Annotated in this window: 51 protein-coding genes, 1 other RNA gene and 1 pseudogene (2 of these 53 running past the window's edge); 9 read left to right on the forward strand and 44 right to left on the reverse strand. The window is 37.6% G+C overall.

Going from position 1 to position 57,671, the window contains the following annotated elements; translation table 11 throughout:
- The 9 genes and pseudogenes from AB3I12_RS01730 to AB3I12_RS01770 form a co-directional block, all read right to left on the reverse strand.
- On the reverse strand, positions 1 to 727 hold the 5' portion of the coding sequence (locus AB3I12_RS01730; RefSeq protein WP_010719216.1) for a solute carrier family 23 protein. 557 nt of this gene lie to the left of the window's left edge; 727 of the gene's 1,284 nt are visible here — the first part of the coding sequence; its start codon is at positions 725 to 727; its stop codon lies off the left edge, out of view.
- A gap of 13 nt (positions 728 to 740) precedes the next feature.
- Positions 741 to 1,280, reverse strand: a complete 540-nt coding sequence (gene pyrR / locus AB3I12_RS01735) for a bifunctional pyr operon transcriptional regulator/uracil phosphoribosyltransferase PyrR (RefSeq protein ID WP_010719217.1) — start codon at positions 1,278 to 1,280, stop codon at positions 741 to 743.
- Positions 1,281 to 1,518: 238 nt separating this feature from the next.
- Positions 1,519 to 2,430, reverse strand: coding sequence for an RluA family pseudouridine synthase (locus AB3I12_RS01740; protein WP_010719218.1), 912 nt, complete (start codon positions 2,428 to 2,430; stop codon positions 1,519 to 1,521).
- A complete protein-coding gene (gene lspA, locus AB3I12_RS01745; protein WP_010737534.1) occupies positions 2,427 to 2,891 on the reverse strand; it encodes a signal peptidase II in 465 nt (154 codons plus the stop codon). The genes AB3I12_RS01740 and lspA overlap by 4 nt, the downstream gene beginning before the upstream one ends.
- 4 nt (positions 2,892 to 2,895) lie before the next feature.
- Positions 2,896 to 3,594: a CBS domain-containing protein gene (locus tag AB3I12_RS01750; RefSeq protein WP_063627077.1), complete on the reverse strand. Its 699-nt coding sequence runs from the start codon at positions 3,592 to 3,594 to the stop codon at positions 2,896 to 2,898.
- Complete coding sequence (locus AB3I12_RS01755; RefSeq protein ID WP_010737532.1) at positions 3,581 to 3,967, reverse strand: hypothetical protein; 387 nt, start codon at positions 3,965 to 3,967, stop codon at positions 3,581 to 3,583. Before AB3I12_RS01755 ends, AB3I12_RS01750 begins: the two co-directional genes overlap by 14 nt.
- Positions 3,968 to 4,324: 357 nt before the next feature.
- A pseudogene (locus AB3I12_RS01760) lies at positions 4,325 to 4,923 on the reverse strand (lysostaphin resistance A-like protein).
- The gene (locus AB3I12_RS01765; protein WP_063627076.1) at positions 4,920 to 5,372 is read right to left on the reverse strand and encodes an LMxysn_1693 family intestinal colonization protein; all 453 of its coding nucleotides are present in this window, start codon (positions 5,370 to 5,372) and stop codon (positions 4,920 to 4,922) included. The pseudogene AB3I12_RS01760 and the gene AB3I12_RS01765 overlap by 4 nt, the downstream one beginning before the upstream one ends.
- Positions 5,373 to 5,701: 329 nt before the next feature.
- Entirely contained in the window at positions 5,702 to 7,372 is a 1,671-nt protein-coding gene (locus tag AB3I12_RS01770) for a formate--tetrahydrofolate ligase (RefSeq protein WP_063627075.1), read from the reverse strand.
- 182 nt (positions 7,373 to 7,554) lie between these two features.
- Between AB3I12_RS01770 and AB3I12_RS01775 the strand changes: the two genes are divergently transcribed.
- A complete protein-coding gene (locus AB3I12_RS01775; RefSeq protein ID WP_010719225.1) occupies positions 7,555 to 7,761 on the forward strand; it encodes a cold-shock protein in 207 nt (68 codons plus the stop codon).
- Between the two features lie 1,660 nt (positions 7,762 to 9,421).
- On the opposite strand, the gene AB3I12_RS01780 is transcribed toward AB3I12_RS01775, so the two are convergent.
- A complete protein-coding gene (locus AB3I12_RS01780) occupies positions 9,422 to 9,844 on the reverse strand; it encodes an EbsA family protein (RefSeq protein ID WP_034697854.1) in 423 nt (140 codons plus the stop codon).
- Between the two features lie 77 nt (positions 9,845 to 9,921).
- Between AB3I12_RS01780 and AB3I12_RS01785 the strand changes: the two genes are divergently transcribed.
- The gene (locus AB3I12_RS01785; RefSeq protein WP_010719229.1) at positions 9,922 to 10,323 is read left to right on the forward strand and encodes a ribonuclease HI family protein; all 402 of its coding nucleotides are present in this window, start codon (positions 9,922 to 9,924) and stop codon (positions 10,321 to 10,323) included.
- 51 nt (positions 10,324 to 10,374) lie between these two features.
- Here AB3I12_RS01785 and AB3I12_RS01790 read toward each other — a convergent pair whose 3' ends face one another.
- From AB3I12_RS01790 to alaS, 3 genes are all read right to left on the reverse strand, one after another.
- Positions 10,375 to 11,514 (reverse strand): cation diffusion facilitator family transporter, encoded by a 1,140-nt coding sequence (locus AB3I12_RS01790; RefSeq protein ID WP_063627073.1) that lies wholly within the window; start codon positions 11,512 to 11,514, stop codon positions 10,375 to 10,377.
- Positions 11,515 to 11,534: 20 nt separating this feature from the next.
- Positions 11,535 to 12,131: an ECF transporter S component gene (locus AB3I12_RS01795; protein WP_010737525.1), complete on the reverse strand. Its 597-nt coding sequence runs from the start codon at positions 12,129 to 12,131 to the stop codon at positions 11,535 to 11,537.
- A gap of 488 nt (positions 12,132 to 12,619) precedes the next feature.
- Positions 12,620 to 15,262: an alanine--tRNA ligase gene (gene alaS / locus AB3I12_RS01800; RefSeq protein ID WP_063627072.1), complete on the reverse strand. Its 2,643-nt coding sequence runs from the start codon at positions 15,260 to 15,262 to the stop codon at positions 12,620 to 12,622.
- 363 nt (positions 15,263 to 15,625) lie between these two features.
- Between alaS and AB3I12_RS01805 the strand changes: the two genes are divergently transcribed.
- Entirely contained in the window at positions 15,626 to 16,057 is a 432-nt protein-coding gene (locus AB3I12_RS01805) for a GNAT family N-acetyltransferase (RefSeq protein WP_010719233.1), read from the forward strand.
- Positions 16,058 to 16,187: 130 nt separating this feature from the next.
- Here AB3I12_RS01805 and AB3I12_RS01810 read toward each other — a convergent pair whose 3' ends face one another.
- Both AB3I12_RS01810 and AB3I12_RS01815 read right to left on the reverse strand, forming a co-directional pair.
- Positions 16,188 to 17,537, reverse strand: coding sequence for a DEAD/DEAH box helicase (locus tag AB3I12_RS01810; RefSeq protein ID WP_063627071.1), 1,350 nt, complete (start codon positions 17,535 to 17,537; stop codon positions 16,188 to 16,190).
- A gap of 100 nt (positions 17,538 to 17,637) precedes the next feature.
- Positions 17,638 to 18,783, reverse strand: a complete 1,146-nt coding sequence (locus AB3I12_RS01815) for a VanZ family protein (RefSeq protein ID WP_034697840.1) — start codon at positions 18,781 to 18,783, stop codon at positions 17,638 to 17,640.
- 131 nt (positions 18,784 to 18,914) lie between these two features.
- Between AB3I12_RS01815 and AB3I12_RS01820 the strand changes: the two genes are divergently transcribed.
- Positions 18,915 to 19,241, forward strand: coding sequence for a hypothetical protein (locus AB3I12_RS01820; protein ID WP_010719236.1), 327 nt, complete (start codon positions 18,915 to 18,917; stop codon positions 19,239 to 19,241).
- A gap of 92 nt (positions 19,242 to 19,333) precedes the next feature.
- On the opposite strand, the gene AB3I12_RS01825 is transcribed toward AB3I12_RS01820, so the two are convergent.
- The 9 genes from AB3I12_RS01825 to AB3I12_RS01865 form a co-directional block, all read right to left on the reverse strand.
- On the reverse strand, positions 19,334 to 20,686 hold the full coding sequence (locus AB3I12_RS01825) for an APC family permease (protein ID WP_063627070.1): 1,353 nt from the start codon (positions 20,684 to 20,686) through the stop codon (positions 19,334 to 19,336).
- Between the two features lie 66 nt (positions 20,687 to 20,752).
- Positions 20,753 to 21,706 carry an L-threonine 3-dehydrogenase gene (locus AB3I12_RS01830; RefSeq protein ID WP_063627069.1) on the reverse strand — a complete coding sequence of 318 codons (954 nt, stop codon included), beginning with the start codon at positions 21,704 to 21,706 and terminating at the stop codon, positions 20,753 to 20,755.
- A 177-nt stretch (positions 21,707 to 21,883) separates the two neighbouring features.
- A complete protein-coding gene (locus AB3I12_RS01835) occupies positions 21,884 to 23,074 on the reverse strand; it encodes a glycine C-acetyltransferase (RefSeq protein WP_034697827.1) in 1,191 nt (396 codons plus the stop codon).
- Between the two features lie 851 nt (positions 23,075 to 23,925).
- Entirely contained in the window at positions 23,926 to 24,609 is a 684-nt protein-coding gene (locus AB3I12_RS01840) for an HD domain-containing protein (protein ID WP_063627068.1), read from the reverse strand.
- A complete protein-coding gene (locus AB3I12_RS01845; protein ID WP_063627067.1) occupies positions 24,610 to 26,133 on the reverse strand; it encodes a carboxypeptidase M32 in 1,524 nt (507 codons plus the stop codon).
- Between the two features lie 30 nt (positions 26,134 to 26,163).
- The gene (locus AB3I12_RS01850; RefSeq protein ID WP_063627066.1) at positions 26,164 to 27,327 is read right to left on the reverse strand and encodes a class I SAM-dependent RNA methyltransferase; all 1,164 of its coding nucleotides are present in this window, start codon (positions 27,325 to 27,327) and stop codon (positions 26,164 to 26,166) included.
- A gap of 238 nt (positions 27,328 to 27,565) precedes the next feature.
- Positions 27,566 to 27,936, reverse strand: an RNA gene (gene rnpB, locus AB3I12_RS01855) — RNase P RNA component class B.
- A gap of 18 nt (positions 27,937 to 27,954) precedes the next feature.
- Positions 27,955 to 28,368 (reverse strand): cell division regulator GpsB, encoded by a 414-nt coding sequence (gpsB, locus tag AB3I12_RS01860; protein WP_010719243.1) that lies wholly within the window; start codon positions 28,366 to 28,368, stop codon positions 27,955 to 27,957.
- Between the two features lie 90 nt (positions 28,369 to 28,458).
- Positions 28,459 to 28,998 carry a DUF1273 domain-containing protein gene (locus AB3I12_RS01865; RefSeq protein WP_063627065.1) on the reverse strand — a complete coding sequence of 180 codons (540 nt, stop codon included), beginning with the start codon at positions 28,996 to 28,998 and terminating at the stop codon, positions 28,459 to 28,461.
- Between the two features lie 62 nt (positions 28,999 to 29,060).
- Here AB3I12_RS01865 and recU point away from each other — a divergent pair, with 62 nt between their 5' ends.
- The gene (gene recU, locus AB3I12_RS01870) at positions 29,061 to 29,708 is read left to right on the forward strand and encodes a Holliday junction resolvase RecU (RefSeq protein WP_010719245.1); all 648 of its coding nucleotides are present in this window, start codon (positions 29,061 to 29,063) and stop codon (positions 29,706 to 29,708) included.
- Positions 29,698 to 32,079, forward strand: coding sequence for a PBP1A family penicillin-binding protein (locus AB3I12_RS01875; RefSeq protein WP_063627064.1), 2,382 nt, complete (start codon positions 29,698 to 29,700; stop codon positions 32,077 to 32,079). The genes recU and AB3I12_RS01875 overlap by 11 nt, the downstream gene beginning before the upstream one ends.
- Positions 32,080 to 32,124: 45 nt before the next feature.
- On the opposite strand, the gene nth is transcribed toward AB3I12_RS01875, so the two are convergent.
- The 10 genes from nth to AB3I12_RS01925 all read right to left on the reverse strand — a co-directional run bounded on the left by nth (position 32,125) and on the right by AB3I12_RS01925 (position 42,583).
- On the reverse strand, positions 32,125 to 32,787 hold the full coding sequence (gene nth / locus AB3I12_RS01880) for an endonuclease III (RefSeq protein WP_010737512.1): 663 nt from the start codon (positions 32,785 to 32,787) through the stop codon (positions 32,125 to 32,127).
- Between the two features lies 1 nt (position 32,788).
- Positions 32,789 to 33,490 (reverse strand): DnaD domain protein, encoded by a 702-nt coding sequence (locus tag AB3I12_RS01885; protein WP_010737511.1) that lies wholly within the window; start codon positions 33,488 to 33,490, stop codon positions 32,789 to 32,791.
- Between the two features lie 227 nt (positions 33,491 to 33,717).
- Entirely contained in the window at positions 33,718 to 34,005 is a 288-nt protein-coding gene (locus tag AB3I12_RS01890) for a DUF5960 family protein (RefSeq protein ID WP_010719249.1), read from the reverse strand.
- A 314-nt stretch (positions 34,006 to 34,319) separates the two neighbouring features.
- Positions 34,320 to 35,528 (reverse strand): hypothetical protein, encoded by a 1,209-nt coding sequence (locus tag AB3I12_RS01895; protein WP_228011853.1) that lies wholly within the window; start codon positions 35,526 to 35,528, stop codon positions 34,320 to 34,322.
- 262 nt (positions 35,529 to 35,790) lie between these two features.
- The gene (locus AB3I12_RS01900) at positions 35,791 to 37,143 is read right to left on the reverse strand and encodes an NADH oxidase (RefSeq protein WP_010737508.1); all 1,353 of its coding nucleotides are present in this window, start codon (positions 37,141 to 37,143) and stop codon (positions 35,791 to 35,793) included.
- 286 nt (positions 37,144 to 37,429) lie between these two features.
- Entirely contained in the window at positions 37,430 to 37,870 is a 441-nt protein-coding gene (locus AB3I12_RS01905) for a Fur family transcriptional regulator (RefSeq protein ID WP_010719254.1), read from the reverse strand.
- Positions 37,871 to 38,034: 164 nt separating this feature from the next.
- A complete protein-coding gene (cysK, locus tag AB3I12_RS01910; RefSeq protein ID WP_010719255.1) occupies positions 38,035 to 38,961 on the reverse strand; it encodes a cysteine synthase A in 927 nt (308 codons plus the stop codon).
- Between the two features lie 136 nt (positions 38,962 to 39,097).
- Positions 39,098 to 39,961 (reverse strand): glucosaminidase domain-containing protein, encoded by an 864-nt coding sequence (locus AB3I12_RS01915; protein WP_063627063.1) that lies wholly within the window; start codon positions 39,959 to 39,961, stop codon positions 39,098 to 39,100.
- Positions 39,962 to 40,235: 274 nt separating this feature from the next.
- Complete coding sequence (gene tkt, locus AB3I12_RS01920) at positions 40,236 to 42,230, reverse strand: transketolase (protein ID WP_010737506.1); 1,995 nt, start codon at positions 42,228 to 42,230, stop codon at positions 40,236 to 40,238.
- Between the two features lie 98 nt (positions 42,231 to 42,328).
- Positions 42,329 to 42,583, reverse strand: a complete 255-nt coding sequence (locus AB3I12_RS01925; RefSeq protein WP_010719258.1) for a DUF896 family protein — start codon at positions 42,581 to 42,583, stop codon at positions 42,329 to 42,331.
- A gap of 148 nt (positions 42,584 to 42,731) precedes the next feature.
- Here AB3I12_RS01925 and lexA point away from each other — a divergent pair, with 148 nt between their 5' ends.
- Together lexA and AB3I12_RS01935 are read left to right on the forward strand one after the other, a co-directional pair.
- The gene (gene lexA / locus AB3I12_RS01930; RefSeq protein ID WP_010719259.1) at positions 42,732 to 43,355 is read left to right on the forward strand and encodes a transcriptional repressor LexA; all 624 of its coding nucleotides are present in this window, start codon (positions 42,732 to 42,734) and stop codon (positions 43,353 to 43,355) included.
- 507 nt (positions 43,356 to 43,862) lie between these two features.
- Positions 43,863 to 44,081: a hypothetical protein gene (locus AB3I12_RS01935; RefSeq protein WP_010719260.1), complete on the forward strand. Its 219-nt coding sequence runs from the start codon at positions 43,863 to 43,865 to the stop codon at positions 44,079 to 44,081.
- A 275-nt stretch (positions 44,082 to 44,356) separates the two neighbouring features.
- Here the strand turns inward: AB3I12_RS01935 and AB3I12_RS01940 are convergent, their stop codons facing one another.
- From AB3I12_RS01940 to obgE, 7 genes are all read right to left on the reverse strand, one after another.
- Positions 44,357 to 44,869 carry an adenine phosphoribosyltransferase gene (locus AB3I12_RS01940; RefSeq protein WP_010719261.1) on the reverse strand — a complete coding sequence of 171 codons (513 nt, stop codon included), beginning with the start codon at positions 44,867 to 44,869 and terminating at the stop codon, positions 44,357 to 44,359.
- A 13-nt stretch (positions 44,870 to 44,882) separates the two neighbouring features.
- Positions 44,883 to 47,180: a single-stranded-DNA-specific exonuclease RecJ gene (recJ, locus tag AB3I12_RS01945; RefSeq protein WP_063627062.1), complete on the reverse strand. Its 2,298-nt coding sequence runs from the start codon at positions 47,178 to 47,180 to the stop codon at positions 44,883 to 44,885.
- Positions 47,181 to 47,387: 207 nt separating this feature from the next.
- Positions 47,388 to 47,825: a lipopolysaccharide assembly LapA domain-containing protein gene (locus AB3I12_RS01950; protein ID WP_034697790.1), complete on the reverse strand. Its 438-nt coding sequence runs from the start codon at positions 47,823 to 47,825 to the stop codon at positions 47,388 to 47,390.
- Positions 47,826 to 47,835: 10 nt separating this feature from the next.
- Entirely contained in the window at positions 47,836 to 48,624 is a 789-nt protein-coding gene (locus tag AB3I12_RS01955) for an SDR family oxidoreductase (RefSeq protein ID WP_010737503.1), read from the reverse strand.
- Positions 48,608 to 49,561 (reverse strand): ribonuclease Z, encoded by a 954-nt coding sequence (gene rnz / locus AB3I12_RS01960; protein ID WP_010719265.1) that lies wholly within the window; start codon positions 49,559 to 49,561, stop codon positions 48,608 to 48,610. The genes AB3I12_RS01955 and rnz overlap by 17 nt, the downstream gene beginning before the upstream one ends.
- A gap of 164 nt (positions 49,562 to 49,725) precedes the next feature.
- Complete coding sequence (locus AB3I12_RS01965; RefSeq protein ID WP_010737501.1) at positions 49,726 to 50,277, reverse strand: hypothetical protein; 552 nt, start codon at positions 50,275 to 50,277, stop codon at positions 49,726 to 49,728.
- A gap of 267 nt (positions 50,278 to 50,544) precedes the next feature.
- Positions 50,545 to 51,858, reverse strand: coding sequence for a GTPase ObgE (gene obgE, locus AB3I12_RS01970; protein WP_010719267.1), 1,314 nt, complete (start codon positions 51,856 to 51,858; stop codon positions 50,545 to 50,547).
- A 329-nt stretch (positions 51,859 to 52,187) separates the two neighbouring features.
- Between obgE and gap the strand changes: the two genes are divergently transcribed.
- Positions 52,188 to 53,198, forward strand: a complete 1,011-nt coding sequence (gene gap / locus AB3I12_RS01975; protein WP_010719268.1) for a type I glyceraldehyde-3-phosphate dehydrogenase — start codon at positions 52,188 to 52,190, stop codon at positions 53,196 to 53,198.
- 131 nt (positions 53,199 to 53,329) lie between these two features.
- Here the strand turns inward: gap and AB3I12_RS01980 are convergent, their stop codons facing one another.
- From AB3I12_RS01980 to AB3I12_RS01990, 3 genes are all read right to left on the reverse strand, one after another.
- Complete coding sequence (locus AB3I12_RS01980) at positions 53,330 to 55,330, reverse strand: hypothetical protein (RefSeq protein WP_231105543.1); 2,001 nt, start codon at positions 55,328 to 55,330, stop codon at positions 53,330 to 53,332.
- A gap of 355 nt (positions 55,331 to 55,685) precedes the next feature.
- The gene (locus AB3I12_RS01985; protein ID WP_053766076.1) at positions 55,686 to 56,621 is read right to left on the reverse strand and encodes an alpha/beta hydrolase; all 936 of its coding nucleotides are present in this window, start codon (positions 56,619 to 56,621) and stop codon (positions 55,686 to 55,688) included.
- A gap of 341 nt (positions 56,622 to 56,962) precedes the next feature.
- On the reverse strand, positions 56,963 to 57,671 hold the 3' portion of the coding sequence (locus AB3I12_RS01990) for a DUF871 domain-containing protein (protein WP_010719272.1). 386 nt of this gene lie beyond the right edge of the window; 709 of the gene's 1,095 nt are visible here — the last part of the coding sequence; its start codon lies off the right edge, out of view — the gene reads right to left on this strand; its stop codon occupies positions 56,963 to 56,965.

The raw sequence follows: 57,671 nt of genomic DNA on the forward strand, positions 1-57,671 counted from the left end.
TCGTCGTAATTGCTCCTAAGTAAAGCTTCGGTTCATATTGAACAAATGGAATCTCGAAGTTTGGTAAAGCGAACCATGCAGCATCAGCGATCGGCTTTGTATCGACGATTCCGAAGAGTAAAGCAACGAGGTAGCCGCAAATGATCCCTAACAAAATTGGAATAAGTCCTAAAAATCCTTTTAGCCACATGTTGAAGAAAATCGTCAATGCTAAAGTGATCAGTGCCACGGCAATATATTTAAAATCATAGTTGCCTTGGTTATACATTGCGTTCGTTGCAGCATTCGCTGCTAACCCTAAGCCGATTACCATGATCACGGGACCAACGACAATCGGTGGTAAAATTTTGTCCAACCAAGCTGAACCGATCTTTTTGATGATCCATGCGACGATCAAGTAAACCAGACCAGTCGTTACGGCTCCTTGGGCGATCGCTGGGTAACCGTCAGTCTTCATCAGCATTTGCATAGCTGCGATAAAGGCAAAGCTACTACCCAAGTAGGCTGGAATCTTTCCTTTAGTAGTAAAAAGATAAACTAATGTTCCTAATCCTGAGCTGACTAAGGCAATCCCTGGATCGATCCCCACTAAAATCGGCACAAGTACAGTAGCACCAAACATCGTAAAAAGATGTTGTAAACTTAAGCCGATCCAATGTCCTGTTTTTGGGCGATCGTGGATATCTAAAACCGCATCGTGATTATGGAATTTTTTCTGTTCTGACATATCAATCGCTCCTCTATTCTTCCTCTTTCAAAATCATGATTCGATCTTTGCCGTCAAGTTCTTGCATTTCGACTAAGATTTCTTCTGTTTTAGCTGTGGGAATGTTTTTCCCAACATAGTCTGCTCGAATCGGTAACTCTCGATGTCCCCTGTCTACTAAGACAGCCAGAGAAATTTTTCTAGGACGACCATAGTCCATTACTGCGTCCATCGCTGCTCGAATCGTTCGTCCAGTGTAAAGGACGTCATCGATCAAAATCACTTCTTTTCCTTCTAGTGAAACGGGAATATCTGAAGAATGAAGTTCTGCTTCAGCTGGTGTTTCTTTTTTATCATCACGATACAATGTGATATCCAGCTCTCCGACCGGAACTTCGATGCCTTCTAATTGCTTCAAACGATCGGCAACTCTTGATGCGATGTAAATGCCTCTTGTTTTTATCCCAATTAAGACAACATCTTGAATCGTCTGATTTCTTTCAATGATTTCATAAGTGATACGTGTCAATGCCCGCTTCATGGTTACTTGATCCACAACTTCTTTTGCTTGCATGTTTGTTTCCTCCTTTTTTATACACAAAAAAACTCCTGCCCTAAGAGGACAGGAGGAATGTCTAGACTGAGTGTACATTTAGATACACTGATAGTTATACTACGTCATTGAGTAATCGATGTTATGGCGCACCATAGCTCTCTTACCCACACCCTTCTTAGCCTCACGGGACTAAACTTAAAGGAACTGATATGAAGTTTTTATGCTTTCGTTGTTAAATACTATACCGTTATCTAAATCAAAATGCAACACTTTTCCTTAGTTTTTCTAAAGTTTTTTCAAAGATTGTAGGAAGCGGTGCTTCAAAGACCATTTCCTGACCTGTGATTGGATGGGTAAAACCTAAGAGCTTCGCATGAAGAAATTGCCCATTTCCTTTCAATGTCTTACTTGGTCCATAAACTGGGTCTCCAGCTAAAGGATACCCTATATATTTCATATGCACCCGGATCTGATGGGTCCTACCTGTTTCTAACGTCAACTCTACCAACGTAAAATCATTGAATCGTTCCAAGACATTAAAATGGGTCACGGCTGGTTTGCCATCTTCTCTGACTGCCTGCATTTTACGGTTCACTTTTGATCGACCGATCGGTGCGTTGATCGTTCCTTTTTCATGAGGAATCACTCCATGGACTAACGCTACGTATTTACGTAAAGAAGTTTTATCTTTTAATTGCTTGGCCAAAGATTCATGTGCTAAATCATTTTTCGCTACCATCAATAAACCTGAAGTATCTTTATCGATTCGATGGACGATCCCTGGACGGATCACACCATTGATCGACGAAAGATCTTTTACATGATACATTAAAGCATTGACCATCGTACCATTCGGATGACCTGCTGAAGGATGGACGACCATGCCTTGTGGTTTGTTGACAACAGCAACCGCTTCGTCTTCATAAACGATTTCTAATGGAATGTCTTCTGCTTCAATTGAAAGGGTCTCTGGTTCTGGCACAGCGATCACGATTTCATCATTTTTCTTCACTTTATAATTTGCTTTCACCACTTGTCCGTTGACCGAAACGGCACCATCTTTGAGCCAAAGCTGGATTTGTGAACGACTATAATCGTTGAATAAACCTGTGAGTACTTTATCGATCCGTCCTGTTTCTGTTTGAATCGTTGCGTTTAATTCTGTCATTTTTTCCCTTGTTCCTTTTCATCTAAAATAATGTATATCAAAATAAGAATCACACCACAAACAAGTGTCATATCAGCTACATTGAAGATCGGAAAATTCATAAAATCTGTTTGGAACATATCGACGACATATCCCAGTCTAACACGATCAATAAAATTCCCAATAGCTCCTGCCAAAATAAAACTTAGCCCTGTCAGCAACCATCGATTGCCCTGTTTACGATTCTTGACCATCAATGTCACGACAACAATGACAGCAATCACTGTGATTATGACGAAAAACCACATCTTCCCTTCAAGCATACTCCAAGCTGCCCCAGTATTGCGTATATGATTCAACGATAAGACGCCTGGAATCAATGTCTTCGTTTCGCCTAAAGATAAATCATTGACGATCCACCATTTGACCCACTGATCAAGAGCCACTAATAATCCACTGATCATAAAATAAATTGCTAACAAAAAATCATTCCTTTTCTATTTGTTGATAAATATCTCTAGGTCTAATGATCCCCAGTAAGTTGCCGTCAGGATGACCATCTTTGGTAATCAGGACTGCTTCTAGAGTTCCTTGTTCCCGAAACATTGTTTCCACTTCATAAACATAAGTATGTTCAGCTACAAAACGATAATTCGTATATTTACCATCACTAAAAATCAAATCAGCCGCTTTTTTATCTGTTAAATCAATGGTCCCTTTTTGACTTTCCTTTGCTAGCCAAAAACCAATGATCCGCAATGTCACAAGCGCTACGAATTTCCCTTTATTATACAAAGGAAACTGTGAGTATCGTTTTTTGGCAACCGTTCCTAACAAATCAAGTAAAGGAAGATCTCGTTCAAAACCTGTGACATGTTTCGCAAAGCGAGGTAAAACCTTTGCTGGACGAATCAAGTCTTCTTCAATCTGCTGGATCTTATTGACTGCCCAATCATTGGGTTCAGCAATCACAAAGTCCACAGCAATCCGATCGTGAACAATGGCATTTCGCAACTGCGCCAGCTGAAGCAAATCTTCTTCATATTGACGAATCACTGCTTTTTTGCGTTGAGCAAGTCGCCGAACTAACTCAGTAAATCCCATATTGCGGGCGTTACCCATTTCATCTCTCATCCATTTTTCGATCCGATTAAAACTACTTAAAAAAATATCAGAGTTTGCCATCTTTCTCCTCCTTGATTACATAGGCTTGGTTTTTGATGAAAAAAAAGAAGCCAATCATTACAAGTACCACGAACATACTATAAATTAGATTGTGTAACCACAATGCGCTTAATCCACTTCCTAAAAATAAAAAGGGATAAATCTGTAACAATAAGAGATTCATTGTAATGACGTATCCTTTGGACGGATGCGTTATTGTATACACTGGACTTTTTAACCAATAAAACGAAACTTGCATTGTAAAAGGTGCTTCTAACTTAAGTAAAACCGATTGATTATGATTCAATTGTCCTTTTTTCTTTCCATTGATCCGCAGTTGGATCGGACTACCCATGCCATAAAAACCTGTTCGTCTTGTCACTCGTACGTCCATAACGCCCCTCCTCCTGATGCTTTCTTAGTATACCGTAAAACACCCGAACAAGAAAGTAGATGTCTCAAAGTGTTTGAGTTCCCTATATTTAACTAATTTATAGACATTTTTTGCTCAAATGCAGCGAGTACAGTAAAAGTAGCCAACCAGCAAAACTATTAGAAATCTGTTGTAACATCATTTTCACTCCTTATATATCCATTAAAGATGTTCGATCGAAAATAAAAGGATGACACAACTATCCGTAATGAATAATTGTGTCATCCTTTTTTACTGTTTAGAAGTATTTTTTTCAACCTCACTTTTTGTAAATCTCCACTTGCTTTAACTACTTTATCGTTCATTGCTTTGCAACAACTAAGTAAAGAATAAGAAAAGGAATATACCCACACCATTATAAAAAACATGGGTCAATATGGCGTACCACACATTAGAAGTTTTTATATAAACAAATCCAAATAGAACGCCGCAGAAAAAAGGTTGAAATTTCCTCCGTGTACGATTGAAAACAAGAATGAAGAGATTATGAGGAGAGAAGCCTTTGTTTTCCTGTCAGAATGTAAGCTGATTAGACTAAATCTAAAAATCATTTCTTCTAAAAATACACCGTACGTTGTAGCACTTATTATATATTTTTTCAATTCACTATTAGCTAAAGAATTTAGGGGTAAGCTATTTGTATCAGGCAAAGCAGTATTAATGACAATAATACTAACGATACAAAAGACTGCAATAAATATGAGTTTCAGCCATTGTATTTCTACTAATGATTGATAGAGAAGCTGGTGGAACAACACCAAAAACATAATACTTAGGATCAATGGAAACCAAGAAATCCAATCAAATATGAAATCATATTTGATTGGGATCCCTATATTTGGGATTATAAAATAAATAATAAAGTAACTCAAGCAAAGAATGAATTTCCAATGTTTCTTAGTATTCCTATGTATCATATTGCTACATAATCAATATATTGTGTATTTGCTGTAGCAGTTTGAGTACGAATATATTTATTGTCTACTTTACGATAAACTCGGTAAGTGACCGTTATCCTTGCATTTTGACAATACTTCTTGAATTTTCCGTTTACTGAGTATTCGTTCCCGATTTTAATATTCATTCCGAAGATCGTTGCACCAATTGATAATGTGGTTTTTCTATTGTGGGTTTCTGTACCCGAATATGTATGATTTCCTTTAGAAATACGCCAACTTTGAGGTTGTGACCAAGTTTTTGTCTGAATCGATGGTTCGTCTAATACATAGTACTCATCATCACTACAAATTGCTATGCCAGAACTATTCGTTTCATCGGCTAATACTGGAACACACGGAGTTACAGCAGTTCCTAAAGTCAAAAGTGACGTAGAGACCAAAATTGTTCTAAATAAATACTTTTTCAAAAATTTGCACTCCTATTTTAGTATTAAAAAAACGTTTTCTTCGCAATGATTATAAATCATTTTATTTTAGACATATGAATGCTATCATAAAAAGCTGTTTTGAACTCAAAATCGACCGTGAAACCGCCATTATTTACTTGTTGACTAACACAATATGTATAAAAACAAGTCAGCCCTTGTATGAACATATACAAGAGCTGACTTTATACTTTTTTTTGATCGAAAGGGAGCCTTTACCTAATTTTAGGTATTTACTCGTTTTTTGTGTATTCTCACTAAACATTTTTGATAGATGGCTTTTTTATGAAGCACCCTATCCTCTTTCTTTTTTAGAATAATCCCAGTACTTCCCCATCACTGGTAACATCCATATTCAATGCAGTTGGTTTTTTGGGAAGTCCCGGCATAGTCATGACATCACCTGTTAGCGCAACGATAAACCCAGCCCCTAATTTGGGAACGAACTCTCTGATGGTAATCGTAAATCCTTCAGGAGCGCCTAGAAGTGTCGGATCGTCAGAAAATGAATATTGGGTTTTCGCCATACAAATTGGCAGTTTATCCCAACCATTAAGGACAAACTCATCGATTTGTTTTTTTGCTTTTTTACTAAAATTGACACCTTTTCCACCATAAATCTCTTGGACGATCGTTGCCACTTTTTCTTCAATAGTCGCTGTCGGTTGATACAGGGGCTGATAATCTGCTTGCTGACTATCAATCGCACGAACGACCGCTTTGGCAAGTTCAATTCCACCGTCTGCGCCATGCTCCCAAACACTTGCTCGTTTTACGATCACCCCTTGATTTTCGCAAAGACGTTCTAACAAAGTAAATTCAGCTTCCGTATCTGTCACGAACTCGTTGATCGCAACGATTACTGGGATATGGTATTTCTCCATATTGTGGATATGACGTTTTAAATTACTGAATCCTTTTTCCAATGCTGCTAAATTTTCCGTTTTCAACTCTTCTTTAGTTGCACCGCCATGCATTTTCAATGCACGAACTGTTGCTACGATCACGATCGCATCAGGCGCCTTTTTCAAATTCGGAACTTTGATATCTAGGAATTTTTCTCCACCTAGATCTGCACCAAATCCAGCTTCAGTCACCACATACTCCCCTAATTTAAGAGCTGTTTGGGTAGCTAAAACACTATTACACCCGTGAGCAATATTGGCAAAAGGACCGCCATGGACAAATGCTGGCGTGCCATAAATCGTTTGTACTAAGTTTGGTTTGATCGCTTCTTTTAATAGCAGTGCCAATGCACCTTCTGCTTTGAGATCACCAGCTGTCACTGGCTTTTGATCAAAGGTATAACCGACAACAATTCGAGCTAAACGCGCTTTTAAATCATCGATGTCTGTTGCTAAGCATAAAATCGCCATGATTTCACTTGCTACGGTGATGTCAAAGCCATCTTCTCTCGGCACACCTTGAATCGGACCGCCCAAGCCAACAATCACTTTTCGCAGTTCGCGATCATTCAAATCGACGACACGTTTCCAGATCACACGACGTGAATCGATTCTCAGTTCATTCCCTTGATGGATATGATTGTCCAAAAGTGCAGACAATGCATTATTAGCAGATGTAATCGCATGCATATCGCCAGTAAAGTGTAAATTGATATCTTCCATTGGTAATACTTGTGCATAGCCTCCGCCGGCAGCACCACCCTTGATTCCCATGACTGGACCAAGGGAAGGTTCTCTTAACGCAATCACTGCTTTTTTACCAATTTGATTCAATGCGTCCCCAAGACCTACCGTGATGGTCGATTTACCTTCTCCAGCTGGTGTAGGATTGATGGATGTAACTAAAATCAAGTGACCATCTGGTTTTTTCTTTAATTTCTTGATGGTGGAAAAATCGATTTTCGCTTTATATTTTCCGTAAAGCTCCAGGTCATCTTGTTGGATATCCAATTTTTCCGCAATTTTAATAATCGGTTTTAACTCTGTTTCTTGTGATATTTGTAGATCGCTCTTCATCAAATTACCCCTTTACACGAACTTTATACCCAAAACAAAAGACTTTGTTCAGTTATATCTATTATACCTTTTTTTATTTTAAAACAAAATAGGCAAGATTGCTTTTTTAATTTAATTGACGTATATATAAATACTCTTTATAATGTTAGTTATGATCAGACTTTAGAAAGGTCGTGAGAGCTTTGACCACAGGAACTGTGAAATGGTTTGACAACAAAAAAGGATATGGATTTATTAGTTATGATGAAACAGAAGAAATATTCGTCCATTTTACTGCAATTGAAGAAGAAGGTTTCAAAACCCTTGAAGAAAATCAATCTGTAGAATTTGAAATAATCGAAGGAAACCGTGGGGCACAAGCCGCTCATGTCAAAAAAATGATCTTATAAGAAAGTTTCAACAATGAGTAACTTCTCTTCAAAACAGAAGAGATTGCATCAAAAATATTCAATTTAAAGAAAGACCGATACTCCGCAAAATGTTCTTTGCAAAGTATCGGCTTTTTTATAATTTTATAATTGCTTGAACGATAGAAAATCAACTTATGCTACGTCTCTTCCATACAGTACAACGTTCACTAATATTACAAAATCTCACTTTTCAATAAAAAGATACATATTTCTGTTTGTTTTCTAATCCTATCGAAAGAAGGTTATCTCGAATTTATCAGATGATTTGAAAAAGACTGCTCGACTGTATTGAAAACTTGATTTCTAGCGTTTGCTTTAATATTTTTTACAAATTTCTTTTCTTTTTTCTTCGTTGTTATTTCTTCTCGTTGTATCTATGCATCCTTCTCACTTATTTCCGAGTGAATGATGTCTTTCGCATCAGATTGTTTTCTTTTCAACATTAATTGCCATTTCAAAAGAATCTTTCTAAATCGAGACAACAGATTTAAAGAATCGACAATTCGAGCAAGGGCTTGATTGTTATATAGCCTTGGTTGATAATCTTTTTTGATTGCTTTTATACCATTTTTTTACCGAGCTTTTCTAATAACTAGTTTCAACGATCACTTTCACTATTTATGATTCGTTCATTTATGTATCTTCTTGAACTGGTTCCTGAAGTTATTTCCTGCGAACCAAGCCCAACCATGATATTTTTTAAGTCCTGAAGGTTATAACCCTGTGTTTTGCTGTTTTCTTTTAAAAATTGCCAACCATTTATCACTACTAATTGCTCAAAACACTGAATCCAACGATTGACATCAAAACTATGTGAACCCATAGAAAGATTCATCTCGTTGAGGTGATAGATGTCTGTTGACTCCTGGAGTAGCCCTTCTGCTGATTCGCTAAATTTCTTGAAATTTGCGCATTTTTCCAACTCGCTTGATTTGTTGCACGGACAGAGAGCGAACGTATTTCTTGTTTATTGTTCGAACTACCTTGTTTCACTCTTGATGTCTGTGCTTTTTTCATCTGTGTTCTTTTGCCATTTTCCTTTCTTTTATTTAGCTTTTCCAAGTGCATTCTCCGTAGTTTTGTACCTCTCGTTTTCCATATTCCTTTTATCTTCCTACCGTTCCTCCGCCATAGTCTCACTATCTTCCTACCGTTTCTCCGCCATAGTCTCGATAGCTTCGCACCTCTTTTTCTTCGTATTTCTTTTATCTTCCAAATTCGGTTGAGATCTTCTAACATTTTTTTTATTTCCACGTCCGTTTTTCTCCTTATATTTTTTCTGTAAGTTTTATTATAAATAAGAAAAAATGTTATCTTACTTCTTTTTTTCCTTTAAAAAATATTTAGTGCAAATTTTTTATAATATCCTTTATGTTATTAAGTTATATATCCCTTGGTTGAATGGTCAGGTGTCCATTACTTTATCGAAAGTTACTGGTCGAACATCATATCATCCATTATTCTAAGGTCAAGTTCATACAAACGTCAGCAAGACACAATCAAGCCGAAGAATCTCACCCTGATCATAAAATGATCTTCGGATTCTTCGGCTTGTTTTCTCAGAGGTTATATATAGTTATGTTTTTCTCGCAGCTATTTTATATCTGCTGAATCAATTGGTTTAAACAAGTAAAATCAATCAGCTAGTTGTATTTACTTGGTTGTTAGTGCTTTGTTGCTCTTTACCTTCAGAATAGTAGGACAAAAAAGCTGTCTGACTTTTTTTGCGCATCAGATAGAAGGTTGGCTCAGCCTTCCCTACATATTTAATCTTTACACCTCTTTTGACCGGTGTTACAGAGTCAATATCTTGTAGTGGGATATTTTGGTCCTTCCAAAAAGCAGCATATTTAATTTTGATTGCATGGTTTTTCAAAATAAATGACCGACGATACCCAAGAAAAAGAAAAATTAAAAATAGCCCCATCACTAAGTTACTTTTCCAATAGGGTCTAGTGTTTTCAAGTGATAAAATCAAACTAAAAAATAAAATGATCAAAGATAAAGACCAATAGATGATCGTCTGCGCCCATTCCGGCTGCCAGCGAATTATTTTTTTCATTCTTTAACCTCGCATCTATTTGTAATGGTATAATTATAGCATAACACTATTTTTATAAAAAGGAGAGCTTCCTTATTATGATCAAAGTATACATTGATGCTTCCACAAAAGGCAATCCAGGACCTAGTGGTGGAGGCATTTTAATTATCCATGAAAATAAACAAGAACAGCTTACCGTCCCACTTTCGGATGGCTCTAATCATCAAGCTGAATTCGAAGTCTTTTTAAAAACTTTAGAAATTTTAAAGGAAAAAGGCTGGGTCAATGAAACAATTCTCTGTTATTCCGATAGCAAAGTACTTGTTTCTACAATCGACAAAAACCACACGAACAACGAAAGTTTCTCTTCCCTTCTATATGAGATCCAACAATTACTCGCTCAGTTCCATTTACTCATCTTACAATGGATTCCCGAGAGTAAGAATAAAGGGGCGGATAATCTGGCACGCCAAGCGCTTCAAAAACAATTAAATCCATAAAAAAAAAGACTTTTTAGCTACTTACTAAAAAGTCTTTTTAAAGTTTCTGATTTAATAGAGAAGATAATTGTGATCAAAAGTAATATCGAGTTCAAAAGAACCAACTTTTTTCTCAATAGCTTGACGAATCTTTTCTTCTAAAACATCATCTGGTAACTTGAAATTCTGAGGAACTACAATATCGAATTGCAACTCTTTCCCTTTACGTATGATCCGTAAATCGTGCAACCTCAACTCTTCCCCCAACTCTTTGATAATTTGTCTCAATTGTTTCAATATCTTACGGTATTGTTCATTATGGATTGCTACCGGATCTAGATGACAAACTAAATCAACATCCAAAGTCTTTTTAAAGTCTTTTTCGATAATATCAATGATTTTATGTGCTTCATTCAAGTTTAAACTGTCGTCAACTTCAATATGAACAGAAGCAAACTTTTTATTTGGTCCATAATTATGAACCAACAGATCATGAAAACCTAAAATCGATTTATAAGAACTTAATTGTTTTTCCATTGTTTTGATTTCTTCAGCTGTTGGACGGCTACCTAGTAATTCATAGACAAAATCACGTAACATCATGATCCCACTAAAAATAATGTACCCGGCTAAGACAAAACCAACATAGCCATCAATACGCCAGCCAGTGAATCTTTCGATACCTGCAGATACTAAAACAGCTAACGTCGTGAATACATCATTGTAACTATCTTTGGCTGTCGCTCTTAGTGCTTCTGACTGAATTGTTTTTGAAAATCTAGTGTACATACGTCCTTGTAAAAGTTTTAACAGAATCGAAAATATCAGGACAAGAAACACGATCGGTGTCAGGACTAAATGTTCCGGCCGAAAAATTTTCCGTATAGAAGCGTCCAAAAATTGAAACCCTACATACGTAATGATGATTGAAACAAATAAGCCACTGATATATTCAAATCGTTCATGTCCAAATGGATGTTCTTGGTCTGCGGGTTTTGCAGCAATCTTAAACCCAACAAGCGTCAAAATGGATGAAGCTGTATCGGATAAACTATTGATAGCATCCGCCATGATCGAAACACTGCCAGAAAAAAGGCCGATCATAAACTTCGCAACAAACAATAACATATTTGAGATAAGACCTAAGATTCCAGCTATAATGCCTTTTTTGGTACGTTCTTGCCCACTAATCGTTTTTTGTTCTTTTGACACTTTTTCGCTTCCTTTATTCTTTATTCTGGTTTGAGTGGCGTTGCAGCAAACAGCGCTTTAGCAATCAGTGGCGTAATGATTCCGGCACCTATCGCTTCCGGAATCCCATTGATTGCGGCAACTCCTGCCAAAGTTTTAAATAATAGATCCGCATCTACGCCATACGCATCAGCAGTTGCCCCAGTATAAAACAGTCCCATAAACCCTAGAACTAAAAGTGTATTCACGAGTGAGCCAAATACTCCTGCTAAAACCGAACCAACGACTACAGAATGATAACGTTGATAAATCCAGTGAAAAATGATTCCTGCAACTAAGCCAACTAACACTCTAGGAACAACTGAAATGATCGGATTGGTAAAGACGAGGGTATCAAATGGGGTCGTAGGCATGGCGTAAGCACGAATGATCGTGGCGATCCCCCAAAACAAACCAATGACCATGCCGTCTTTCGGTCCTAATACAACCGCAGCAACGATAACTGTTATGTGAATAATCGTCAAACTAATAAATCCTAAAGGAATAAACCCTAACCATGGAACCATTGCTTGAACGATAATGATTGCTAATAAAATCGCTCGTAAAACTAAACGAAAAGTTTTATTTTTACTATTCAATTTTACCCCCTCCTTTTTATTCTAATCGTAAAAGGTTTTGCTTTTTTGTCAATTAATTACTCTCAAAGAAAATGCTGATTGGTTGCATTCAGTTCTCATAAAATAAACCGAATTTGTCAACGGGATTTCCGTTTCAAACAAATTCGGTAGAACTTTTCTTTAACAAATAGGAGGATTTAATGCTCCTTGAACAAAAAAGGTCGTTCTTGAGCCCTTTAGCACGTATGAAAATAAATAGTATTATCGGTGCTTCCTTAAGCAATAAGAGATCAGTGTTTAAACTATGAAAAGCTGTTTAAAAAATGACCGCTTACTCGCTTCAATGAAAGCATTCTATTCCCCATTATTTGCTAAAACAAGGTCAAGTATTCGCTCCTTGAAATAAGTTTTTTCTCTCCCAAACATAAAATACCGTTTCAAAAGGAGGTTATTATCATCTGAGCTATTCGACGCTTTCCCATTTTATTTGGAAAAGTATTTAAAGTTGATTATTGATTAGACAACCATGTTTTAGCTTCTGATAAAGCATCTGGGATACCAGCAGGGTTTTTCCCACCTGCTTGCGCCATATCAGGGCGACCACCACCGCCACCACCAACTTTTGGTGCGATTGCTTTGATCAAGTCACCAGCTTTTAGCCCAGCATCATTTGCTTCTTTCGTCATAGCGACTAACAAACTAACTTTTCCGTCTTGTTCATTTGCCAAAACAAGAATATCGGAAATGTTTTTTTGTTTCCATTGGTCTGCTAATTGACGTAATTGGTTCATATCTTTTACTTTTACTTGTGCAGTAATCATTGAATGACCACTAACTGTTTCCACATTTTTAAAGACATCGCCTGCTTGTTGGTTCGCTAGTTTACTTGCTAATTGTTCATTTTCTTTTTGTAGTTCTTTTAGTTGTTGTTGTAATTGTTCTGTTTTTGATACAACCTCTTTTAATTGAGGTGATTTGACAATTGTGGCAACTTCTTTTAATTGTTTTTCTTCTGCTTCCAATAACTCATATGCTTCTTTACTTGTTACAGCTTCGATCCGACGAACACCGGCACCGATTCCTGATTCAGAAACGATTTTAAAGATCCCAATATTTTCAGTATTTGTTACATGGGTTCCACCACAAAGTTCGATAGACCATCCACCAATGTTCACTACACGGACTTCTTGACCATATTTTTCACCAAATAAAGCCATAGCACCCATATTCTTAGCGGTATCGATATCTGTTTCGATGGTTTCTACTGGGATTGCTTCCCATATCTTCTCATTAACGATTCGTTCCATTTTTACTAATTCATCTGCTGTGATTTGTCCAAAATGAGTAAAGTCAAAGCGTAAATGTCCAGGAGCAACTAAAGAACCTGCTTGGTTTGCATGTTCCCCTAAAACTTCTTTTAAAGCTTTATGCAATAAGTGAGTCGCTGTATGGTTCTTAATGATGCGATTTCTCATCGGTACATCGATCAATAAGTGGTAAACTTCGCCTTCAGTCAATGTTGAAAGCACTTCTACGGTATGCATAAATTGTCCATTCGGTGCTTTTTGAACGTCAACAACTGTCGCAACCGTTTCTCCAGAGGCATTGATGATCCAACCTTGATCAGCCACTTGTCCACCCATTTCTGCATAAAACGGTGTTTGATCAAAAATCAATTGACCTTGTCCAGCAGACAATTCACTCACTAGTTCTTCCTCTTTGATAATCACCAATAGTTTGCTGTCTGATTCAACTTGATCATAGCCAATAAATTTACTATCCACTTTGATATCTGTTAATAGGGCAGATTGGACTCCCATTGATTTTTCTGTACTACGAGCAGCACGCGCACGTTGTCTTTGTGCTTCCATTTCTTTTTCAAAGCCTTCATGATCGACTTTCAAGCCTTCATCTTCTGCCACTTCTTCGGTCAACTCCACTGGGAAACCGTAAGTATCATATAATTTGAAGATATCTTTTCCAGCAAGTGTTGTTCCATTTGCTTTTTTGACTTCAGCGATCACTTGATTCAAGATTTCAAGACCTTCGTTGATTGTTTCATTGAAACGTTCTTCTTCGGTACGAACTACTTTTTCAATAAATTCTTTTTGTTGAAGGACTTCCGGATAATAGCTAACCATGATTTCGCCAACTACTGGAACAAGATCATATAAGAAAGCTTTTTCAATCCCTAATTTTTTCCCGTGCATCACTGCTCGGCGTAATAAACGACGAAGAACATAGCCACGACCTTCATTTGAAGGAAGCGCCCCATCTCCAATCGCAAAAGATAATGCTCGGATATGATCCGCAATTACTTTATAAGAAATGTCGGTTGTCGGGTTTTCACCATATTTTACTTGGTTACTTAGTTTTTCTACCGCATGAATGATCGGTAAGAACAAGTCTGTTTCGAAGTTTGTTGGTGCATCTTGAACGATTGAAACCATCCGTTCCAGCCCCATGCCCGTATCAATGTTTTTATGTGGTAAAGGTTCAAATGTATGATCTGGTTTATGGTTGAACTCAGAAAATACTAGATTCCAAATTTCTAAATAGCGTTCGTTTTCTCCACCAGGGTAGTTTTCTGGATCATCTTCTGCGACATCATTGTATGCTTCGCCTCGATCATAGAAGATTTCTGTATCAGGACCACAAGGACCCGCACCAATATCCCAGAAATTATCTTCAACATCTACAATGTGATCAAGTGGTAATCCGACTTCTTCATGCCAGATTCGTTTTGCTTCTGTGTCTTTTGGATAAACGGTAACATATAATTTTTCCGGATCAAATGCCATCCATTCAGGACTTGTTAAAAATTCCCATGCCCAATGGATTGCTTCATTTTTGAAATAATCACCAATAGAAAAATTCCCAAGCATTTCAAACATTGTGTGGTGCCGTGCTGTCTTCCCTACATTTTCAATGTCATTCGTACGAATTGATTTTTGAGCGTTTGTGATGCGTGGATTTTCTGGTACGACAGAGCCGTCAAAATATTTTTTTAACGTAGCAACCCCTGAGTTGATCCATAAAAGCGTTGGATCGTTGACCGGAATTAATGATGCGCTAGGTTCAATCGTGTGTCCTTTTGATTGGAAGAAATCTAAAAACATTTGTCGAACTTGTGCACTACTTAATTGTTTCATTTTATTACCTTCTTTCTTTATTTTAAACGACAAAAAAACACCCTCACAGCCAAGGACGAAAACTCGCGGTACCACCTTGGTTGCAATGATGTTCGATCATTACCTCTTGAACTCGATAACGCTGAGTAGCGTTGATATTTCTATCAATAAAAAAGGGAGCAATTTGTTTTTTTGACTATTCTTTTTTCAGCCTGGAAAGAATTTTCTGTAAGTCAGACTTAAACAAACCATGTCCTTTTCGTACTTTACAAGTATACGTATTCTATTTTATTCTGTCAACCGCTCTTTTCCTTCAACTCTTATTTCTTTCTAGAATATTTTTTGTTAAGCTTGAATTACGCCTATTAATCAAAAGGAGAATCGATGATGCAAGTTTATTTTGGAAACAAGTCCTGGATCAGAGGGGCGAGTTTTTATCTTCGTTATCAGGTATTTGTTCTGGAACAAGGCATTTTGCCAGAATTAGAATTTGACGAAACGGACACTTCTGATAACTACTTTCTGTTAATGGAAAACAATGTTCCAATTGCAACATTACGTTATCAAAAAAAATCGTCCACTTGTCTTAACCCCGATCGTTTTTGCGTCGCCAAAAATTATCGCCAACAAGGTTTCGGTCGTCAGCTGTTGTCCTTAGCTGAACAGAAAGCGAAAAAAGAAGGCTTGCTGTCAAGTTACCTAGTGGCAGAAATGACTGCCCTTAGTTTCTATCAGCAACAAGGTTACGAGACTTGTACAGATCCCTTTATCGAGGATGGGATTACCTGCGTAGGGATGCAAAAAGAATTGATTTAAGATCTATTATCACTAGATTATCTGCTAAATGAACACTTAAAAACAGACCAAAGGAATGCAGAAGACATGCAATCCTTTGGTCTTTGAGCGCGAAGTCATGACGTCTCTTTTAAAGGGTCTGGTCATTGACTTACTTATTGGAGTTTTTCTTATTTTTTCTTGCAGTTCTAGTTTGTTGTCTGCGTTCGATTTTACGGTCTTTTTTGTTCTTTTCAGCAATTGCCCAATCGATTTTCTTTTTATATCCAGGTTTGATTTTTTTCTTTTTCTTTTTCACTAAGCCGATCAATGTAGGATCCAGTGTATCTTTGGATTTTTCCCGTTTCGTCCGACGATTGCGGTCATAAGTCTTGATGATTTCATCATTTTTGATTTCCATCGGTTCAAATGTGACACCAATTTTTTCAATACTGTCAATCGTTTGTTCATCACTTGGTGAGTACAAAGTGATCGCAGTTCCTTTTAAACCATTACGTCCAGTCCGACCTACTCGATGGATAAAGAAGTCAAGGTCTTCAGGAATTTCTGCATTGATCACATGAGAAACCCCTTCAATATCGATGCCACGTGCCGCTAGATCTGTCGCAACCACGTATTGATATTCTAAGTTTTGAACTTGGCGCATCACCCGTTTTCGTTCTCTTGGAGTGATATTTCCATGGATTTTGGCTACTTTTAAGCCTTGATTTTTCAAATAATCAGCAATTTCATCCACGTGTTGTTTCGTATTTGCAAAGACAATTGCAAGGTAAGGATGACCAATTGTTAACAATTGGTAGATCATTCGATTTTTATCTTTCCCTTTAGTAGAGATCAGCCAATTCTCGATATCTTCTGAAATAACTGCTTTCGGTTTGATTTCTTCAATGATTGGATTTTCCATGTATTTACGTAAAAATGGTCGTAATTTTTCAGGAATTGTCGCTGAGAAAACTAAAAATTGCAGTTTTTCAGGCAAGCGACTAGCAATTTGATCCACTTCATTCAAGAAGCCCATGTCCAGTGTCATATCTGCTTCATCTACAACAAATGCAAATGCTGTATGGATTTTTAATGCTTGTTCATTCATCATATCCAAGATTCTACCTGGCGTTCCCACTACGATCTGTGGTTGTTGATGTTTCAAGCGGCTCAATTGGCGTTGCTTATCCGTTCCACCTACAAAATTCGTCACTCGGATCTCTGGATCGGAAAATTTAGCGATCTGACTAGCAGCATCATAAATTTGAGTAGCTAGTTCACGACTTGGTGCAGTGATTACTACTTGTACTTCGGCTTTTTCCGCATTGATTTTTTGAAATAAAGGCAATAAAAATGTATGCGTTTTGCCCGAACCAGTTTGTGATTGACCAATGATATTTTTTCCTTTAGCGATCAAAGGAATCAAACGCTCTTGTACTTCAGTTGGTTGAGCAAAACCTTTTTCTGCTAACGCCTCATTTATATATGGTTTAAAATGAAATTGTTCAAAATTACTCATTTAAGTAAGCACCTCTTCTCTTTCTTTTTTACACGACTTTCGCATTATACCACATCCTCAAGCAATTTGCTTGATCCTTTTCAAAGTCGCTCACGATCCGCTAGTTCCCTTTTGATTGAATGGTACTAATCGTATGTGTTTGACTGGCTTTTTCATAGAACAGCACTCTTTTCTTACGAAGGAATGACAAGAAAAGATTCAGCATGAAGATAAACTGCGCAAATGCAACACCCAACACAATAAAAATCCCGCTTACCTGTAATACACCTGTCGTATGGTCAGTGATATGTTGGATCGTCTGACTAAGCCAAGCTAACCCATAAAATAAAAAGTAAAGATACCCATAACGGATAAACAGTGCTTTAAAAGAAAGTCGTTTTCCGTTATCTGAAACCACACGAATGCGTACGATTTTTTTACCTAAAGTGAGACCGTTTGTTACATATGGTATGACCATGAAATAAAGCAAGACTTCTAAAAATACCCACCAACTACTTGAAGTGATATCACCTATTTTCAAAGACAATTGAAGAGTCACAGCAATCAGCACGGATAAAACCGATAAGAAAGCCCAATCAATGAGATAGGCAACTAATCGTCTCGTTAGAGAAACTGTTTTCCCTTTTTCGTATGACACTTCATCCATTCTTGCTCTCGTAGGCAACATGAAGGTAAAGATTGGTGTCATAATGTACCCTAACGTTCCTCCGATCGTATTCGTCAATAAGTCATTGACATCAAATAGCCGATAAGGTCGAGGATAAATAAAATACAACCCACTTAACTGTGTCAATTCAAAAAATAAGGAAAGACAAAAACTTGCAATGATGGTTTTCACAAAAGATAATCGAAAATAATATCTTAAATAGATCCCGAAAGGTAATAAAAGCAAAACATTAAATACCGGTTCTAAAAAAACGCTTTGTCGCATCGCTGGTAAATACGTACTTGGATCAGATAAAACCAAGACGGTATTCTCTCGGAAATGGACCCATGATGCAAATAAATGTAATTCCATTTTAGGTCCGGTCATTTGAGCAACGGCTTCCTTTGAAGGCAACGGTAAAATGATCAAAAAATAAGCACATAACAAATAAAAAACAAACGAATATAAGATAACCGCTCTCGAAAAAATAAACGTTCCATACTTTCGATATTCATAAATGAAAAAAACCGAAGAAATCGCTAATGCCAAAAATGGAAAAACAATAAGTGCAAAGCGAATCGGTTCAATATAACTAGCCATAAACATCCCCCTTTTTCATCTTAACTAACGGTTTCATCTTATCAGTACTCTTGTAAACTATGCAAGTTATGGGGTAATTATTTTTAAATTTATATTAATTGAAGTATCATTAACAAAAGGAGGCGATTAGCGTGCTTAATATTTATTTTGTGTTTGGCGTACCCGCTTTTTTATTGATTCTCTATCTCATTTTTGCGTATATACGTAAAAAAACGACCATCCGCTATCTTGGATTTATCTTGTTAATTATTGCTAGTTTCATGCTCGTGTTTAACTTACAGACATGGCAACAAGCACTACTTGAAATGGAGCAAGCTTCCTCTCGATCTTTATCAGATCAATTAGGTTATCCGATCTACTTGATTTGGATTCCCATTACTGTTGCTGGTTTTCTCGTCTTATTAAACCTTTTTCGTGCTTGGCGCCGACTAAAACAGTTAAGAAAAAAAACAGGATAAAAACGTGCATTCTCTTGTAGCTGGTTGGTAAAGTTAGCATTGCTTAACTTGACACGCTACAACAGAATGCACGTTTAACTATCATTTATATGTTAAACTACAGGATATTTATTTTTCAAATATAAATAAACAGGGATTCCGACTAATGTCAAAGCGATTCCGCTAAATGCTAAAAGTGTTTGTGTCAGTAACGTACTAACCACGATAAAAGCACCACCAAGAATGGCGATTAGCGGAATGATTGGGTATAGCGGAACTTTATAAGGCCTTTCAAGTTTTGGAGCTGTTTTTCTCAATATAATTACACCTACAAATACCATCGTATAAAAAATCCAAATCACAAAAACAAGCATATCCGTCAGCATATCAAATCCACCGACCATCATCATACCGATCGCAATCACTAGTTCCAAAACACCAGCAACCACTGGAATCTTCGTTCGATCGTTCAATTTTCCTAAGTGGTGACTGAAAGGTAACCGTTTTTCTTGGGCCATCACATAGGGCAGGCGCATCCCAGTAAGTGTATAGCCATTGATTGTTCCATAGACTGAAATCAAAATCCCGACAGTTACAAGTTTCCCACCTACGCCACCAAAAATCATGGTAGCCACTTCGCTAGCAGCATTACTGTAGCCACTGATTCCTCCAATCGAAGCTGTTTTTAAAAAGACAGTATTAACGAATAAATAAACAACCATAATCCCGATGATTCCTATAGAAATGGCTTTCGGTAAATCTTTTGCCGGTTTTTTTAATTCTCCTGCAATGTTTCCAACGTGAATCCAACCATCATAAGCAAACATTGTCGCTAACAAGCCCGCACCTAATGCTGAAAACAATGGCAGATCTTTTCCTGATTCTATGGGAAACAGCTGAAACTCTACTCCACCGCTGCGAAATAAGCCAAACAAGACGATGACTGCCAGTGGGATCAATTTACAGATTAAGGTAATGGATTGAAAAGTTCCACCAACTTTTGATCCTAAAAAATTGATCAGCATGATCGTCACAGCGGCTATAATAGCGATGGGGACAATCCATTGCTGTTCTAAGGCAAATAAGTTCACAAATTGTGTCCCAAAGATGATTGATAGTGCCGCTACATTTGCAGGAAAGTAAATCACAACTTGTGCCCAACCTAACAAAAAAGCAGCAGTCTGACCATAGGTTCGTTCGATATATTTGACCATACCACCTGTTTCGGGGATCGCTGCGGCAAGTTCTGCACCAGTTAAACCTGCACAGACGGAGATGATCCCTCCCAAAAACCAAGAAAGCATATGTAAACTAACTGATCCTGTAACTTCTGCGACACTCGCTGCTTTAAAGAATACTCCCGCTCCAATCACTGTTCCCATCACAGTCGATAAAGCAGTAAAAAAGCCCATCGTTCGCTTTAGTTCGACTTTGTTTTTTTCAGCCGATACTTGGTTACGTTCCATCGCTTATCCTCCCTTTATCGTAAACTCCCCACCACTCGATCGGAAGTTTACGATAAACTATAGTAATTAGACTGTTGCTGTCAATTTCTCTTGCAACTTGGTCAACATATCTTGAGTCATTTTATCTAGGTCGTAACGTGGTTGAAAGCCCCACTCTTTTTGCGCACAACTAATATCTAATGAATTTGGCCAAGAGTCTGCGATCGATTGTCGCACTGGATCAACTGCATAGTCCATTTCAAAATCAGGAAACACTTTTTTGATTGACGCTTTGATTTCTTCTGGTTCAAAAGACATCGCAGAGATATTGAATGCATTGCGATGAACTAAATTTTTAGGATCAGCATTCATCAACTGAACAATCGCCTCAATGGCATCTGGCATGTACATCATGTCCATAGCTGTACCACGATCAATAAAGCACGTGTATTTCCCTTCTTTGATAGCTGAATAATAAATATCCACTGCATAGTCCGTTGTCCCACCACCAGGTAAAGTTTTATAAGAAATCAATCCTGGGAAGCGTACACCTCGTGTATCTACGCCATACTTTGTATAATAGTAATCACACAAAAGCTCGCCTGCGACTTTTGTCACGCCATACATTGTTGTTGGTCGTTGGAGTGTATCTTGAGGAGTCTCATCTTTTGGTGTATTAGGTCCAAAAGCGCCGATTGAACTTGGCGTGAAGAATTTTAACTTAAATTCTCTTGCGACTTCCAGCGCATTGACTAACCCAACCATATTGAGGTCCCAAGCGAACTTTGGTTTTGCTTCAGCGACAGCTGATAAAAGCGCTGCTAAATGAATCAAAGTATCTACTTGATATTTTTCGACTAACGCTCGCATTTTTTCGTAATCCACGACGTCTAAAATTTCAAATAGTTCACCATCTTCTAGCTTTTCAGGCATACGAATATCCGTTGCGACAACATTTTCATTACCCAAATCTTCCCTTAAACGTAAAACTAATTCCGATCCGATTTGCCCAAGGCAGCCAGTAACTAATACTTTTTTCATACAAACACTCCTTTTTAGTTCATTTTCACTATCTATTAAAAATAAATGCTACCTACATTCCATTAACGAGCAAAATATAAAAAAGGTGATTCTTCGATTTTCACAGAAACACAACCGAAATGCCCTATCCTATGATCTTCTTTCACTTAGATTTCAGGCGAGATCGTTTCTCTTAAATCAAATGATGCCCATTTCATTTCCGACTTTTTGGTAAATCGCTACAGCATGATCGAGCATTTCTTTGGTATGAGCTGCAGTTGGCATATTACGAACACGACCTGTTCCCAATGGTACGGTTGGATAAACGATTGGTTTCACATATAGTCCATTTTCAATCAACTTTTTAGAAAATTGTTGTGTTAGACTCTCATCGCCAAGTATCACTGGAGTGATTGGTGTTTCCGACACGCCGATGTCATACCCGATTTTTTTCAGTTCTTCTTTGAAATAAATGGCATTTTCCCAAACTTTTTCGACTAATTCTGGATGATCTTGCATCAGTTGAATCGATGCTAGAGCAGCGCCAGCAGCACCTGGTGTAAGTGATGTTGAAAACAAGAAAGGACGTCCTCGTGATTTTAACCAGTCGATCAACGATTTAGATCCTGCGACATAGCCACCAACGACACCGATTGCTTTAGACAATGTACCCATTTGCATGTCAATTTTCTGTTGGAGACCAAAATGCTTCACTGTGCCGGCTCCTTTTCCCATCACTCCAGAACCATGGGCATCATCCACATAAGTAATCAACCCGTATTTTTCGGCAATTGGGATCATATCGGGTAAATTAGCTACATCGCCATCCATTGAAAAAACACCGTCTGTGATATACATGATTTTGTTATATTTCCCACTATTTACCGCTTCTTTTGCTTTTTCTTCTAGATCGTTCATATCTTGATGCTTAACACGAATGATTTTGGCACCAGAGAGGCGACATCCATCGATGATCGAAGCATGATTCAATTCATCTGATAAGATCGCATCCTCCTTAGTCATAATGGCTGAAATAGCTCCCATATTACAATTGAAGCCTGATTGAAAAGCAATCGCTGCTTCTGTACCTTTAAATTCTGCAATTTTATTCTCTAATTCTTGATGGATACGTAATGTGCCATTAATTGTTCGGACAGCACCTGCGCCGACACCATAGCGATTCGTTGCGTCGATACACGCTTGTTTCAGCTCCACTCGATCAGCAAACCCCAAATAATTATTCGATGCTAGATTGATCAAATTTTTCCCTGCTACCTCAATGATCGCACCATTTGCACCTTCAAGGATATCAATCGTGTTGTATAGTCCCTTTTCCTTCAATAAAGCCAGTTCCTGTTCTAAATAAGTTGACAATACTTCAGAAGACATGTCTCCACCCCCATTTTTCTAACCTTCAAGGTTGAGGAACGAATATGCAGCCTTTCATTCCTGTTTATAAGTATACCTTTTCTGATAGCGCTTACACAAATTATGAGAGTTATTTAACTGAGTATTTTCTTACATAACAAAACAATCGGTACTCCACTAACGAAATATTTTTTTACTTATTTTAGTAACTAGCATTATTTTTAAGAGGATCACATCTAGATGATATCAACCCTTAACTTAATCAACTTTCCAATAAATATTCCATATATTCTGAATTTTCCGCCATTAGTTAGCCTTGTTTTTTGTTATGAAATAAAAAAACGAATATTCTATTTGTATATTAGATTCTTTTAATGTTTGCTTCTCTAGCTATATATTACTTGGTCCAAGGCGCTTACCTGTAGCTATTTTAAGAAGTCTTTCTCCCAACACAAAAAACGTTCCTTATGGTCATCAGTTACTACTCATGACCACAAGAAGAGACTGAGACAAACCTTGCCTCAGTCTCTTCTGGTCTATCTAAAATCGAATAAACGGTGTTCAAAGAGCTGACCTTCGGCGATAAGTCAAAAAATCTCAAAACATGGGAAGCTGTTTCGAGATTTCCATCCTTAATGCTCCTGCGATTACTCGTCGCAGTTTTTACTTGGTGAGCGCTCAGGTCAAAACACTCTTTTCACGACCTCTTGTTCACGGTGAGACAAAAGTAGCATCTTCGGAAAATTTGCCGAAATTTACCAAAAATTTGAGAAGCACCAAGTAGGTAACAATCAACATCAAAAACGAGTTTTTGTGTTTCTTGTCAATTTTCGGAAATTCCTTCTTATTTCTTGATGCTAAACACTTTTGTCTCAACCTCCTGTTGCCAACCAGCTTTCGGGAGTAAAATCAGGGTCTCCTACTGACCATTCATTGAAGAATTCATCAATAAATTCCCGCATAAAGGCTTCTCGTCGTTTTGCTTCCTTTATACCATATGGGGTGTTCATCCTATCTGGTAATAAGAACAATTTTTCGTAAAAATGATTGATCACAGTAGACCCTTTGCGATAATCTTTTTTATTTTGATAATTGATTGGGTGCCTACTTTCATCAAAAATGGGATGGCCATGTCCACCACCAAAATAAGCCGTACGCAAAATACCAATTGCTCCTAAGGCTTCAAGACGATCTGCATCTTGAACAATTTTTCCTTCAATAGGTAATGCCATTTCTTCACCTGACAACCCTTTTGAAAAAGACAGGTTTTCAATAATCAAAAAGATTGATTCAATGGTTGCATCTGATAGCTCTAAACGTTGCAAAAATTGATGTAACTCTGCTTTGGCTTTCGTTTCATCGGCTACTACTTTATCATCGATCGTATCATGCAAATAAGCAGAAGCAAGGGTAATCAATGGATCAGCTTGCGGTTCAGTTGCTAAAATTTTCTCTGCTAATTTAACGACTCTTACCGTATGATCAATCCCGTGTCCAGTTTGATCCATTGCTAATTGCTTGAAACTGTAATCAGCAATTTCCTGCAGTTTCTCCATTTATTTTCCTTCTTTCTCGCTACTGAATTCAGCTACTTGATAGACCGAAAAATAGATTTTTTTCATGTAATCGATCAAATACTGCGGATTTAGCACCTCACCGGTTGCATCCTGAATCAATTGCGTTGGTTTTCTAGATGCACCATATTGATGGATCTTTTCTTTCATCCATTCTTTGATTGGTCGATAATCATCGGATGCTAACACTTCATCGATCGAAAGCTCTTTTTCTAATGCGTGAAGCAGTTGCGCAGCATACATATATCCTAAAGCATAAGATGGGAAGTAACCAAAACTAGCTCCTGACCAGTGGACATCTTGCAAGATTCCTTCTAAATCATTCGCAGGTCGTACCCCTAGATATTCTTCATACTTTTGATTCCAAATAGTTGGTAACTGAGCCACGTCCACCCCTTCATTGAAAATCATTTTCTCAATTTCATAACGAATAATGATATGCAATGGATAGGTTAAACTATCTGCTTCAATTCGAATCAAGCTTGCTTGGGTTTGTTTCAGCGATCGATAAAAGTCAGTAAATGAAATATCATCGAATGTTCCTTCTGCACATTGTTGGAAAAATGGATATTGTTTTTCCCAGAAACTTCGATTGCTACCAATGATGATCTCATTGAACAGTGATTGAGATTCGTGGATTCCCATCGAAGTACCTTGGTAAATCGGAGTATAAGCAAATTTTTCGTCAATATCTTGCTCATACATTCCATGACCAGCTTCATGGATCACGCCAAAGACTGCCATTTTAAAGTCATGTTCATTCCAACGAGTCGTAATACGTGCATCATTATGATTGATCCCGATCATAAAAGGATGGATTGTGTCATCTAAACGTCCTCTTGAGAAATCATAACCTAACTGTTCAATCACGCCTGTGACAAACCTTTTTTGTTGGGCTTTAGTCATTTTTCGAGAAAGAAAAGAGGTATCTGGTTCATGACCTTTTTCTGCTAAGGTTTTTCTAATTTCCATGATCCCTTCTTTTACTTGTTGGAAAACACGATCTAAGATTTCAACAGACATCCCTGGTTCATATTGGTTGAGTAACACATCATAATCAGTTACTTCGTCTTTTTTCCAATAGGGTATCAACTGTTTTGTTAACTCAATATTTTTAGTCAATGCTTCTTGAAAGTCCGCAAAATTTTTCGTTTCACGAGATTGCTGCCATTGCACCTGTGCGGTAGAAGTTGCTGCTGTCAATGCAGTCATCAATTCTTCAGGAACTTTATATTCAAGTTCATAGTCTTCTTTGACCTTCTCAAACACGATTTTTCCCGTTTCAGATAATTCATTGGGATGTTCAGAAAAATATTGGATGGCTTCTTTGATCTTAGGTCCAATTTTCTTTGAGAAATAAAGACTATAAAGATAACTATTGACTTCACTACGATCCTCACTCGCTTTTTCTGGCATACCCGTTTGGATATCCCAATCTAAAATGCCCAAAGTTTGTTGCAAGAGATTGATTTCTTTTAGTTCTTTCATCAATTCTTTTTCATTCATCATTTATTCCTCCATCCATCCCATATAATTTTAAATCGTTTTGTCTTTTCTTGGTGGCCGCGTTCCCCAGTATTGGAAGAGATCAGTCCGTAAAGCTCCGTTATACAGTTTACGTTTTTTAGTAGCTTTTTGCCCATAATACTCTTCAAAAGTAAGATCACTTGTCAAAATATACTTACTCCATGTCTTTAATGGACGGAAAACATCGCCCATTTCTTCATACAAGCGACGAACCGTTTCTTCTTCACCTAAACGCTCTCCATAAGGCGGATTCGCGATGATTACGCCGTATTCTTTATCCGTTTTGAAATCTTTGACTGCTTGTTGTTTAAACGTGATTGAAGAGCCTAAGCCAATTTCTTCCGCATTCGCTTTAGCAATTTCGATCATCCGCCCATTGATATCAGAACCTGTGATATCGAGTTCAATATCATAGTCTGCTTGCTCTTCTGCCAATGCTCGAACATTTTCCATAACATCTTTACTAAACCAATCCCATGATTCACAAGCAAATTCACGATTAAATCCTGGTGCAATGTTGTGTCCAATCAAGGCAGCTTCGATGCAGATCGTACCAGAACCACACACTGGATCATAAAACGGACGATCTTTTCGCCAATTTGTCAACATCACTAAAGCGGCTGCCATGTTTTCTTTCAACGGTGCGCCACCTTTTTCCAAACGATATCCCCGTTTGAACAAACTAGGACCAGTTGTGTCTAGTGTGATCATGACATGATCTTTTAGTAAAGCGACTTCTAATTGAAAATGTGCGCCTGTCTCCGTTAATGGAACAGATGCCGGACGGTGATAATACTTACGCAATCGTTCAACGATCGCTTTTTTAGTGATCGCCTGACAATCAGGTGTACTATAAAGCTTAGACTTGATTGATTTTCCTGCAACCGGAAATTCAGCATCTAAAGGTAGAAAGTCTTCCCAAGGTAATGCTTTAACTTTCTCAAATAGTTCATCAAAGGTAAACGCATCAAATTCCCCAACAACGATCTTTACCCTGTCAGCTGTTCGTAACCATAAATTTGCTGTAGCGATCGTTTCCATCGTTCCTTTGAAACGTGCCCGTCCATTTTCAACTTGACAATCAATGCCTAAGTCACGTAGTTCTTTTCCAACAAGGGCTTCTAACCCACTTGCAGCCGTTGCCACAAGATTAAATTCTCTAGTCGTATCCATACTTATCTCCTTATAAGAAAAGCTGAACGTGGTCGTCCAGCTTTTTGTAAAATCAAACCGAAAAATGAATCAGTATTTTTTTCATACTTGTCTCTAAATTGCCATTCTTCACTCGTTCATTTTTGTGTTCCTGAACAAACAAGCCATTTATTGAATGGTATAAATCAGTGGTGACACTCTAATGTTAAAAAAAACCTTCACAACATGGTTGGAAGGTATTCCCTGTTATATTGCGGTTTTCTGTAAGCCATGTTCTGTACACTACTTTTCCAGGGAGAAAAAGCAATGTGGTAACCATCTATCTGCAGTTAACCTGCCTTTTTGTCTCGTTCTTAATTCCCAACAAAAAGCGCCCCTACCATTGTTTGGGTTGCTCGCTCGAGGGGTTTACCGCGTTCCACCGAATAAGTTTCCCTATCCGCTTCGTCACTGTGGCACTTTCAAGGATACTTAAGCATAGTTAAAAACCTTAGCTTGTTTTCCTGCCGTTACTCTAATAGAGCACCTTAGCTTATTGTTTCGCTAAGCACGAACACTACAGGCATCACAGCCTGTGCGAGCATGGACTTTCCTCAGCCTGATCATGTCAGACCGCGATTACCCAAAAACCGCAATGTATCATCAATCTTAGAATTGACGTGTCTTTTCGTTATCATCGTCACTTGCATTTGTGTAGTTGTTTGGGTTAGGTTGGGAAACATTCACTGTTGATGATTGTTGATCCAATTTTTTTCCAAATACTTCACGTTCAAGATTTGACAAACGTTTCAAGATATCGAAATTTGTGACTGCTGCACTTTTCGGTGTTTCAACTTGTTGAACACGCGTTTGTGCTGCTCCTTGTGTTTTTGATAATTGTGCTACTTTGGCACTTAATTTATCATTTTCTTCTTGTAAAGCAAGGAGTTTTTTGCTGTAAGTTTCATAATCTTTGATGATATTGTCTAAGAATTCATCCACTTCGATGGGATCATAGCCACGCATCTTTGTTTTGAATTCTTGTTGTAAAATGTCTTTAGGACTATAAACCAATTCCGCCATATTTACACCTCTAGTTTTCATTTACATAATAACAGTTTCTACCTATATCATTGTATCGGAAATAACTTGATAAATCAAACACTATCTGAATTATTCACTGAAATTTTGTAAATCATCCATACTGACTAGCCGAATTTCATAAGAATGATCCTGTTGATAGGTTTGCGCCTCTTTCAGAAAATACTGGGTTTTCCCTGGAAACTCAGGATCATAAATTAATAGACAGCCATCGGTATGGTCAAGTAAAAAACGCGTGTGGTTTCTTAATTGGCTAGGCGACTGATAGGCTTGATGGCTAACTGCTTCAACGTAGTCTGCTAACTGTTCTGCCATTCTTAACTTTTCTTGATTATTCTCATTCCAATTATTTCCAAACTCTTTGAATGGATAGATGATCCCCAACTTTAACTCAGGGTATTCCTGCTTTAATTCAGCAACTACTTCCGTGACCCATGTTTCTATACCCAAGTTTCCACTAGTAAGAACCCATTCAAGTCCTTCTTCGACTAATTGCTGTATCTCTTTTTTTAAGACTTTTTTAATAACCGTTATTTTAGGGTCATTTTCCTTAAAAACCCCAAGTTCAAAACTTCGATAACCGGAAATATACATCACTTTTAATCGGTCCATTTGAGTTTCCTTTTCTTTCTTGATTCTTTTTTGCTATAATGTTGGCTAGGAGTGTGATTAAAATGGTTTTACGCTATCCAAACGGCCAACCCTATCATAAGAATGCCTCTTTAAAGGAAAAAGTTCAAGAAAAAAGAGAATCAGCCATTGAATTTGGCAATCGAGGGATGCGTTTTGAAGAAGCAATTAACGAAAGTAACCAGTATTACTTAGCGCACCAAGTAGCTGTTATCCATAAAAAACCAACCCCCATTCAAATTGTTAAAGTAGATTATCCTCGACGTAGCGCCGCTGTTATTAAGGAAGCTTATTTCTCACAGGCCTCCACAACAGATTATAACGGTGTATATCGAGGTTTCTATTTGGATTTTGAAGCGAAAGAAACAAAGAATAAGACATCTTTTCCCTTCAAAAATTTCCATGCGCATCAAATTGACCATATGGAAGCTTGTCTAAAGCAACAAGGAATTTGTTTTGTCCTATTATGGTTTTCTACGTTGAAGCGTTGCTTTTATTTAGATAGTACTTATCTGATCGATTATTGGCATGCGCAAAATGATCAGGGGAAAAAGTCGCTTCCGCTTTCATTGATCGAAAAAATAGGGATCGAGATCCAAACAGGTTTTTCGCCACGTATCCCTTATCTAAAAGCGGTAGATCAATACTTATCAACATTAACTATCGAAGGAGATCGCAAGAATGGCAAATGAGCAAACAAGAACTTCCAGACGAAACAGTCCCTCTTCTTCTAAAAAGACGAGTCAAACAAGAAATAAAACCTCTGGCAAAGGTTCCGGGCATAAGAAGCGTGGGCTTTTCATCCGTATCATCTTGATTTTATTTTCTTTGATTTGTATCGCTTTCCTAGCCGGTGTCGGATTATTTTGGTTTTATGCAAAAGATGCTCCAAAATTAACGGACACTGCATTAGATGCGACTGTTTCTTCTAAACTTTACACACAAAATGGCGAATTATTTGAAGATTTAGGAGCAGAAAAAAGAGAAAAGATTACCGCAAACGAATTGCCGAAAACGTTAGAAAACGCCATCGTTTCTGTTGAAGATCGTCGTTTCTATAAACATATCGGGATCGACCCAGTTCGGATCGTCGGCTCTGCACTTTCTAACTTTACTTCTGGAGGACTTCAAGGTGGTAGTACATTGACCCAACAATTGATTAAGCTCTCCTACTTCTCTACCAACGCTTCAGATCAAACCTTGAAACGAAAAGCACAAGAAGCTTGGTTAGCTGTAAAATTAGAACAACAAAAATCAAAACAAGAAATATTGACTTACTATGTGAACAAAGTCTATATGTCCAACGGATTATACGGAATGGAGACGGCAGCAGAAAATTATTTTGGTAAAAGATTACCAGAACTTTCATTACCACAGACTGCTTTGTTAGCTGGAATGCCACAAGCGCCTTCTGCCTATGACCCATACCAATATCCAGAACAAGCCAAAAAACGGCGAGATACTGTTTTATATACCATGTTACAAAACAAGAAAATCTCTCAATCAGAATATGATGCTGCAGTGAATACACCAATCGATGATGGTCTTCAAGAGATGAAAAAAGAAGATGATAATTCAAAAATCGTTGATAATTATGTCAAAGAAGTCATCAATGAAGTTCAAGAAAAAACGGATAAAAATGTATTTACTGATGGATTGGATATCTATACTAACTTAGATCTAGACGCACAAAAACATCTTTATGATATTGTCAACACTGATGACTATGTCAACTATCCTGATGATGAAATGCAAGTTGCTTCTACGTTGATCGATGTCAATACTGGTCAAGTAAAAGCACAAATTGGCGGTCGCCATATTGCAGAAGATGTCACACTAGGTATGAACTTAGCTGTTAATACTTCTCGTGACTTCGGTTCGACAATGAAACCAGTCACAGATTATGGCCCAGCTTTTGAATATCTAAAATACTCTACAGGAAAAACGATCAGTGATGCTCCTTATAACTTTGAAGGAACCTCAACACCAGTAGGCAACTGGGATAACCGCTTTATGGGGACGATCACCTTAAGACAAGCCTTGTATCTTTCCAGAAACGTTCCAGCTGTCAAATTGTTCAATGAAGTCGGCGCAGATAAAGTTAGCACCTTTTTAAAAGATCTTGGAATTGAATATAGTACGATCCATCAATCAAATGCGATTTCAAGTAACACAGAAAAACAAGACGGCACAAAATATGGCGCTTCTTCCTTAAAAATGGCGGCTGCCTATGCTGCTTTCGCTAATGGAGGAACGTATTATAAACCACAATATGTCAATAAGATCGTCTTCCAAGACGGCACAGAAGAAACGTTCGATCCCGATGGTAATACAGCTATGTCTCCAGAAACAGCCTATATGGTCACAGATATTTTAAAAGATACATTAACAAAAGGAACTGGGACGAATGCGTTGATTCCTGGATTATACCAAGCTGGGAAAACCGGGACTTCCAACTATACGGATGATGAGTACGCAAAATTAGGAACTTCTAGCGGTGTGTATCCTGATATTTTATTTGCTGGTTATACACCAAACTACGCCATCTCAGTATGGACCGGTTATAACAACAAAATGACACCTGTCACCTCCGCTTCGTCTCATGTTGCTTCTGATGTTTATCGAGAATTAATGAAATATGTATCATCTAGCGTCACAAATAGCGATTGGCAAATGCCTAGCGGTCTGGTAAGATCTGGCGGTGAATTATACTTTACCGATCAACTCAAGAAAACACCAAGTACGACGATCCCTTCAACAACGGTGCCATCTTCATCAGTGACACTGGTACCTGAAAGTTCGACACCGGTATCTTCTTCGTCGGAATCGACAGAAACTTCAACAACTGAGTCATCTGCCGAATCTTCGACATCGGTAGATAGTTCAAGTGAAAAAAATGATTCAAGTAGTTCAGCTGAAACGCCAGAAAATAGCAGCAGTAGTCAAAGCTCTTCATCTTCGGCAACTCCTGAGTCATCCACGACACCACCAGCGCAAACACCTCCGGAGAACAATGCACAGTCCGGACAGTCCTCTAGTCGTTCAACGTCTTCTGGCACATAACAAAAAAGGAAGTTGAGAAAAACCTCAACTTCCTTTTTTTATCTTTTATTTTACGTTCAATGTTTTTTCTTTCATTCTGTTTTTTCCATCTTGACACATATCTAACAAGGGGCAAACTTCACACCGTGGACTTCTTGCCGTGCAATGATAACGACCAAAAAATATTAAAGTGTGGTGAGTCTTGACCCATAATTCTTTTGGTACTTTGCGCATCAGCGTTTCTTCTACTTCCAACACCGAGGCATTCAACTTACAAATCCTTAAACGTTTTGTTACTCTCTCGACATGAGTATCCACAGCAATTGCTGGTATACCAAAAGCATCACCTAAAACGACATTCGCTGTCTTTCGTCCAACTCCTGGAAGAGAAATCAATTCTTCTCTAGTTTGAGGAACTTGACCTGAAAAGCGATCCATCAATTGTTGGGCACATGCTTTGATATTTTTTGCTTTATTGCGGTAAAGACCAATCGTTTTGATCTTAGGGATAATGTCATCAATCGGAGCCGCAGCCAACTTTTCAGGAGTTGGAAAAGCTTCAAAAAGAGCTGGAGTCGCTTTATTAACTGAGACATCGGTTGCTTGAGCACTGAGTATGACAGCAATCAACAGTTCATAAGGGTTTCGATGTTTTAATTCACCATGTGCTTCTGGGAACATGTCGTACATTTTTGTCAAGGCTTCCATTGTTTTTTGTTTACTTAACATATTATTCCTCCAGCCAATTTTTCAACGTAACTTTTGGCAAGGCTTCTGGTTGTGCGTTAGTGGTTTCCACTTCTTTTTGTAACATTTGTTGTTTTCGTCTTTTTTGATCTTCTTCTACTTGTTGCTTCGTCTTTAAATTTTTACGTTCCCAAGACAACAAGATTCGATCCACATAGTTAAAACTATACGCTTGATTCAAAACAGCCTCACGTAAAGCAAGTTTCAGAATTTCCGGTTGATAATGATCTTCTTCTAACCATTGACCGATCCGTTGAAATTCGATGGCTGACAATGGGCGACCAAATTCCTGTTCAAATAACTGATAAACAGACTGCACCATTTTTTCTTGACTTAAATCAGCTTGTTTTTGATTTTGACTTTCCAAAAAATTCCCTAAAATTTCATATATAGGATATAGATTGTAACGATCAGCTTGCTTACCATCAATTGTTGCTGTTTCAATTTTAATAAACCCATTACTGATCAAGTGATTTAAAATTTGATAGATACGCTCTTGTTTGACACCCATATCCAACGCAATCGAGTGTAAATCTGGGAAAAAGTCTCCTTCGAGTTGCGCCCTTTGCAATTGCAAAATAAATAAAAACTCTTCTGCTTGTAATCCGATACGATGATAATTTTTTAACAACAAGTTTGATATCGTTGTTTGACCCGCTTTTAAATAATTTTCTAAGTTCAACATGATTTTTCCCTCACTTCAAATCCAGTATACGGAAAAAGCTTGTTCGAGGCAAGGTAGCTTTCCTTTACTTCTATTTGTTTTTTATTTTTTGTTTCACTTTTTCACTTTTCGGAATAAATATAACATTCTCTCTATCAAAGAGCATCTGCCGTCGCAAAAAAAGCCAGGTCTCCCAATCATCATTCGATTGAAAAACCTGAACTTTTTTTAAATGATTAGAGAACTGCTTATTTATCTTCTTCCGTTTGCAAGACGTAAGGTTCTCCTTCATAAGTATACTCCGTATTGATTGTTCCGTCGTTTTCATCTGAATAAACGCGACGACTGAATGGGAAACGATGGGAATTGCCATCTTTCGCTACTTCCCCACTCATTAGATAATAATCCTCTTGTGTTTCATTCAATTGATTGATTACTTGATCTGCTAATTGATCGATATTGATCGTTTCATCTTTTGCTTCTTTTTTATAATCATCCAGAAATGCTGCTTGTTGTACAAAATATTCTTTTTCCATTATTTGATTGCTCCTTCGTTATCGTTTGACATGATTTTCATCATCCTATATTTATTTTGTCAGAAAACGAATTGAAAGACAACTTATAGCTTTTATGTCTAAGAATTAAAAGAATACTTTATCTCAAAATAATATTAAATTTTGTCTACTTTGTTATCTATGTGCTTATTTAGACCTAAATTTTTTCAAACTACTTCCTCACTTATCCCCTTACAAACCTAGGCATATTAAAAAGACGCTATTTTTTAAATATAGAAAACAGTAATTTTTCAAATTATTTCATTCAATTGATAGACTTGACTATCTATATACTTTCACTTGGATTTGACATCCATTTTACTGTAATAATCAATACAATCGTTTTTTTTGTTATTGCTGACGCTCAGATTTTTATCATCTGATGTCAGTTGTTTTCTTGTATGTAATTCATTTTTCACACTAGCATTTATACTAGCATTTCTTGTTAAATGATGAAGATTCTTACGGATATTTTCTTCATCAAGTATTCCTTTTAAAATCTCCCCCAAGTTTGGTAATTGCCTTTTTGACGAGGTGAACACCTTAAAATTATCAAACGATTGACTTTTTTTGAAAGTAAGCGGCGAACTTGAGTCGTTGATTATACTATTGGTAAAACTTGCTGTAAATTCTCCCTGAGAGTATTCCAAAAAATAATAGGGGTTTTCAGCAATTCTTTTTTCTCGTTGTTCTTTAAGCTCTAAATAAACGTTATATAGATGAGTCAACGCACTGACTTGTTTTTTATTAAATCTCGCTTCTTTTATAAAAGCTTCAAGTAACATCTTACGATTATCTCTGGTATTTCCTACCTTTGGCTTAATTGTTCTACTTTTTAATTCTACTGGTAGTTTTTTTAACCCAGTAGCTATTGTCTCTTGAAAAATAGATTTCTGACTGTTGTAGAGAACGACTCTAAAAGTCCCAAAAAGTTCTTTAACCGTACAATTTGCCATTCCATTATATCCCCTCATACTAAGGTTGAGGTATGTAGGGTCTATTTTTTCTTCGCCTAATTGCTGAATAACTTTTGCTGTATTGCAACGACTATCTTTGTGATGTTCAAATTTTGTCTGGAAAATGATTTTACTTAAAGTACTTAATTTTTCTGGAAGAATCGTTGTGAATACACCTGATGGACGATCACTGTTCGTATCTTCCAATTTATCAATCATCGCTACTAAATAATGTCCTTCTTTTCTATAAAGGATTAATCCAAATACATGATCCTGAATTTTTTTAGTGATATATGCTGGAAAAATTATAAAATCTGTTGGATCATCTTTTTTCATGTTTTCCATCATTTGCTGTAACTCTTTGGGATTTTTCATTTCATAAAATTTAATCGTTCTTTTCAAGGAATCAATGATTGCTGGTTTTTTCTCTCGGTCAATCAATGCTTCCTGTTCATCATTTTCAAGCATTTTAATAAAAGTTGAGAATAACAATTGATAATTTTTTTTTCCTTCTTCACCGACTGCTTTAAAATCTCCTGCATCAGCCAACCCATAAGCTAGTGCCAACAACATATAAGATCGTTCAAACAAGTTCATAACATCACTCCTGATTAGAATAGTTGAATTTTATCATATAAAAAAGAAACAAAAGAATCTTTTTTTCTTATCTTTAGAAAAAAAGATTCTTTTGTTTCGATAATACCCGTTGATACCTTTACGTAAAAAAAGAGAGACTGGGACAAAAGTTGTCTCAGTCTCTTCTAGTATCTCTAAAAAACGAATAAACAATGTTCAACCATTCGCTGATTGCTTATTGCGCAGTTTCGATTTCGCCCAATGCAGCTTGTGCCAATAGGTTCAAGTAGTTCCATGGACGGTCAAAATGAGGTTGGAAGAAGAAATCAGATAGCGCTAGATCTTCAACGGTCATTTTATTTTGAACAGCCAGTGACATCGTATTTGCTGATTGAGTGATATCATATTTCGACATGAATTGGGCACCGACAATGCGGTTTGTCCCTTTTTCATAAACCAATTCCATCATCACTTTTTCATTTGTTGGCATGAATTCTGGACGATAATTGTCTTCAAAGACCGTTGCTTGGACTTCTAAATTATTCATAGGTGCGCTCTCTTTTGTCACCCCTGTTGAACCAATCGTCCAACCAAATAGGTAAAGTCCAGACGTTCCTTGCGTTCCACGATACGCCATTTTATGTTCAGTCAAGTTATTTCCTACTAACAATCCTTGACGAACTGCGTTAGTTGCCAAAGGAATATAATTTTGGGTACCACTTGGGTTATAACTTACTACAGCAGAATCCCCTGCAGCAAAGATATCTGGATCACTTGTTTGCATGTATTCATTAACTTTGATGGCTCCATTAGGTAACGTATCAACTTTTCCATCAACTAATGTCGTATTTGGTCTAAAACCAACACATAAGATGACCATGTCCGCGTCAAAAGTTTCTTTAGCAGTTGCTACTTGTTTCACTTTACCCTCTTCATCCGCAATAAACTCAGAAACATTTTCACCTAATGCTAGAGTAACTCCACGGTCGACAAGTTCTTTTTCTAATACATCTGTGAATGGTTTATCAAGATATTTATTTAAAATACGATCTAAACCATCAATCAATGTAACTTGTTTACCAGATTCAACAAAAGCTTCGACTAATTCGATACCGATATAACCGCCACCTACGATGACCACCCGTTTTGCATCTTCTGCTTGTGCAATAATTTCATTTGCTTGGTTATAGTTTTTACATAACAAAATATTTTTTGATTCAATTCCTTTGATTGGCGGAATGATTGGCCAAGAGCCAGTAGTCATTACCAATTTATCATAAGAAACTGTTTCAACTTCACCAGTTTTTAGATCTTTGGCTGTCACAGTTTTCTTTTCAGTATCCACGTCAGTTACATCATGTTCCATTTTTACAGTTGCACCTAAAGAATGTAGTTCTTCAGGATTAGAATAGAATAAACCGGCTGGGTCTTTTACTACACCACCCACGTATAATGCGATCCCACATGATAAAAAGGAAATATTATCATTTCGCTCGTACACAGTAACATCCGCTTCTGGGTGATTTTTTAAGATACTTTTAACAGCTGCTGTACCCGCATGCGTGCAGCCAATTACTACAACTTTCATATGTGAATCCCTCCGATTAACGATTTGTCCTTCGACAAGTTTAAATATAGCAAAAATAAAACGGATACAACAGTTTAATGCTTGTGAATTCACAAATTCAACCTTGTTGTTTTCTGTTCATTCTCCTGCGCAATTGCTGATTAATCCACGATTTACTTGTGAAAACAAAAACATATACTATAACCTTTGTGAAAGAAAGAGAAAAAAATAAAAAAAAGTCAGTGATTTGTTTATCAAACTGACTAATTTTTTATTTTTTCATATTTTTATCAATACTTTCAGCAAACTAAATCGCTTGTTCTTTTTGACACTCAGGACAGCGACCATATAATTCCAAACGATGCTCATTGATCTCAAAGTTCGTCAATCGACCAGCTGCCATTTCGATATCCGCTAAATCAGGATAATGAAAATCGACGATCTTTCCACAATTTTCGCATATCACATGATAGTGACGTTTTGAACTAAAATCGAATCGACTAGATGAATCCCCAAATTTCATCTCTTGTACAAAGCCAATTGAAGTAAACAATCTTAAATTGTTATAAACTGTTGCCACACTCATATTCGGAAAACGATCTTCCAGAGCACGATAAATTTCGTCAGCAGTTGGATGTGAATGATGTTCAATCAGATACTCTAAAACTGCATACCTCTGAGGTGTGATCCGTATATTTTCCTTTTTCAATTTTTCGATTGTTTCTTCAACTAATAGTTTATTCTCCATTTTTAACACCCCGCGTTGTTATTCTCGTCCTATCATACTATTTTTACTTTTTAAAATCTACTTTTCATGAAAAGAAATTTCAAATTAATCATAATATTGCGAAAAAAGACGCAATCAAGGAAAAAATCTCCTTAATTACGTCTAAATGTTGTGGTAAGAATTCTTTACATTTCTTGATAAAGCGCTGTTGACAAATAACGTTCTCCGTTATCTGGGACAACCGCTAAGACTTTTTTCCCTTTACCTAACACTTTTGCTTCTGCCAAAGCAGCAGCAATCGCTGCGCCTGATGAAATGCCTACTAAGATTCCTTCTTTTTTTCCAACTTCTCTAGCAGTGGCTAACGCTTGATCCCCTGTTACAGAAACTACCCGATCATAGACGCTCGTATCCAAAGTATCTGGCACAAACCCTGTCCCAATTCCTTGAATTTTATGTGGTCCTGCTTCTTTCCCTTCTAAAATCGCTGATTCGGCTGGTTCAACTCCAATGATTTCAATTGCTGGATAGACTCGCTTCAACTCTTTACCAGCACCAGAAATCGTTCCTCCAGTGCCAATCCCTGCTACAAAAGCATCTAACCCATTCACACCAAACGCCTCTTGAATCTCATGTCCAGTTGTTTTCTCATGGATAGAAGGATTGGCTGGATTTTCAAACTGAAGTGGCAAGAAGTAGTCATTTTCCGCTGCTAAACGTTTCGCTTCTTTGATTGAGCCACTGATTCCATCCTTACCTGGCGTGAGCAGTAATTCAGCACCATAACCTTTCATCAATAAGCGTCGTTCGATACTCATCGTTTCTGGCATCACGATGATCACTTTATACCCTTTAGCTACCCCAACCATGGCTAATCCGATCCCTGTATTTCCTGAAGTCGGTTCGATGATTGTGTCTCCTGGCTTAAGAAGGCCATCCCGTTCTGCTTTTTCAATCATACTTAATGCAATCCGGTCTTTTACGCTACCACCAGGATTAAAAAATTCCAATTTCACATAAACTTCCGCTGAGTCTTCTGGAACCAAATGATTAAGCTTAACGATCGGTGTCTGACCAATCAATTCTGTAATCGAATGATAAATTTGTGTCATTTTAAGTTCCTCCTTAATATTTTCTTCTATTCAATGATAATACAACTAAGAAACTTCTGGCGAATAATTCGCCTTTTCAACGTAAAAAAACAGGAAAGCTGCGAAGAGCCTTTCCCGTTTTTATCACTTAATTTAACTAAACGTTTATTTCTTGTCCGACTAATAAGGAATAGTTAGACATCGTCATCCCATTTTTAGCCATTAAGTCATCAACTGACAAACCAAATTTCTGTGCGATATCCCATAAAGTATCGCCTGAAACCACTTTATAGGTCTGGCTACCACTTGATGAAGAGGTAGTTGACGTAGTAGTAGTCGTTGTGGTAGTACTTGTCGTCGTTGTGGTACCAGAAGAAGGCGTATCAAATCGGGTTAAATTATACGTATTAATCAATGAGTTCAATTTTGCTCCGTAACCCGGATCTGTTGCATAACGACCAGTTAGATATGCTGTCGCATCGTAAAAACTCGTGGTATTACTTTTCCAGACACCAGCATAATGATAGTCTCCAGTTGAAAAACTAGTTGAACGCAAAACGTTGGCATGATCTTGCAGAGATTCCCAATAAGAAGAATATTTACGGAAAGGTTCATTCATCGTGACCCATTGTCCATTAAGATATTCCTTTGTAGCCATATAAACGACTTGACCACTATAACTTCCTTTAACTCCGAATAAATTATAGTTTGGCGCACTTGCCAGGCTAGATGTGCCATAAGCACTTTCTAATAAAGCTTGGGCAATCATGACCGATGCATATAAATCATTGTTTGCAGCCACTTCAGAAGCTGCCCAACCGATTTGATTGATGAAAGCTTGTGGATCTGCAGTCGTTTGTGTGACCTGCTCATCTGCTCGTACATTTTGCGGTGCTGCTGTAACCATCATTGGCCCCACTAAAAGAGTTGTCCCCATCAAAGGAGCAATCGCTTTTTTATTGATCACCATGGTTCTTTTATTCTTTTGGTGTCGGGCACTGCGGGTTTTCAGCTCTTGCATTCGAATTCCTCCTCAAAAAAATAAAAAACTCTTGATAAAGTTTCCATCTTTAAACAATCTTAATTAATTAAATTATACTTTTAATTTATGGGAAACTCAAATCAATCTTTACTATTTTTCTTTTTGTAACACGAACGTAATGTTAAAGAAACATTAAGTAATATTAAACACGAATCATTATTCTAATTTTCTACTACAAAAAAAGAACATCTGAAAATAGTCTCCTTTTTTCAGATGTTCTTAAACGTTTGTCGTAAAACTTCTTTAACTCATTTTATAATTGGTTGAAAGTTGCTACAACATTTTCCACAGTGAAACCAAATTCTTCAAGAATTTTATTTCCTGGAGCAGAAGCACCAAAATGATCGATCGTGATAGTTGTTCCTTCTGTCCCAACATAGCGTTCCCAACCAAATGAAGCTGCTGCTTCAATAGCTACTCGTTTTGTTACGGCTTTTGGCAAGACGCTTTCTTTGTATTCTGCAGATTGTTTTTCAAATAAATCGAAACTTGGCATTGAAACGACTGAAACATCTTTTCCAGCTGCTGCCAATTCTTTTTGTGCTTTGACTGCTAGATCCACTTCAGAACCAGTCGCGATCAAGATACCTTCTGGTGTTTCTCCTTGAGCTGGTGATAGTACATAAGCTCCTTTTTTCACCATTTCGTCTGCCACTTCTTTCGTTGATGGCAGAACTGGAAGATTTTGACGACTTAAAACCAAGATCGTTGGTGTATCAGTCGATTCCATTGCTACTTTCCAAGCAGCGCGTGTTTCATTCCCATCGGCTGGACGAATCACGTGAACACCTGGCATACATCTTACAGACGCTAATTGTTCGATTGGCTCATGTGTTGGTCCATCTTCACCAACCGCCACTGAATCATGTGTCAACACGTAGATGACCGGTGTATTTTGAATAGCTGCTAAACGGACTGCTGGACGTAAGTAATCAACGAAAACAAAGAATGTGCCGCCATAGATACGAGTTCCGCCATGAAGTTGGATACCGTTCATCGCAGCTGCCATCGCAAACTCACGAACGCCAAACCAAATATTACGACCTTCATAATGTTCTGGAGTAAAGTCTTTGTCCGCAGTGACCATCGTATTATTCGAACCTGATAAGTCCGCTGATCCGCCCCAGAAACTTGGGATTGCTTTTGATAACTCTTGAATCACTTCTTTGCTTGAAACCCGGCTAGCTTGACTTTCGCCTACTTCATAAGAAGGTAATTCAGCATCCCAGTCAGCTGGAAGTTTTCCAGCAAACGCATCTTCAAATTGTTGAGCTAATTCTGGATAAGCATGTTTATAGTTTTCAAACATTTCTTTCCATTCATTTTCAGCTTTTTGCCCTTCTTCAACCATTGTTTGGTGGAATCTTTCAGCTACTTCTTCTGGAACTGTGAAATCAGGATACTCCCAACCATACACTCCTTTAGCCATTTTAATTCCATCATCGCCAATTGGTGCCCCATGGACAGCAGAAGTTCCTTCTTTAGGAGCTCCGTAGCCGATCACTGTTTTGACTTCGATCAATGTTGGTTTTTCAGTTTCAGCTTTTGCTTCTTCGATCGCTTGATTGATGGCTTCTAAATCATTCCCATCTTTAACCAAAATATGTTGCCAGCCATAAGCTTCATAACGAGCTCCTACATTTTCAGTGAAAGCTTTTGAAGTAGGACCATCTAATGAAATATCATTTGAATCATACAATACGATCAATTTACCTAATTTCATGTGAGCAGCCATTGAACTTGCTTCTTGCGAAACGCCTTCCATCAAGTCGCCGTCGCCACAAAGAGAATAAGTATAGTGATCTACCACTTTGAAGTTTTCTCTGTTATATGTTGCTGCCAAGTGAGCTTCTGCCATTGCCATACCTACAGCCATAGCGATTCCTTGTCCTAACGGTCCAGTTGTTGCTTCTACTCCGTCAGTATGATTGACCTCTGGATGTCCAGGTGTTTTTGAATCCCATTGACGGAATTGTTTTAAGTCATCGATTGTGACTTGATAACCTGATAAATGTAGTAAGCTGTATAACATTGCCGAACCATGTCCTGCGGATAAGACAAAACGGTCACGGTCAACCCAATTTTTTGAAGTCGTTGGGTTCACTTTCAAATGTTTCGTCCAGAGTGCATATGCCATTGGGGCTGCCCCCATTGGTAACCCTGGGTGTCCAGAATTTGCCTTTTGAACTGCTTCAATACTTAATGTACGGATCGTGTTAACGCCAAGTTGGTCGATTTTGTCGAACAAAATAACCCCTCCTATTAATTTAGGTTTTTTTTACCTTTATTTCTTACTTACTAATTTTATTAGATACGTCTAGAAAAAGCAATGTTTTTTAGTAATTATTACTGAAACTTATTTCCTCGACGATGTAAGCCTTTTTCACGTTGGATTTCTTTCAATTTTTCTGGAGTGACATCGTTACCTTCTGGATCAACGATTTTCATCCCTTCGATATGGTGTCGCATCCCAGAACGAAAAGCAGACAGATACTCTTCTCTTAACGCCAATTGTTCTTTTTCTTCGTCAGCTGTTAAGCCTTCTGTTTTCTTTTTTTGGGCCAGTTCGTTGATGCGGGTAATTTTTTCCGGTGATAACATAGCAAGTCCTCCTTTTTACTCTACTTCATATTATATAAAAATCACGAAAAAAACAACTAGTATAAAATATTTTAAATACGAACATTTGTTTGAAAGAAGTAGTTTTATGTGGTACTATTTAATTATTAATTGAAAGAAGGTGTACTCTGTGGCCCGACAAACCGAAACCAGACAAATCGAAGTCTTACGATATATCCACGAGCAAGTTTCCCAAAAAGGCTACCCACCAACTGTTCGGGAGATCGGAGAAGCGGTTCAGCTTTCTTCTACCTCCACAGTTCACGGTCATCTTGCACGATTGGAAAAAAAAGGATTTATTCAACGTGACCCTACGAAACCACGTGCAATCGAATTAACAAAACAAGGATTAGCCAAAATAGGGGTAAAACCTTCCACGATTCCAGTGCTTGGTGTGGTCACTGCAGGTGAACCGATTTTAGCAGTTGAAGATGCGTCCGATTTCTTTCCGATCCCCCCTAACCTTTCTTCTGAAGATGGAAGCTTGTTCATGTTGACGATCCGCGGAGAAAGTATGATCAATGCAGGAATTTTAGACGGAGATAATGTAATTGTCCGTAAACAAGAAACTGCCCAAAACGGGGATATCGTGATTGCAATGACCGCCGAAGATGAAGCGACTTGTAAACGATTCTATAAAGAAAAAAATCATTTTCGTTTACAACCGGAAAACGATCTTCTTGAACCGATCATTTTAGATCAAGTCTCTATTTTAGGTCGAGTCGTTGGGCTCTACCGCAGTCATATCTATTAAAGACGGTTTTTTTGACTAGACTTAAGTGAAGGTCTTACTCGCATACTCATTTATTTGCAGTAACTGCTATATCTATCAATAAAGACTGAAAAACCCGGGGCAAAGTGTCTCGGGTTCTTTAATGGGCATTAAGATGGATAAACGATGATTAAGTGTCCATAAACGGCTTGAGTTTTTTCTCTTGTGCTTTCCTCACTCCTTAAATAAAATGCACCGATCTCCTACTTTTTTGTCGATCTTTGTCGTATTTCCATTTCGATTTTTTTCATTTGGTACCACTACAATCGTCATTTACCTACCATGATCTGTGGCATGATTTAGATCAAATACCGCTAACTGCTTTGAATACGGTGAATAACCAAATGACCTGTGCTGGTTTAAAAAAATTCTGAGTATTACACACATAGATTTCGATCTTTTTTGTTCTTCCCTCTTTACAAAACGAACAAAAGTTCGTATACTAATTATACGAACTTTTGTTCGCATAAAATAATGAGGTGAGAAATCATGAAATCAATGAGACGTCTTGGCTTAGTATTAATGGTATTATTTTTAGGCATTATTATTGGTAATTTTGGTATGCGTACAGCATTGTTGATCTTTGTTCCGTTGTTTGCTTTATGGTTTATGTTGTGGGATGAAAAGAAATACCGTCAGTCTGAACGGCGTCGGATTCATGATGACACTTTTTATCCAGACTCCTATTATCGATCGAGACACTCTTGATCTTGACCCATAAAGAATCCTGAATAACGAAATAAAAAAAACACATATGTAAGAGTCAGAAAACGGCTCATGCACAAAAAAGTAGTCGATTGTTTCCCCCATCAAAAAACAATTGACTACTTTTACAAATACACCTGTACAAACTAAAAATAGTGAGCAAGCGTACTTGGGATTGCTTGACAAAAAAGAGAGTGGGACAATTAGTCAGAAAAAATCTGATTAACGTCCCACTTCTTTTTACATTTATTTTTAATGTTTATTAAGCAAAAAATCGTTTAATATTCCATCAAGGTGATCATATCATATCCTTCGATTTTTTCACGACCATCTAAGTCCATTAGTTCGATCAAGAAAGCACAGCCAACAACGACACCGCCCAATTTTTCTACTAATTCGATCGTTGCTTTGATCGTTCCCCCTGTAGCCAATAAGTCATCACAAATCAAGACTCTTTGTCCAGGTTGGATCGCGTCTTTATGGAGTGTCAATGTATCTGTACCGTATTCCAGTCCGTAAGTTACTTCGATCGTTTCACGAGGCAACTTCCCTTTTTTACGTACAGGTGCAAATCCAACTCCTAATTCGTAAGCTACAGGACAGCCAACGATGAATCCTCGCGCTTCTGGTCCTACAACCATATCGATTCTTTTTTCTTTCGCATAATCTACGATCTGTTTCGTTGCTTCTCTGTAGGCATCTCCATCAGCCATAAGGGGCGAGATGTCACGAAAAATAATTCCTTTTGCTGGATAATCAGGAATACTTGCAATATATTTTTTTAAATCCACTATTTGTCTCCTCCTAGGTTGTTAACCTTTTTTTAATAGAGGGAATATCACTTAACAATAAGAATTCCTCTACTTTGATTTTTTTTATTCGTTGCTGATAACGCACGCTATCAGTCAACGGATGACTTTTGGGATTAGCGATCTTTTGCAAAACGCCATCTTCTATTGTAACAAATTTCAATTCAAAAAACACCTGAATCATAAAAATTAATAATTTTTGTGGTATTTTTAGATATTGAGCAATTGAGCCTAATTTATAGCGAATATCTATTTTTTCTTGTGTATGGATTAGTTTGAACAATTTGGCATATTGTTCTCTTGATCCAACTCCATTCAAATAAGCTTCTTCATAAGAAATCCCTAATAAGTACATTCGATCGAAAGAACCAAAGGCAAGGATTTCTTTTAATATTTCTAAATCATTTGGACAATCAACTACCAGCAAGGAATGATATGAATTATCGTGGATCAACTGCTTGATATGTTCCACACTTTCGAACACGTGGACATTGTCTGTAGCCAGTCCAGAGATTTCTTTTAAAGAAGAGCGATCAAACGCAAGATACAATGTTTGTGGATCAACCTTCGTTAACTGACGGTATCTCTTTGAACGCCAATCAAAAATTTGAAATCCATCAACAACAAAGTCTGATACCAGCAATTGCGGTTTTTTCCGACCGTTCCATTCATTGATAGCTAATTTCCCAACGATATCCACTGGATTATTTAACAGCTCAGCTTCTTGGTCGCCAAAACCAAATGCTACCGCATCTAACGGACTAGCTTCTTCCATCAATCTTAACTTCAAATGTTGCTGACTCGTACCAATTCTTTTCACATTTTCAGCCAAGATTTGGCGAAACAGAAAGTGAGGTACCGCATTGTCTGTACCATATGGTGCAAGTAACTTTAATTCATTAAGCAATTCAATGGTTACATCTTTGGGTGTAAGGACTTCGTCGATCGGTAAAGCTGCGCCTTTTGTCAAATCTATTTTTTGTTCGGAAACATACTGATTCATTCGTTTTTGTAATTCTTGAAGATTATCACTAGGCATCGTTAACCCTACAGCAGCATGGTGTCCTCCAAAGAAAGTAAATAAGTCACGCATCGCATCTAACATTTCATATAGATTCAGGGCTTCGACACTTCGGCCAGACCCTTTCGCTGTACCATCTTCTTTGATCGTTAAGACGATCGTCGGTTTACCGGTGGCATTCATCAGCTTACCAGCTACGATCCCCAACACTCCCTCATGCCACCCAGGATGGGCAAGAAGGTGGATCTGATTCGTTTCATCAATCATTTCCAATGCTTCTTGGGTAATTTTTTCAACGACTGCTTTTCTTTCTTCATTGATCGTGTTGAGTTTTTTGGCATACGTGAGTGCCGCTTCCTCATCAAAGGTAGCTAGCATCTCGACAGCTGGATTAGGATCACCCATTCGGCCAATCGCGTTGAGCCGAGGGGCAATTGAAAAGCCGATGGTCGTTTCATCTGCTTCTTTCATAGAGACGCCACTTTCATTAAATAAAGCTTGTAAACCGATCCGTTCGGTTTCTTTGATCGTATCTAACCCTAAAGCAACAAGTGTGCGATTTTCGCCTGTCATTGATACCAAGTCTGCAATCGTTCCAATCGCCACTAAATCTAAAAATTCAGCAGGAGGTTCTTCTAATAATGCTGTTGCCACTTTAAAAGCTACTCCGACACCTGCTAGATCAGGAAACGGATAATTCCCTTGTGGATGTCGTGGATGAACGATAGCGTAGGCTTCAGGTAATTCACTGGGCATTTCATGGTGATCTGTGATGATTACATCAACACCTGCTTGTTGCGCATAAGCTACGGCATCGTGACCAGCCACACCATTGTCCACTGTAATGATCAATTGCGCACCTGCATCGATTTTTTCTTGATAAACGGCTTTGTTTGGTCCATAGCCATGGATAAAACGATTGGGTAAAAATGTTTCGACATTGGCGCCGAGTAGCTCCAATGTTTCTTTCATCACTGTCGTACTTGTGATCCCATCTGCATCGTAGTCACCATAAACGACTATTTTTTCACCATTGATCACCGCTTCTTGGATTCGACTGATGGCTTTATCCATGTCATGCATTAAGTAAGGATCATGCAATTCTTGATGTTTGGGATTCAAAAATTCTTTTACTTTCTCTACATCATGATAGCCTCGTTGCCAAAGTAATTTGCCAATAAAAGGCGATAGATTCTCTTGCTTTATACTTTGAAGAAACATTTCAGTCGGTTCTGATTCACTTAATTGCCAATCATAATTTGCTTGTCTCACTTGCTCACCCCTAACCTAGTTATTATAGCAAACGAAAAGTTTAAAAAAAAGAAGAAAGATAGCCACAAGCACATTAAAATGGTCTTCAAAAAGTCGTTACTCACTTTTTGAAGACCATTTGACAAACCCGAAACTCAGCCTTTTACCTCTCAGCCAAATGTAACAATGGTTCCTGCCATCTTTTATTTTGATCTCGTTCATGAAACTTTAGTCAAAATAATTATAGCTTTGCTTTGCTGAAATTTTCTGCGTATCAGATGTTGTCGACTGCGCTTGTTGTAGTTGTTTTTTCGTTGCTTGTAATTCTGCCTGATAAGCAGCTTCTAATTCTGCTCGTTCATTTCGGAATGTTCGTTGTTGTTCTTCCTTTGCTTCAGCAATTTTCTTATCAAGATTCTCTTGATAATCTGATAGTTCCTGCTTTAATTGTTTGATTTGTTTTTTCTGTTGCCATAAAGTGGTTGATGCAGTAACAAAAACAATCAATGCACCAATAATCGCCGAACCAATGATAACTAAAATCAATGGTGCAGAAAATGAAGCAATCCCAAAGTTAACAGGAACATTTCTGTTGTTTAATACAGCAAATACGACAATAATCAAGACAAGCAAAAATCCAATAATCACACTACTTTGTTTTTTCATACTCTTTCACCTACTTTTTATTAAAAATCCCACTTGCGAGGTAGTCGCCAATAGTCGGAAAGAGAGTGTAAAATTTAGCCGCTATTTCAAGAAGGACAGGACGATTCACTTCACGCTTTGGATGTTCCATTGTTCGTACAATTGTTTTTGCTAGTTTCTCCGGTTCTAAAACAAGTTGACTAACTTTTTCTAAATAACTGCCGGTAGGATCAGCTTTATCAAAAAATTCAGTAGCAACCGGTCCTGGATTCACCGTAGTGACTGCCACTCCAAGTGGTCTTAATTCTAATCGTAAGGCATTAGAAAAGCCTAAGACAGCAAATTTTGTTGCAGAATAGATCGTTGATTTCGCCGTCGCCATTTTCCCAGCCATTGAAGCAATATTGATGATATGTCCTTGCCTTCTTTCAGCCATATCAATCGCAAATTTTTGAGTTAGGACCATCATTCCTAGTACATTTACTTCAAACATATCGTAAGCTTTTCCTAAATCGAAAGTTAAAAAATCTTCAAAAATGCCAAAGCCGGCATTATTGACTAACACATCTACACGCCCGACTGTTTGCATCACTTGTTCATAGAGCCGATCGACGCTGTCAGGATCACTCACATCTACTGGAAAAGCATAGGCTTCCTTTCCGCTTAATCTCTGACATTCTGCTTTAACCTCATCAATCAATTGGCTGCGTCGAGCACAAGCAATGACGATAGCACCTTTTTTTGCAGCTTCATAACAGATTTGAGCGCCCAATCCACCAGAACTACCGGTAACTAAGACAACTTTATTTTCTAAATTCATTCTTTTCCTCCTCACGAAATGGAATATCGACAGTATCAAAATCTTTCATGATCCTTGTATTTGCAAAGACCTCACGTGCCTCTTCTTCTAGTTCTTGCGCAGCTTTTCCTAAATAGCGCGCACTGATATGGGTTAATAACAAACTTTTCGCTGCTGCTTCTTTAGCTACTTCAGCCGCTTGATAAGTCGTCGAATGGAAGTAGTTCTTTGCCAACTTGGCTTCATTTTTGTTAAACGTACTTTCATGAACCAAAACATCACAGTCTTGGGCCAATACGATTGAATTTGCTGTCTTCCTCGTATCACCTAAAATCGTAACGATCCGCCCTTTTTTGTCTGGCCCCACAAACTGTTTCCCGTCCACAACCCTTCCATCAGGTAATTGAACAGATTCTCCTTTTTTCAACTTTCCATATATTGGTCCAGCCGGAATATTCAGTTCTTGTAATTTTTCAACTTGAAGCTCTCCTTTATGGTCATGTTCCACAACCCGAAAGCCATAGCTGGCAATTCCATGATCTAATTTTTTAGTATAGACAGAAAAATGCTGATCTTGAAAAATCGGCTGATCTTCAACTAACTCGATGAATTTCAACGGATAGCCTAAACGTGTTTGCGAAACAGCTAACGAAGTTTTGACAAATGTTTCGATTCCTTTTGGTCCGTAGATTTCCAGGGGCGTATCTCCCCCTTGGAATGAACGACTGCTTAACAAGCCTGGCAACCCAAAGATATGGTCACCATGTAAGTGAGTAATAAATATCTTTTCAATCTTTCTTGGACGAATGTTGGTACGTAAGATTTGCATTTGCGTTCCTTCACCACAGTCAAATAACCAGACTTCATTTCTTTCATCCAAAAGTTTTAATGCAATACTGGTAACGTTTCGATGTTTGGCAGGTACCCCTGCACCAGTTCCTAAAAATTGTAATTCCATAATCTACCTGACTTTCTTTAAACTCACTATTAATTTTATGGGAAATGTGTCGGATAATCAACCGAAAGTCCGTATTGCTTCCTAAATAATTGCATTTTTATTGGTACTAAAAAAAGAAAAACGCCTTTTTCACGCGTTTCTCTTTCTTTATTCTGTTCGTCTCTTTATTGAGGATGTTTGTCTTTCCACGATTTCCGTGCCGTTTCTTGTGTTTGTTTTTCGACTTCTTTGGCAGCGTGGACGTCTTCTTCGACCTCTTCATAATCTAAGCGAGTAATTTCGCCACCTAAATCCATCATGACTAATTGGTTCAAAGGACGATTATCTTCTTCTTCAGCAATCAAAATCAAACCGGTTGCTCCTTCGCCAATTTTATTGCCCACAAAATCAAAAACTGTCTGAGCATCTTGGATTTCCTTGGCATCCTGCGTAGCACCGATCATCCCGCCAGCAAACCAGCCTAAAAGAATCCCTAGTGGGCCTCCCAAGACACCGACTAACATTCCGATTAAACCACCTTTTGAAGATTTATTGTTTCCAGTAAAATCCAAAAAATCCTCTATTTTGAATTGATGCGTTCCATTAGGATCATGACTAATCACTGCCATTTGTTCACCCTTGATGGCACGAGAAGCGTGTAATCGTTTGATTTCAGAAAATGCTTGGTAAGCTTGACTCTCTACAGGGAAATTCAAAATAATCACTCGTTTGCTCATAAAAACACTCCTCTATTCATTTTCTTTATTCTAACTTTTATTTTAAAAAAACAAAAGGAAAAACCCTTTAATAAATAACACATAAGAAATATAAATTTTTCCTATTGAAAAATCTTTCTGAGCACTATTGGTGATAGCTTAAAAATTTTTACCAAAAGACAAATCCTACCAATGCTTAAACCAAAAAAGCGCCAAACCATTTTTCTGGTTTGACGCTTTGTTGATATTGAGTGTTAACATGGGCTCTTTTCATGAGCATACGTAATCTTATTCGACAAACTCAAATTCAAATTCACCGATTCTCACTAGATCGCCATCTTTTGCTCCACGGGCACGTAAAGCTTCGTCAACGCCCATTCCTCTCAACTGACGAGCAAAACGCATAACAGTTTCATCGTGATCGAAATTCGTCATTTGGAATAGTTTCTCAATTTTTTCTCCTGATAAGATCCAAGTAGCATCAGGATCGCGATCGATTTTAAATTCTGGCCCTTCTGGATTGAATCCATATTGAACTGTTTCTTCTTCGATTTCTTCATCATATAACGGAAACTCTGGTGTTACTTCTAGAAGATCCGCTGTCGCATTCAGCAATGGATCAATGCCTTTTCTTGTTACCCCTGAAACTGGAAAAATCGGCATATCGTCTGCAAATTCATCTGTTTTTTCTTTATTAAGCTGCTCTTTGAATTTTTTCAAATTTTCTTCTGCGTTTGGCATGTCCATTTTATTGGCTACAATTATTTGAGGTCGTTCCAATAAACGAAGATTATAAGTAGACAATTCATGGTTGATCGCCAAATAGTCTTCGTAAGGATCTCTGCCTTCCATCCCACTCATATCAATCACATGTAAAATAACACGAGTACGTTCGATATGACGTAAAAACTGCGTTCCTAAGCCAACACCTTGAGAAGCTCCTTCAATCAATCCAGGAAGGTCCGCTGCTGCAAAACTGCGTCCATCGCTAGTTGTTACCATACCAAGATTTGGTACTAATGTCGTGAAATGGTACGCGCCGATTTTAGGACGAGCAGAAGAAATAACTGAAAGCAGCGTTGATTTACCTACAGATGGAAAGCCAACCAGCCCAACATCAGCCAAGACTTTTAGTTCTAATTCGATTCTGCGTTCCTGACCTGGTTCGCCGTTTTCTGCAATTTCTGGTGCTGGGTTTCGTGGAGAAGCAAAGCGGATGTTTCCTCGTCCCCCTCGACCGCCTTTAGCAACGACTAAGGTTTGACCATTTTCAATCAAATCGCCTAACAAAGCGCCTGTTTCAGCATCACGGACAGTCGTTCCTTGAGGGACTTTTACATAAGTATCTTCTGAACCCCGACCGTGCATCCCTTTACTCATTCCGTTTTCTCCTGGCTGTGCTTTAAAATGGCGATTGAAACGAAAATCCATTAATGTACGTAAACCTTCATCAACGATCAAAATGACGTCACCGCCACGACCGCCGTCACCACCAGCAGGTCCTCCATCAGGTACATATTTTTCTCTGCGAAAAGCGACCATTCCGTCGCCGCCTTTACCGGCCTTCACATCGATGGTTACTTGATCTAAAAACATGGACATCTTTAAGTCCTCCTATTTTAATTATCTATTATTCATTTGACTGCCTGAATTTCCACAATAAACAAAAGTCTTATTTATTTTATCGGTCAAAAGCTATTTTGTCTATCGTTTCAATTAAACTTTCCAGGTTTTGTTCATTTTTTCTATTCTACTTAAGGAAATTGTTTCAAAGATCTCCTAGTGCTTTTCACCTCTCAGACCATTTTATCACTTTACTTTTGTAAGTATCTTTTTTTGACAAATTTTGTGAACAGGAGGAAAATGACAGTGTATTAATCAAGGATGCGAAGTTTGCACCCTCAATATCACTAAAGGAGGAACTTTTGATTATGACAGTAAAAGTAGGTATTAACGGATTTGGACGTATTGGACGTTTAGCTTTCCGCCGAATCAAAGAAGTATCTGATGATATTGAAGTCGTAGCAATCAATGACTTAACTAGCCCAACAATGTTGGCACAGTTGCTACAATTTGATTCAACTCATGGAACCTATCCCGGTACAGTTACTGCAACAGAAGACTCAATCGTAGTAGATGGTGAAGAAACGCGTGTCTATGCTGAACCAGATGCAAGTAAAATCCCTTGGGTTAAAGAAAACGGGGTCGATATCGTACTGGAATGTACTGGTTTTTATACTTCGGAAGAAAAAGCACAAGCCCATTTGAACGCTGGGGTAAAACGTGTAGTGATCTCTGCTCCTGCTGGTGCAATGAAAACTATCGTATACAATGTAAATGATGATACGTTAGATGCTAATGATAAAATCATTTCGGCAGGCTCTTGTACGACAAACTGTTTAGCACCGATGGCTTATTTCTTAAATAATGAATTTGGTATCGAAGTGGGGACTATGACTACCGTTCATGCTTATACTTCTACACAAATGTTATTAGACGGACCAGTAAAAGGTGGAAATTTACGGGCAGCTCGATCAGCAGCTGACAACACGATCCCTCACTCAACAGGTGCGGCAAAAGCAATTGGCTTAGTTATTCCAGAGCTTCAAGGGAAATTGCAAGGTCACGCACAACGAGTACCTGTAGTGGATGGTTCATTAACAGAACTAGTTTCCATTTTAAAAACAAAAGTGACCGCTGAACAAGTGAACGAAGCGATCAAGAAACATACCGAAGACAATCCATCATTTGGTTACGATGATCGTCAAATCGTCTCTGGTGACGTAATCGGTACCACACAAGGTTCGATTTTCGATCCAACTCAAACAGAAGTCACAACGGCTGGCGATTACCAACTCGTAAAAACCGTTGCTTGGTATGACAATGAATATGGTTTCACTTGCCAAATGATCCGTTTGTTGGAAAAATTTGCCAATCTTTAATCACCAAAAAATCACATGTTTTCAAAGATAGAAAATAGAGACCGTTTGAACGACTCGTTGAGTGGTTCAAACGGTCTCTTTGTCTAGTTCTTCTAAACTGATTCAAAAAGAACGAGTGATGGTAAACCTTGTCATCTCTCTTGATCAAAGATAGAATTTTTATAAACATCCCTTATTTGCGAATTACTAGCTCGTGTTTTTTTCACTTTCTTTTGAGCAAAGTGTTCTGGATAAGCTATTTTCAATGCTCTTTCTTCTCCTAAATTATTCGCTAACTCTGTATTTTTTCCACTCAATTTCTCAAGATCATTAATATAAACATAACGCCCTAACTGCATTGTACTTGAAAAAATAGCAAAATCTACTGCGGCAGAAAAATGATGAAATCCCTGTTTTGATTTTAAATAAGCACTTTGATCAATGATATAATCTGTAACTTTTCCTCCATTGCTAATTAAAGATAAATCCCTTTGAAGGATAAAGTCACTTTTGTTCTTATCGTTGCGCTTATTGAGTGCTTGTGCTAGTTCTGATAGGTTAGATTTAGAAATTTCAAATTCATGTACACAAGGTAACAGACCATTTACTTGCGTTCTTTTTTGATAGTAACCTGTGGGATCAACCACTGAAACGATAAAGTTCCCGAAAGTATTTTTCCGTATCACACAACCAAGATTCTGTTTTTCATGAGGACCCTTGTCCTTCAACTTGATCTGAATATCATGAGAAGTAACTAGAAAAGAAGTTGGATCGCCTGGCATTAATCGAGAGAGTTCTTGTACAATCGAATTTTTTTCTAACTGATAATACTTACTATATTGAAGTGAACGGCTAATTGCTGCCACTTGATTTGGCAGAACAATCCCTCTTGACTGTTTTAATTGTTCTTCTGCTTTCTCAAATATTTCTTTTGGTTCCCGCAGCTCAGCTAGGTAAATCCCTCTGTCTTCTACTTCTACTGAATCTTGTCTATACGGCGATTTTCTTTGTTGAGAAGTTGTGAGTATTGTATCTTCAATTTTTGTTTTCCAATTCTTATCCATATTTTCCACTTGTTCAGTTTTATTATGTACAATAACCATCGAATGAAGAAGATCTTCCGAATATTGTAATTGGTTCATCCTCTTAAGTGCTGCATAATGAAACTCATTCATCAAACGTTTATGATTATTTTGTTGAGTTGCTGGTGTAAGATTGAAGTAATCCATTGGGGGCTTCGTTTGTTCATCAATTGCCTTCCCCTTCTGATCTTGTATTTGACCGTTCTTTTGAACATCCTCATGAATTTGATCAATAGCATTCCCATAAAAAATGTAGTCAACAGTGTAATATAGTTGCGGAAGTAAGAAATGAAATTTTTTTGAATGTGATATATTCTTTGCCGTTTCTTTTATTTCTTGTTTATTCCTAAGATTCTCAAATTTATCCACTAGTGTAGTCTCATTCACATGGCTAGAGTGTAAAGGCGTGCCCAATAGATTGGCTAACTCTTTGGTTTTGTCTTGATCGACTGCGTATTTGCGAATCGTGAGCTCTTGGTCATTCGAGGCTACCAATGTAACGAGATATTTATTTTTTTGATTTTGGATAATTGCTCCTGTTAAACTAGTGTATACAGGCTCGTTTTCAGTGGTGTCCTTAATCAACTCTTTTTCCTCTTTATGTAACGGTCTCCCACTTAGGAGTGGTAATACGAGAAAACGAGCTTCATCTCCACTTAAGTGTAAGAGTTCCTGTTCTATTTTTTGTGTATCTTGGATAGCATCGCTACTCCGTTCGAATGAATCGTACATTGTAAACTGACCTTTTTCTTCAACTAAACTTGTTATGTTAGGATCGGCACTCACGTTGATCATATGACCCCAAATTTTCAAATACTCTTTAAACATCGCTTTCGTCTCATTCAAATCAGGAATATGCCGAATATCTCCAACTGGAAGATCAAAAAATTGTTCATACATTTTGAAATTCCCAAATTTGTCTTGCTTATTTACTTCAATCGAAGGTTTTTTTTTGAACAAACGTTTTGTGCGGTTCACAACTGAATGTTTAGTATCTTTAGAGGATATTGAATTGACTAATAATCGTGCGCGCAAAGCTTGTTCTAGTTCTAGTTTATTTGCCAGTGGCATTTTTTCGCTCCCTTTCTTGAGATCATTTTTTATAATAAAAATCGTTTCGTGCGATTGATTCGCTTTTTTTCATGAAACGATTTTATATCTGTTTTTATGTCAAAAAGGCTCCTAAATTCATTTTCTCTATTTTCATTCTTCACAATGTATTTTTCGATAATGACAGAAAGGTTCCTCTTTGCCTATTCTTGATTTTCGTTCGTTTTTTTGTCTGATTTATGTAAAATTCTCAACTATATATGTAAGCAGTCACCCATATTTCTATTGTGAACGGATGACTGCCGGTAAATAAAAAGAATGAGTTCTCTCTATTAGAATCCTAAAATTATTTTTGTATTAGCTATTAGCAAACAACTCATTGGACATATTTTGCTAAAAACTCTTTGACGGTTTGCTGATACTTTTCTGGGTCTGCCTGATACGCTTTTGCGTGTTCGGCTCCCTTGACCACGTATTTTTCTTTTGGTCCCTTAGTTGCAGCATATACTTTTGCTAACATATTATAGGGAACGAATGTATCCGCATCACCATGGATAAATAACATCGGTTTCGTATTTTTAGTTAATTGATCAACGGCACTTGCTTCCCCAAAAAAATACCCTGCTCGAATTTTTGTAATCAAGCTAGTCACTTGGATCAATGGAAAAGAAGGTAAGTTGAACATATCTTTTAGTTGATATGCAAGTTCTTCATCAACTGACGAATACCCACAGTCTTCGATGATCGCTTTCACGTTATTTGGTAGCTTCTCACCGCTCGTCATCATCACAGTTGCTGCACCCATACTTACTCCATAAAGCACGATTTGTTGCGACTGCCCTGTTTCTGCTAAGATTTTATCGATCCATTGGACGTAATCTTTTCGCTCTGGCCAGCCGAATCCGATATAATCCCCTTCACTACGCCCGTGGCCTCGAGCATCTGGAACTAACACATTGTAGCCTAAATCATGAAACATTTTTGCATAATTTGCCATTGTTTCTGCATTCCCCATATAACCATGGGCAACAATAACTGTTTTATCACTTTTCTTTTCTGCTGGCAGATAGATCGCAGACAATTTCAAATGATCTGTTGATGTTAGATGCCAGTAAGTGCGATTCTCTTTCTGATTGAACCACTTTGTCGCCTCGTTTTCTTTTGTTGTTTGAGAAGTTCCCGGCGTATCGTTTTCTAAAAAATCCTTTTCTGATGGGACAACTGCATAATTATAAAAATAGTTGCCTGCAAATAATAGAACCACTATCACGACAATAGCAATTCCGATTACTATTTTTGTCAAAAGTTTCATCGCTTTCCTTCCTTAATCCATTATTAATACTAATTCTTGATTAAGTATAAACAAAGAAGTTATTCGATGCAATCCTTCCAAGAGTAAATATAAAGCTCCACATCACCCATTTCTCTTCAAATTTAATTATAAATGGTTGTAAAAAAACCATCTTCACACAACTAATCTATCAAGATCAGTCTTGTTATCGGAGAGACATAACATCTTGACAAATTATTTAGACTAATCAATTTTTCAATCATTTTTACAAAAAAAAACTTCAAAACCAGTAGAATTAACCGGCTTTGAAGTTTACCCGATGTTCTTAGCTTTTAAACAAAAAATTTAAAAGTTAGGAACCATTATTTTTTATTTTCGATCATTTTAAAACTTGACCACGGTTTTAAGAAGTCTAATAAGAACAATTCATCTTCTGAAATACGTCCGACTACATTCACACGACCGTCATTTTTCATCTCTTTTAGCGCAATTTGAGTTTCACCTTTGTATTGGTCATACCCCACATTATCAATCAAGACATCCCCGCGAGACATGTCCCGGGTATTATGTGGTGGGAATGGTTTATCTTTATAGTAGATCCGTGTCATTGTTGATCGAAGGATATATTCTGAACGATCACCACGATAGCTGTGGAGATTATCAAACAAACAAATCCGTTCATCTTCAGTGATATCTTCTTCAACATCTACTTTCAACGTTGGATAATCTGCATTAAATGCTTCTGCCATCGCTTTTAGTTCTTCCTCGCTTGCATAAGCATTACCGATAGAAATATCATCGATCAAACCCGTAAGCATCAAGTGCTTGACTTGTGTAGAAATCTCTAAGTTTCGATGATCTTCAAGCGAACACAAACCGTCTTGCGTTGGCCATGGTCCGAAATCAGCGGTTTGAGAATTGACGAATGCCATTGTATTCAAATTATAATTTCTAAATTTTTCTGAGCAATACACAAAATGATCATAACTCAAACCAGAATAGCGATGAGGGTAAAAATTATGAGACCCTAACAAATTATTAGTATTCGGAGAATAACTCATGATGTTGTCA

Origin of the sequence: Enterococcus sp. C65 (genome assembly GCF_040887165.1) — a bacterium.
GTDB classification, from domain to species: domain Bacteria; phylum Bacillota; class Bacilli; order Lactobacillales; family Enterococcaceae; genus Enterococcus_B; species Enterococcus_B hirae.

Excerpts from the sequence above, each read along its gene's own strand:
- pyrR (WP_010719217.1), bottom strand. The coding sequence starts at position 1,280 with ATGCAAGCAAAAGAAGTTGTGGATCAAGTAACCATGAAGCGGGCATTG.
- AB3I12_RS01740 (WP_010719218.1), bottom strand. The coding sequence starts at position 2,430 with ATGACAGAATTAAACGCAACGATTCAAACAGAAACAGGACGGATCGAT.
- AB3I12_RS01750 (WP_063627077.1), bottom strand. The coding sequence starts at position 3,594 with ATGGCAAACTCTGATATTTTTTTAAGTAGTTTTAATCGGATCGAAAAA.
- AB3I12_RS01755 (WP_010737532.1), bottom strand. The coding sequence starts at position 3,967 with ATGGACGTACGAGTGACAAGACGAACAGGTTTTTATGGCATGGGTAGT.
- AB3I12_RS01770 (WP_063627075.1), bottom strand. The coding sequence starts at position 7,372 with ATGAAGAGCGATCTACAAATATCACAAGAAACAGAGTTAAAACCGATT.
- AB3I12_RS01780 (WP_034697854.1), bottom strand. The coding sequence starts at position 9,844 with ATGAAAAAAATAATTCGCTGGCAGCCGGAATGGGCGCAGACGATCATC.
- AB3I12_RS01785 (WP_010719229.1), top strand. The coding sequence starts at position 9,922 with ATGATCAAAGTATACATTGATGCTTCCACAAAAGGCAATCCAGGACCT.
- alaS (WP_063627072.1), bottom strand. The coding sequence starts at position 15,262 with ATGAAACAATTAAGTAGTGCACAAGTTCGACAAATGTTTTTAGATTTC.
- AB3I12_RS01805 (WP_010719233.1), top strand. The coding sequence starts at position 15,626 with ATGATGCAAGTTTATTTTGGAAACAAGTCCTGGATCAGAGGGGCGAGT.
- AB3I12_RS01810 (WP_063627071.1), bottom strand. The coding sequence starts at position 17,537 with ATGAGTAATTTTGAACAATTTCATTTTAAACCATATATAAATGAGGCG.
- AB3I12_RS01815 (WP_034697840.1), bottom strand. The coding sequence starts at position 18,783 with ATGGCTAGTTATATTGAACCGATTCGCTTTGCACTTATTGTTTTTCCA.
- AB3I12_RS01825 (WP_063627070.1), bottom strand. The coding sequence starts at position 20,686 with ATGGAACGTAACCAAGTATCGGCTGAAAAAAACAAAGTCGAACTAAAG.
- AB3I12_RS01830 (WP_063627069.1), bottom strand. The coding sequence starts at position 21,706 with ATGAAAAAAGTATTAGTTACTGGCTGCCTTGGGCAAATCGGATCGGAA.
- AB3I12_RS01835 (WP_034697827.1), bottom strand. The coding sequence starts at position 23,074 with ATGTCTTCTGAAGTATTGTCAACTTATTTAGAACAGGAACTGGCTTTA.
- AB3I12_RS01840 (WP_063627068.1), bottom strand. The coding sequence starts at position 24,609 with ATGGAGAAACTGCAGGAAATTGCTGATTACAGTTTCAAGCAATTAGCA.
- AB3I12_RS01845 (WP_063627067.1), bottom strand. The coding sequence starts at position 26,133 with ATGAATGAAAAAGAATTGATGAAAGAACTAAAAGAAATCAATCTCTTG.
- AB3I12_RS01850 (WP_063627066.1), bottom strand. The coding sequence starts at position 27,327 with ATGGATACGACTAGAGAATTTAATCTTGTGGCAACGGCTGCAAGTGGG.
- gpsB (WP_010719243.1), bottom strand. The coding sequence starts at position 28,368 with ATGGCGGAATTGGTTTATAGTCCTAAAGACATTTTACAACAAGAATTC.
- AB3I12_RS01865 (WP_063627065.1), bottom strand. The coding sequence starts at position 28,998 with ATGGACCGATTAAAAGTGATGTATATTTCCGGTTATCGAAGTTTTGAA.
- recU (WP_010719245.1), top strand. The coding sequence starts at position 29,061 with ATGGTTTTACGCTATCCAAACGGCCAACCCTATCATAAGAATGCCTCT.
- AB3I12_RS01875 (WP_063627064.1), top strand. The coding sequence starts at position 29,698 with ATGGCAAATGAGCAAACAAGAACTTCCAGACGAAACAGTCCCTCTTCT.
- nth (WP_010737512.1), bottom strand. The coding sequence starts at position 32,787 with ATGTTAAGTAAACAAAAAACAATGGAAGCCTTGACAAAAATGTACGAC.
- AB3I12_RS01885 (WP_010737511.1), bottom strand. The coding sequence starts at position 33,490 with ATGTTGAACTTAGAAAATTATTTAAAAGCGGGTCAAACAACGATATCA.
- AB3I12_RS01890 (WP_010719249.1), bottom strand. The coding sequence starts at position 34,005 with ATGGAAAAAGAATATTTTGTACAACAAGCAGCATTTCTGGATGATTAT.
- AB3I12_RS01900 (WP_010737508.1), bottom strand. The coding sequence starts at position 37,143 with ATGAAAGTTGTAGTAATTGGCTGCACGCATGCGGGTACAGCAGCTGTT.
- AB3I12_RS01905 (WP_010719254.1), bottom strand. The coding sequence starts at position 37,870 with ATGGAGAATAAACTATTAGTTGAAGAAACAATCGAAAAATTGAAAAAG.
- cysK (WP_010719255.1), bottom strand. The coding sequence starts at position 38,961 with ATGACACAAATTTATCATTCGATTACAGAATTGATTGGTCAGACACCG.
- AB3I12_RS01915 (WP_063627063.1), bottom strand. The coding sequence starts at position 39,961 with ATGCAAGAGCTGAAAACCCGCAGTGCCCGACACCAAAAGAATAAAAGA.
- AB3I12_RS01925 (WP_010719258.1), bottom strand. The coding sequence starts at position 42,583 with ATGTTATCACCGGAAAAAATTACCCGCATCAACGAACTGGCCCAAAAA.
- AB3I12_RS01935 (WP_010719260.1), top strand. The coding sequence starts at position 43,863 with ATGAAATCAATGAGACGTCTTGGCTTAGTATTAATGGTATTATTTTTA.
- AB3I12_RS01950 (WP_034697790.1), bottom strand. The coding sequence starts at position 47,825 with ATGAAAAAACAAAGTAGTGTGATTATTGGATTTTTGCTTGTCTTGATT.
- AB3I12_RS01955 (WP_010737503.1), bottom strand. The coding sequence starts at position 48,624 with ATGAATTTAGAAAATAAAGTTGTCTTAGTTACCGGTAGTTCTGGTGGA.
- rnz (WP_010719265.1), bottom strand. The coding sequence starts at position 49,561 with ATGGAATTACAATTTTTAGGAACTGGTGCAGGGGTACCTGCCAAACAT.
- AB3I12_RS01965 (WP_010737501.1), bottom strand. The coding sequence starts at position 50,277 with ATGAGCAAACGAGTGATTATTTTGAATTTCCCTGTAGAGAGTCAAGCT.
- obgE (WP_010719267.1), bottom strand. The coding sequence starts at position 51,858 with ATGTCCATGTTTTTAGATCAAGTAACCATCGATGTGAAGGCCGGTAAA.
- gap (WP_010719268.1), top strand. The coding sequence starts at position 52,188 with ATGACAGTAAAAGTAGGTATTAACGGATTTGGACGTATTGGACGTTTA.
- AB3I12_RS01980 (WP_231105543.1), bottom strand. The coding sequence starts at position 55,330 with ATGCCACTGGCAAATAAACTAGAACTAGAACAAGCTTTGCGCGCACGA.
- AB3I12_RS01985 (WP_053766076.1), bottom strand. The coding sequence starts at position 56,621 with ATGAAACTTTTGACAAAAATAGTAATCGGAATTGCTATTGTCGTGATA.